The sequence below is a fragment of the Pseudoalteromonas sp. 3D05 genome (genome assembly GCF_002723455.1).
Taxonomy (GTDB): Bacteria; Pseudomonadota; Gammaproteobacteria; order Enterobacterales; family Alteromonadaceae; genus Pseudoalteromonas.
This window is the reverse complement of sequence record NZ_PDUS01000018.1, coordinates 57,672-98,412: the sequence shown is the minus strand read 5'-3', so window position 1 is coordinate 98,412 and position 40,741 is coordinate 57,672. Positions and strand designations below refer to the sequence as shown.

General features: G+C 39.1%; 42 protein-coding genes (1 of these 42 running past the window's edge). 28 read left to right on the top strand and 14 right to left on the bottom strand.

The window, feature by feature from the left end:
• Together CSC79_RS16255 and CSC79_RS16250 are read left to right on the top strand one after the other, a co-directional pair.
• Window positions 1-1,274: SIR2 family protein (locus CSC79_RS16255; RefSeq protein ID WP_099296800.1), on the top strand; the 1,274-nt coding region annotated here is incomplete at its 5' end.
• Window positions 1,275-1,579: 305 nt separating this feature from the next.
• Window positions 1,580-1,924: a cupin domain-containing protein gene (locus CSC79_RS16250; RefSeq protein ID WP_099296796.1), complete on the top strand. Its 345-nt coding sequence runs from the start codon at window positions 1,580-1,582 to the stop codon at window positions 1,922-1,924.
• Window positions 1,925-2,013: 89 nt separating this feature from the next.
• Here CSC79_RS16250 and CSC79_RS16245 read toward each other — a convergent pair whose 3' ends face one another.
• The gene (locus tag CSC79_RS16245) at window positions 2,014-3,462 is read right to left on the bottom strand and encodes a dihydrolipoyl dehydrogenase (protein ID WP_099296795.1); all 1,449 of its coding nucleotides are present in this window, start codon (window positions 3,460-3,462) and stop codon (window positions 2,014-2,016) included.
• A gap of 130 nt (window positions 3,463-3,592) precedes the next feature.
• Window positions 3,593-4,321: a glutathione peroxidase gene (locus CSC79_RS16240; RefSeq protein WP_099296794.1), complete on the bottom strand. Its 729-nt coding sequence runs from the start codon at window positions 4,319-4,321 to the stop codon at window positions 3,593-3,595.
• Between the two features lie 111 nt (window positions 4,322-4,432).
• Here CSC79_RS16240 and CSC79_RS16235 point away from each other — a divergent pair, with 111 nt between their 5' ends.
• Window positions 4,433-5,335, top strand: a complete 903-nt coding sequence (locus tag CSC79_RS16235) for a LysR substrate-binding domain-containing protein (RefSeq protein WP_099296793.1) — start codon at window positions 4,433-4,435, stop codon at window positions 5,333-5,335.
• Here CSC79_RS16235 and CSC79_RS16230 read toward each other — a convergent pair.
• Window positions 5,319-6,509, bottom strand: a complete 1,191-nt coding sequence (locus tag CSC79_RS16230; protein WP_099296792.1) for a flagellar assembly protein T N-terminal domain-containing protein — start codon at window positions 6,507-6,509, stop codon at window positions 5,319-5,321. The two genes, CSC79_RS16235 and CSC79_RS16230, sit on opposite strands and share 17 nt — an antisense overlap.
• Before the next feature lie 139 nt (window positions 6,510-6,648).
• Here CSC79_RS16230 and CSC79_RS16225 point away from each other — a divergent pair, with 139 nt between their 5' ends.
• Window positions 6,649-7,101, top strand: coding sequence for an LPP20 family lipoprotein (locus CSC79_RS16225; RefSeq protein ID WP_099296791.1), 453 nt, complete (start codon window positions 6,649-6,651; stop codon window positions 7,099-7,101).
• 73 nt (window positions 7,102-7,174) lie between these two features.
• Here the strand turns inward: CSC79_RS16225 and CSC79_RS16220 are convergent, their stop codons facing one another.
• From CSC79_RS16220 to flgA, 3 genes are all read right to left on the bottom strand, one after another.
• Window positions 7,175-7,606: a flagellar protein FlgN gene (locus tag CSC79_RS16220; RefSeq protein WP_099296790.1), complete on the bottom strand. Its 432-nt coding sequence runs from the start codon at window positions 7,604-7,606 to the stop codon at window positions 7,175-7,177.
• Complete coding sequence (flgM, locus tag CSC79_RS16215; RefSeq protein ID WP_099296789.1) at window positions 7,599-7,913, bottom strand: flagellar biosynthesis anti-sigma factor FlgM; 315 nt, start codon at window positions 7,911-7,913, stop codon at window positions 7,599-7,601. Before flgM ends, CSC79_RS16220 begins: the two co-directional genes overlap by 8 nt.
• A gap of 78 nt (window positions 7,914-7,991) precedes the next feature.
• Window positions 7,992-8,699 (bottom strand): flagellar basal body P-ring formation chaperone FlgA, encoded by a 708-nt coding sequence (gene flgA / locus CSC79_RS16210; protein ID WP_099296788.1) that lies wholly within the window; start codon window positions 8,697-8,699, stop codon window positions 7,992-7,994.
• Between the two features lie 142 nt (window positions 8,700-8,841).
• Here flgA and CSC79_RS16205 point away from each other — a divergent pair, with 142 nt between their 5' ends.
• The 24 genes from CSC79_RS16205 to CSC79_RS16085 all read left to right on the top strand — a co-directional run bounded on the left by CSC79_RS16205 (window position 8,842) and on the right by CSC79_RS16085 (window position 33,726).
• Window positions 8,842-9,774 carry a chemotaxis protein gene (locus CSC79_RS16205; RefSeq protein WP_099296787.1) on the top strand — a complete coding sequence of 311 codons (933 nt, stop codon included), beginning with the start codon at window positions 8,842-8,844 and terminating at the stop codon, window positions 9,772-9,774.
• A gap of 20 nt (window positions 9,775-9,794) precedes the next feature.
• Window positions 9,795-10,625 (top strand): protein-glutamate O-methyltransferase CheR, encoded by an 831-nt coding sequence (locus tag CSC79_RS16200; RefSeq protein WP_099296786.1) that lies wholly within the window; start codon window positions 9,795-9,797, stop codon window positions 10,623-10,625.
• Between the two features lie 155 nt (window positions 10,626-10,780).
• A complete protein-coding gene (gene flgB / locus CSC79_RS16195) occupies window positions 10,781-11,191 on the top strand; it encodes a flagellar basal body rod protein FlgB (RefSeq protein ID WP_058559715.1) in 411 nt (136 codons plus the stop codon).
• 2 nt (window positions 11,192-11,193) lie between these two features.
• Entirely contained in the window at window positions 11,194-11,625 is a 432-nt protein-coding gene (gene flgC, locus CSC79_RS16190) for a flagellar basal body rod protein FlgC (protein WP_058559716.1), read from the top strand.
• Between the two features lie 13 nt (window positions 11,626-11,638).
• Complete coding sequence (locus CSC79_RS16185; RefSeq protein ID WP_099296785.1) at window positions 11,639-12,319, top strand: flagellar hook assembly protein FlgD; 681 nt, start codon at window positions 11,639-11,641, stop codon at window positions 12,317-12,319.
• A gap of 57 nt (window positions 12,320-12,376) precedes the next feature.
• Window positions 12,377-13,744 (top strand): flagellar hook protein FlgE, encoded by a 1,368-nt coding sequence (flgE, locus tag CSC79_RS16180; protein WP_099296784.1) that lies wholly within the window; start codon window positions 12,377-12,379, stop codon window positions 13,742-13,744.
• Between the two features lie 157 nt (window positions 13,745-13,901).
• Window positions 13,902-14,666 carry a flagellar basal body rod protein FlgF gene (locus CSC79_RS16175; protein WP_099296783.1) on the top strand — a complete coding sequence of 255 codons (765 nt, stop codon included), beginning with the start codon at window positions 13,902-13,904 and terminating at the stop codon, window positions 14,664-14,666.
• 21 nt (window positions 14,667-14,687) lie between these two features.
• Window positions 14,688-15,476 (top strand): flagellar basal-body rod protein FlgG, encoded by a 789-nt coding sequence (flgG, locus tag CSC79_RS16170; protein ID WP_099296782.1) that lies wholly within the window; start codon window positions 14,688-14,690, stop codon window positions 15,474-15,476.
• Between the two features lie 18 nt (window positions 15,477-15,494).
• A complete protein-coding gene (gene flgH, locus CSC79_RS16165) occupies window positions 15,495-16,178 on the top strand; it encodes a flagellar basal body L-ring protein FlgH (RefSeq protein ID WP_099296781.1) in 684 nt (227 codons plus the stop codon).
• Between the two features lie 12 nt (window positions 16,179-16,190).
• Window positions 16,191-17,285: a flagellar basal body P-ring protein FlgI gene (locus tag CSC79_RS16160; RefSeq protein WP_099296780.1), complete on the top strand. Its 1,095-nt coding sequence runs from the start codon at window positions 16,191-16,193 to the stop codon at window positions 17,283-17,285.
• A 149-nt stretch (window positions 17,286-17,434) separates the two neighbouring features.
• Complete coding sequence (flgJ, locus tag CSC79_RS16155; protein ID WP_099296779.1) at window positions 17,435-18,403, top strand: flagellar assembly peptidoglycan hydrolase FlgJ; 969 nt, start codon at window positions 17,435-17,437, stop codon at window positions 18,401-18,403.
• 1 nt (window position 18,404) lies between these two features.
• The gene (gene flgK, locus CSC79_RS16150) at window positions 18,405-20,411 is read left to right on the top strand and encodes a flagellar hook-associated protein FlgK (protein WP_099296778.1); all 2,007 of its coding nucleotides are present in this window, start codon (window positions 18,405-18,407) and stop codon (window positions 20,409-20,411) included.
• Between the two features lie 2 nt (window positions 20,412-20,413).
• Entirely contained in the window at window positions 20,414-21,646 is a 1,233-nt protein-coding gene (gene flgL / locus CSC79_RS16145; protein WP_099296777.1) for a flagellar hook-associated protein FlgL, read from the top strand.
• A 345-nt stretch (window positions 21,647-21,991) separates the two neighbouring features.
• Window positions 21,992-22,975 carry a flagellin gene (locus CSC79_RS16140; protein ID WP_099296776.1) on the top strand — a complete coding sequence of 328 codons (984 nt, stop codon included), beginning with the start codon at window positions 21,992-21,994 and terminating at the stop codon, window positions 22,973-22,975.
• A gap of 422 nt (window positions 22,976-23,397) precedes the next feature.
• Window positions 23,398-24,375, top strand: a complete 978-nt coding sequence (locus CSC79_RS16130; RefSeq protein ID WP_099296774.1) for a flagellin — start codon at window positions 23,398-23,400, stop codon at window positions 24,373-24,375.
• Window positions 24,376-24,539: 164 nt separating this feature from the next.
• On the top strand, window positions 24,540-25,523 hold the full coding sequence (locus CSC79_RS16125; protein ID WP_099296773.1) for a flagellin: 984 nt from the start codon (window positions 24,540-24,542) through the stop codon (window positions 25,521-25,523).
• A 77-nt stretch (window positions 25,524-25,600) separates the two neighbouring features.
• The gene (locus CSC79_RS16120) at window positions 25,601-26,035 is read left to right on the top strand and encodes a flagellar protein FlaG (RefSeq protein ID WP_099296772.1); all 435 of its coding nucleotides are present in this window, start codon (window positions 25,601-25,603) and stop codon (window positions 26,033-26,035) included.
• A 31-nt stretch (window positions 26,036-26,066) separates the two neighbouring features.
• Complete coding sequence (gene fliD / locus CSC79_RS16115; protein WP_099296771.1) at window positions 26,067-27,482, top strand: flagellar filament capping protein FliD; 1,416 nt, start codon at window positions 26,067-26,069, stop codon at window positions 27,480-27,482.
• Between the two features lie 26 nt (window positions 27,483-27,508).
• Entirely contained in the window at window positions 27,509-27,937 is a 429-nt protein-coding gene (fliS, locus tag CSC79_RS16110) for a flagellar export chaperone FliS (RefSeq protein ID WP_099296770.1), read from the top strand.
• On the top strand, window positions 27,927-28,226 hold the full coding sequence (locus CSC79_RS16105) for a hypothetical protein (protein WP_099296769.1): 300 nt from the start codon (window positions 27,927-27,929) through the stop codon (window positions 28,224-28,226). The genes fliS and CSC79_RS16105 overlap by 11 nt, the downstream gene beginning before the upstream one ends.
• A gap of 9 nt (window positions 28,227-28,235) precedes the next feature.
• Window positions 28,236-30,320 (top strand): 6-hydroxymethylpterin diphosphokinase MptE-like protein, encoded by a 2,085-nt coding sequence (locus tag CSC79_RS16100; protein WP_099296768.1) that lies wholly within the window; start codon window positions 28,236-28,238, stop codon window positions 30,318-30,320.
• Window positions 30,320-31,627: a DUF4910 domain-containing protein gene (locus CSC79_RS16095; RefSeq protein ID WP_099296767.1), complete on the top strand. Its 1,308-nt coding sequence runs from the start codon at window positions 30,320-30,322 to the stop codon at window positions 31,625-31,627. Before CSC79_RS16100 ends, CSC79_RS16095 begins: the two co-directional genes overlap by 1 nt.
• Before the next feature lies 1 nt (window position 31,628).
• On the top strand, window positions 31,629-32,285 hold the full coding sequence (locus tag CSC79_RS16090; protein WP_099296766.1) for a class I SAM-dependent methyltransferase: 657 nt from the start codon (window positions 31,629-31,631) through the stop codon (window positions 32,283-32,285).
• 61 nt (window positions 32,286-32,346) lie between these two features.
• The gene (locus CSC79_RS16085) at window positions 32,347-33,726 is read left to right on the top strand and encodes an NAD(P)-binding protein (RefSeq protein WP_099296765.1); all 1,380 of its coding nucleotides are present in this window, start codon (window positions 32,347-32,349) and stop codon (window positions 33,724-33,726) included.
• On the opposite strand, the gene CSC79_RS16080 is transcribed toward CSC79_RS16085, so the two are convergent.
• The 8 genes in view from CSC79_RS16080 to CSC79_RS16045 are tightly spaced (at most 30 nt apart) and all read right to left on the bottom strand, a layout consistent with a single transcriptional unit that may run on beyond the window.
• Window positions 33,708-34,538 (bottom strand): AAC(3) family N-acetyltransferase, encoded by an 831-nt coding sequence (locus CSC79_RS16080; RefSeq protein WP_099296764.1) that lies wholly within the window; start codon window positions 34,536-34,538, stop codon window positions 33,708-33,710. The genes CSC79_RS16085 and CSC79_RS16080 overlap by 19 nt on opposite strands.
• Window positions 34,535-35,269, bottom strand: a complete 735-nt coding sequence (locus tag CSC79_RS16075; RefSeq protein ID WP_058559738.1) for a hypothetical protein — start codon at window positions 35,267-35,269, stop codon at window positions 34,535-34,537. The genes CSC79_RS16080 and CSC79_RS16075 overlap by 4 nt, the downstream gene beginning before the upstream one ends.
• Complete coding sequence (locus tag CSC79_RS16070) at window positions 35,262-35,519, bottom strand: hypothetical protein (protein WP_058559739.1); 258 nt, start codon at window positions 35,517-35,519, stop codon at window positions 35,262-35,264. Before CSC79_RS16070 ends, CSC79_RS16075 begins: the two co-directional genes overlap by 8 nt.
• Window positions 35,519-36,976 (bottom strand): AMP-binding protein, encoded by a 1,458-nt coding sequence (locus CSC79_RS16065; protein WP_099296763.1) that lies wholly within the window; start codon window positions 36,974-36,976, stop codon window positions 35,519-35,521. The genes CSC79_RS16070 and CSC79_RS16065 overlap by 1 nt, the downstream gene beginning before the upstream one ends.
• 30 nt (window positions 36,977-37,006) lie before the next feature.
• Window positions 37,007-37,726, bottom strand: a complete 720-nt coding sequence (locus CSC79_RS16060) for a nucleotidyltransferase family protein (protein ID WP_099296762.1) — start codon at window positions 37,724-37,726, stop codon at window positions 37,007-37,009.
• Window positions 37,723-39,171, bottom strand: coding sequence for a PfkB family carbohydrate kinase (locus CSC79_RS16055; protein WP_099296761.1), 1,449 nt, complete (start codon window positions 39,169-39,171; stop codon window positions 37,723-37,725). The genes CSC79_RS16060 and CSC79_RS16055 overlap by 4 nt, the downstream gene beginning before the upstream one ends.
• The gene (locus CSC79_RS16050; protein WP_099296760.1) at window positions 39,168-40,634 is read right to left on the bottom strand and encodes a hypothetical protein; all 1,467 of its coding nucleotides are present in this window, start codon (window positions 40,632-40,634) and stop codon (window positions 39,168-39,170) included. The genes CSC79_RS16055 and CSC79_RS16050 overlap by 4 nt, the downstream gene beginning before the upstream one ends.
• On the bottom strand, window positions 40,624-40,741 hold the 3' portion of the coding sequence (locus CSC79_RS16045) for a zinc-binding dehydrogenase (protein WP_099296759.1). The gene runs 959 nt beyond the window's last position; the window shows 118 of its 1,077 coding nt (coding positions 960-1,077); its start codon lies beyond the right edge, outside the window; the stop codon is at window positions 40,624-40,626. The genes CSC79_RS16050 and CSC79_RS16045 overlap by 11 nt, the downstream gene beginning before the upstream one ends.

Below are 40,741 nucleotides of genomic sequence, written 5' to 3'. Positions count from 1 at the left end.
AAATTTTATTGACCACTACAGATTACTTAAGCTCTATTCATGAAAATATTCTAGATGAGTACCGAGAGGAAGTTCAGCTTCTAGCATCTAGCAAAATTGATGGTGTTATAACTACTAACTGGGATCATTTACTAGAAGAAACTTTTAAAGATTTTTCAGTCTTTATTGGTCAAGATGGATTGTTTTCTAGTCGTAACCATGGCGTTGCTGAAATATATAAAATTCATGGTTGCTCTCAAGAGCCAAATAGTTTGGTTTTAACTGCTGAAGACTACGGAAAGTTTAGAAAAAAAAATCCTTATTTATCTTCAAAATTACTTACTATATTCATAGAGCATCCAATTATTTTTCTAGGTTATTCATTAACAGATCCTCATATTTTAGAAATACTGGAAGAGATAGTTAAGTGTTTTCCAGCTGATAAAATGGGGACATTAAGAGAAAATATTATTTTCGTCGAGTTTTCACCGGGCATTGAAGAGCCAGTAATAACTGAGTCAATAATATTAAAAACATTACCTGTGAAATTAATCAGAGCAGAGTGCTATAAGCCAATTTTTGAGGTTTTATCTGAAGTTAAAAGGCGTATACCAGCACATATTTTTAGACGAATTAAAGATGAGTTATACGATCTAGTCATCACCAACGATCCCAAAGGACAACTATATGTAAAAGAAGCAAATGACTTAGACAATAATGAAGGTACTCCAGAGTTTGTTGTCGGATATGGTGCTATCAATCAGGTTAAGAAATCCGCAGAAGTTGCGGCTCGAGGAATGATTGGTCTGAACCGAGAAGATATTATAAGAGATATAATCTTTGATAATGGTGACTATGACCCTAATACAATTTTGGAAACAGTTTTCCCTAATCTTTTAAAGAGTTCTCAAATTAATATGCCAATATTTAAATATTTAAACCAGTCGGGAAGAATAGGCGAAGATGGTACTGTTAATTGTGAGGGCTTATGTGCAAGACTAAAAACTAGGGTTGGCTACAGCATAGACCGTTATGGTTCTGAGAGTGAACGTGAACGCTCAAAGAAAATTGATGAGGTGATTGAGGGTATTTCTGAATTATATAAGTCGGTTGATACTAACCTATTTCTCAGAATGGCTGTATTTGTACCACCTGAAAAGATGGATCTTATAGAGTTTCAGAATATACTGAAAGTACTCGTAGATTCCGACCTCAATTCAAATAATAAAAGTAACTTTGTAAAACTAGTTTGTGTTTATGACCAGTTAAAATACTCAAAGAGATATAAGTTTTAAAGTTTGGCCTCACTTTTATTGTCATTTATACGCTTAACTTTAAATATGGGGAAATGGGTTGTGGCACAAAATGAACCTAAGGGGTCAAATCCTGACTTCAGATATCATAACTTTAGTTGACCTACAATCATTGATTAAACGAAACTAATTCGTTTAATTTTAGTTGTGTTCTTTATCTTCACATCCTCTGTTTTACATTTCTATGCGCAATAGCTGTGGTTGTGTTGTATGAGCTAAATTTACTACTATTTTCAACTGCGATGTTTTATCGTGTTGCACAATATTTTTTAAGGGATGACTAAGATATGGCAAGGCCTATTTCAGTAGATAACGCTGAACATTATAACTGGGGCGATAATTGCGATGGCTGGCATTTGGTTAAAAGTGAGCAGTTGAGTGTTATTCAGGAGCGGGTGCCGAGTGGGGCGTGTGAACAAGTACATAAGCACAATATAGCAGAGCAATTCTTTTTTGTGCTCAGTGGGCAGGCTACTTTAATAGTCGACTCAGTGACTCATGTATTAAACGCTCAGCAGGGGTTGCATGTGCCCGCGGGAGTTGTTCATCAGCTATGTAATTATGGCGATGTTGATCTTGAGTTTATTGTTACCTCAACCCCGCCAAGTCATGGTGATAAGGTGCTTGTTTAACATACTATGGCAAGTACGGTATTGTTAAATAAAAAAGGAAGCTGAGGCTTCCTTTTTGGTGTGCGTATTCTATTTTAACGATTTAAACCCTAAGCGCCTGGGCCACACTCCATACAGTGGTTAATGATTTCTGGGCCAAATTTAAGTTTGGCGTTTAAATCACGAAGGGCAGTGCGCAGGCCTTCTTCAATCACAGGGTGATAAAATGGCATATCAAGCATTTGCGGTACGGTCATTTTGTTTTGTACTGCCCATGCTAATAGGTGGGCTATGTGCTCTGCTTGTGGGCCTATGAACTCTGCGCCGATAAATAAACCAGTGCCTTGCTCTGCATATACACGCATATGACCTTTGTTTTTTAACATTACACGGCTTCGGCCTTGGTTTTCAAAGCTTACTTCACCGACTTCAAAGCAACCACAATCACCTAATCGCTGTGTTATTTGTTTATAGCTTTCACCTACCATGGCAATTTGTGGGTCGCTAAATACAGCGGAGATAGGCGCACGGCGCAGGCCAGTTTGAACATGAGGAAAACGCCCCGCATTTTGCCCTGCGATAGTACCTTGGTCGCTTGCCTCGTGTAAAAGTGGGATCATATTACTGGCATCCCCGGCAATAAATATATTTGAATCGCCACATTGCATGGTGTACTTGTGAGCAACAGGCACGCCGCGTTCATCAAGTTTAATGCCTGTGTTTTCGAGGCCGAGCTTGTCAGTGTTTGGTATGCGACCAGTGGCAGCTAGTACATAATCAAATTGTTCTGTGTGCTTTTGACCGTTTTTATCTTCAAAGGTAAGTTGTGCTTTATCGCCCACTTTTTTCATGTCAGAAACGTTTGAGTCGGTATCAACAAAAAACTCTTCAGCGAATACAGTATTAGCATAATCTTTAATAACAGGGTCGGTAATGGGGCCTATTGCGCCGCCTACACCAAATAGCTTTACCTTAACGCCTAAGCGGTGTAATGCTTGGCCTATTTCGAGGCCAATAACGCCGGGGCCAAACACGGCAACGGATTCTGGTAGGTCTTGCCAATCAAATACGTCGTCGTTGATGATGAGCCTATCGCCAAAGTTATTAAAGGCGCCAGGGTATGCTGGGCGCGAACCTGTAGCAATAACAAAACGCGTGGCAGTGATTATTGTGTGGTCGTCAATTTGAACTCGGTTGGTATCCAAAAACGTTGCATAGCCACGAATTTTATCTTCGCTGGGGATGTCATCGACGGCCTCAACAACAAAGCCAACAAAACGGTCACGTTCATTACGTACGCGCGCCATGACTTCAACGCCGTTGATTGTAGGTTTTGAGCTGTGTACACCAAAAGCGGGTGCGGTTTCGATTGAGTGAGCAGCCTCAGCTGCAGCAATTAATAGTTTACTAGGCATACAACCTACACGGGCACATGTTGTGCCATATTGGCCTGCTTCAATCATTAGTACGTTAGGCGTGTGTTGCTTTGCGTTACGGTATGCGCTTAAGCCTGCTGTACCGGCACCAATTACAACAACATCTGTGGTTAATTCTTTCATCGTGGTGTCCTTGTGTGATACCAATTTTATTAAAAAACTGGCTTTCAAAATAAGTTAATAAAATGGGTACGTTAAAGGGTGAAAGTAGGGGCATGAATGCCCCTAATTATGTGCTTAAATGATTACTTAATTAAGCAAAGTATTTTTCTAAATCGTCAGAGCCACCAATGTGTTTTCCGCCGATAAATACTTGTGGTACGGTCTCGCGGCCTGAAATAGCTTTAAGGCTTGTTAGTGATGCACCTGCACCCATAGTGATTTCTTCAAACACGAGGCCTTTTTCTTCAAGTAATGCCTTTGCTTTTGAACAGAACGGGCAACCTGGTTTAGTAAAGATGCTTACAGCTTCAGGCTTTACTTGCTCAGGGTTGATGTAATCTAGCATGGTATCAGCGTCAGACACTTCAAACGGGTCGCCTGGTAAGTCTGGTTCGATGAACATTTTGTCAATCACGCCGTCTTTAACCAGCATTGAATAGCGCCAGCTGCGTTTGCCAAAGCCTAGATCATTTTTGTCTACTAACATGCCCATGCCGTCAGTAAATTCACCGTTACCATCGGGCAATAAAGTGATGTTTTGTGCTTCTTGGTTTTGGGCCCATGCGTTCATTACAAAGGTGTCGTTTACTGATACACATACTATGTCATCAACGCCGTTTTGCTTTAGTACACCCGCAAGCTCGTTATAGCGTGGTAAGTGAGTTGATGAACACGTTGGTGTAAATGCACCTGGTAGTGAAAACACAACGACAGTTTTACCTTTAAAAATGTCATCCGATGTAACTGATTTCCATTCATCGTTTACGCGAGTTGCGAATGTAACTTGTGGAATTGTTTGACCTTCAATATTGTTTAACATGTTTTTAGTTCCTCTTGATTTGTTGATAGCCATTATGTCGTGAAAGTTATAATAGCTCCAATCGTTTGTTTGTATTAATATGATAGGTATTAACTATCATTAAGGCGTGTTATGAATTTAAAAGATCTTGAATATGTTAAAGCGGTTGCTCACTTCAAACATTTTCGTAAAGCGGCTGATGCATGTTTTGTTAGCCAGCCTACGTTAAGCGGGCAAATCAAAAAACTAGAACAAGAGCTTGGCGTAACCTTATTTGACCGTTCTACCAAGCAAGTTACCCTAACTACACACGGTGAACGTTTGTTGCCGCAAGTTGAGTTAGTGCTAGAGCAGGCTAAAATTTTAAAAGAGCAGGCGGCAACATCTGATACACCATTACAAGGTAGGGTAAAAATAGGAATAATCCCAACTATTGCCCCTTATTTGTTACCCACGTTACTTACCTCAATGAAAGAAGCATTTGCCGAGAGCCAGTTCACTTTTGTTGAAATGCAAACTCACACTATCTTAGCCGCGCTTGATAGTGGTGAAGTTGATATTGCGATATTAGCAGATGTGCCTGAACTTAAGCTTTATCATACGGTTAATTTATACAAAGAAGATTTTTTAGTGGCTTTGTCATTGCAAAACAAGTTGGCTAAGCGCGGTAAAATAGCGCTAAATGAGTTAAAAGCATGTAACTTATTAATGCTTAGTGATGGGCACTGCTTTAAAGATCAGGCGCAACAATTTTGCTTTGCAGCTGGGGTTGATGTTTCTAGTGAGTATCAAGGCAATAGTTTAGAAACATTACTGGCATTAGTGGCAATGGATGATGGTGTAACGTTTGTGCCAAAGCTTGCGTGTGTCGATCGCACAGGCATTGCTTACTTACCCATCTTTCCGACTCAACAACGTTCGGTTGTGATGGCATCTCGTAAGCACTACCCACATTTAGCTGGTGTTGAATTATTAGCTAAATGGCTAAGCGAACACCCTGTTTTGTGCCAGCAACTAACTAAAGCGCTAGATTAGCCAGTTCAACAACATCGTTTATTTGAATATTAGGCAGTGGTTGTTTATCAATACTTTGTGCAATAGCGCTTTGCTGATAAACCTGCTGAATTTGAACCTGATTGAGTGTGGTAATCATGTTTGGCATTTTATTACCCGCGGCATCCGTTAAGTAATTGTGGTGGGCTACGTTTAGTATTTGGCCTTTTTCTATGCCGTGTGCTTTACCTAAATTAATAACCAATTTATCGTTTTCAATATGCAGTATTTTGCCTTGGGTTTCTAGGCAGGCCATGGCAGCTTGTAAATCGTAGCTGAGTGTTTGGTTTATATCTGTTATGGTTTGTCCGTAGTCAGATCCCCAAAAGTTTTCGCTGTATACATCGATACGGTCTGTTTTTTCAAATGGCCAAATACCTTTTCCGCGATAGCTTTTTTGCCATAGGCGTTCGTATGTGGTGCCATCAAATAATACAAAGTCGATGTTGTAAGCGCGTTGGTAACTTTCATCTTGCCAAAAAGCATAATCGTTATTGAGTTTTTCACTATTCGATATATCCACAAGCTGGCTTAATAATACGTATTGCGAGTTGCTGCGTGTGGCAATCTCTTCAAGTAAAGCATTGCTGTAATCGTATTGTTGTGTAAAAAACTCACCAACGCGAATTGGAAAGTTAAAATACGCAGTAGGGCGTGTACTGATAGGCGAATTACTCAGTGTTTTATATAAGTTTTCGCTGCTTGCTTTGCTAATGTCAAAAATTTGACCCAGTTTGGCTTGTTCACGGTGCTTGAGTTGCGTTTGGGTGATAGCTACAAACTTATTAAAACTGCTTGCTGGACACTGTTCCTGTTGCGGAAATATGTCTAACCGTAGGGTGACAGCAAATTGATCACCACGGCGGTCTTCACTGATCATTTCAATTTTTTGAATTTCACCATGGCTGTTTATTTTTAGTTGGTCTTGGGTGAGAACGCCATCGACCAAGGTTTGCATAGAGGTTACGCGGGCTCCCGAAAAAACCAGCGCTTGAGTTATCGCATCTTTTATTGCAACTGACTTAGCTCGTGAAATGTCGTCATTTTGAATGTTTGCATGACCTGTGGACTCAAACCATTGTGCATAGGACGCTGAGCTTACACATAAGGTAAGCCATGTAGCCGCACTAAGGGCACAGTTTAAAAGTTTGTTCATCGCTAGATTCCACGCTAATGTATTTTTCAATTAACTTACATACGCAAGGAATATACCAATAGTTACAAGGTGTGAATATATCATGGCACTAATCATGCATTGATAGAAGTCATTATTTTTGTAGTTTAATGTGGGTCTTATGCGTACAACACTTTTTTTTATAGCAACAGTGAGCTTAGCTGGTTGTAGTAGCGTTTTTGATAAACATGTTCAGTATAAATACGTTGAGCCTGATAGCTACCCTGTATTAAAGGCTATTGGTTATGCGCCTATAAGTGCTCAACCTGGAAACAATGATACACAGCGCTCATTAATGGCATTAAAAGCATCTAAACTCGAAGCATACCGTGAGCTTGCTGAGCAAGTGTATGGGCAAAAGATTACCGCAGGAACGACTGTAAAGGGTAGCATCGCGCAAAACGATCAATTACAAAGCCAAGTCCAAGGCATTATCAAAGGTGCGCAAGTTATTAAAAGTTACCCAGTTGGCGACAGTTATGCTACTGAGCTGAGACTGGATATGAAACGTGTACACGATTTATATATTGGTGAGATCAAACCACGAGAAGTAAAAAAAGTGACTTACTATTAAGCAAATTAAAAATCCAGTAAATAACTAAAGTGCTAACAGGGGGGGTTAACGTGCTCAATGTGAGCGCTGAGGTTTAAGCTTTTAGGTTGTGAACTAACGTACTACTGCCATGAACAACACTACCACCTTGGTCATAAGTCATCGATGTCGGAGCACCAATCAATATATCCTTAAGTTGCTTAACGCTTAGTTGCGCTTGATGAGCAGCATGCGCATTAATGTCATTCTTCTTTTTACAGGTTTCTAGTTGCGAGCGAACAGAACTGATTAACTCTTCTACCTCATCTGACTTTGCATCATTTGAATTAAGTAGCGTACTGAGCTCTTTATCGAGTGTCTGGATTGTATTTAAAAAGGATAACTTTTGCTTTGCAATGTCTTTAAGGCCATCACCACGACGTGATGCAATTGCCGTAAGTTCATCGTCAAGCACTTCAACCAGTGATGCCAAGCAATTTAACTGCATGGTGAGTTTTGATGCAATTAGACTGTTGTGATCAGCCATATACATCAAACTCGAACGCTGCAATATTCTTAGCTAGCTTTTCAGCATCAATTTGGTATTTACCTTCACTGATCGCTTTTTTAAGCTCTGCAACTTTGTTGCTATCAAAACCAGAAGATTGCTGTGCTTTGTCTTGTAGTGATTTCAATTGTTGAGCTTGTGGCGTTAAGCTAACCGAGTCTGCGGTTGCCTTAGGCGCAGTTGTTTGAGCTGTATTTGCATTATTGTTTTGCAAATCAACCTTTTGCTGTTTGGTGTTAGCCAGCACATTAGCCTGTTGCTGACCTTTATTTACTTGGCTTACCATGATTATAACCTATACAGAATCCAACACATGCCTATTTATCGGCATCTATGTTTAATACTTTAGCATAAATTTGAAAATTTAAATATTAACCTGCACAGACTCAACACCGTCGACACGGGCATTTAAAACTTTCCCTGATTTCGCATTTTTAACTCTTACCTGCTCACCTAATGTACCATCTTCGAGCGCTAAACCGGAAGTTTTTATTTTTAAACCGCGTATTGTCGCAACAATACTGACGCTATCGCCTTTACACACCATGCATATTTGGCTTAAAACAATCGGTAAACCACTACGAATATTCCGTTTGCTGCGGCTGCCAATGAGGTGCTGTGTGTCTTGTACATGCTGCACTCTAACAAAATGTTTTGGTTTCATCTCTACACTGAGGTGGTGCGCCTGAATGACCTCTCCACGTGATAAGTGCTCTGATGCAACAACCATGGGGGCTAGCTCAACTATTCTAACATGTACGTATTGGCTCCAACCTTGAACATCTTCACAGCTAAGCTGCACAGTAACTTGTCTATTAAATGGGGGCTCTGATGGTGTATTTAATTGCAATGCTTTTTCGCAGTACCGATCAGCAATGCGGCTGTCTAAATCAAGTGTAGTTACTTGAGTAAACTCATCACTTTTAGGAGGAAGCTGTTGCTTAATGTATGAAGCTGCTAACGTTTGAAGTTTTTCTTTGCTATACATTTGCCCATACGCAGGTGAAACCACGCATAAGCTGGCAAGAAAATAAAAAACATTGTATCTTCGGCTTTTATTTAACAAACTCATAATGTTTCGACTATGCTTATTGTTGAAAACAGGGTATAAATATTTAGCGTCAAATTTTAGACGCTCCCGCAATGTTATGTAGCTTTATTAGAAGAAAGCAATTATTGTTCCGCTTATTAAAAGCTTTCTTTAGGAGATTGAAATGGCAGGCATTTTAGACTCAGTAAACCAGCGAACTCAGCTGGTTGGGCAAAACCGTCTTGAATTATTATTATTCAAACTTAAAGGGCGGCAGCGCTTTGGTATTAACGTGTTTAAAGTGAGAGAAGTACTGCAATGCCCTCCTTTAACAAATATGCCTAAATCAAATTCGTATATTCGAGGCGTTGCGCATATTCGTGGGCAAACTATTTCAGTGATTGATTTATCAATGGCAGTGGGCGGCCCTGCAATTGAAAATATCAAAGACAGTTTTATTATCATCGCTGAATATAACCGTTCCGTGCAGGGTTTTTTAGTCGGTGGTGTTGAGCGTATTGTGAATATGAATTGGGAAAAAATTATGCCACCACCATCTGGTGCTGGTCGGTATTCATATTTAACAGCGGTTACTGAAATCGAAAACGAACTGGTTGAAATTCTTGATGTAGAAAAAATATTAAATGAAATTTGCCCGGTTAACACAGAAGTTAGTGCTGATATTGCTAATGATGGCGAAATTCAAAAAGACTTAGGTGAGCGAATAGTGTTTATCGCAGATGATTCTGCTGTGGCGCGTAATCAAGTTAAGCGAGCGCTTGAGCCGTTAGGTGTTCAAACAGAACTTGCTAAAAATGGTAAAGAAGCGCTTATTCGATTAAAAGAAATAGCTAAGCTTGATTGCAAACACGACATTACTGAACGTGTTGGTTTGTTGATTTCTGATGTTGAGATGCCTGAAATGGATGGTTACACCTTAACCGCAGAGATTAAGGCTGATCCAAAGCTTGCACCTTTACATGTTATTCTTCATACATCTTTGAGTGGTGTTTTTAATCAGGCGATGATTGAAAAAGTAGGTGCCGATGACTTTATTGCTAAGTTCAATCCAGATGAATTAGCAACTGCGGTGAAAAAGTGGGTTCATTGTGACTAATTCGAACAGGTGGTGTTACTTTGGAAAATAAGCATTTACAGCAGGGCGAATATGATCAGTTTCGCACGTTTTTAGAACAGCAGTGCGGTATTGTTTTAGGTGATAATAAGCTTTATTTAGTAAAAAGCAGGCTGGCACCTTTGATGGTGCGTTTTAAGGTTGAGTCTCTTTCTGAGCTTGTAAGTAAAACACTCAGTCCTCATGAGCGTCAGCTTAGAGCTGCCGTGGTTGATGCGATGACCACAAATGAAACCTTGTGGTTTAGAGATCAGTATCCATTTGATTTATTACAAAGCAAATTATTTCCAGAGCACAAAGAGCTTAGACGCCCGCTAAAAATATGGTCTGCTGCGAGTTCTTCTGGTCAAGAACCCTATTCAATAGCAATGTCTGTTGCTGAGTTTCAAGCAAAGCAGCCTGGTGTATTGAAAATGGGCGCGCAAATCATTGGTACAGATATATCTAACACTATGCTAGATATGTGCAAGCATGGCGAGTACGACTCGCTTGCGTTGGCACGTGGGCTTTCTGCTGAAAGACGTAAAAAGTTTTTTAAAGATACTGGCAACGGCATGGCTCAAGTTACTGATCCAATCAAAAAGCTAACGAGTTTTAGGCACCTTAACTTGCTTGATTCTTATGCTTTGATGGGCAAGTTCGATATTATATTTTGCCGCAATGTGTTGATTTATTTTTCGCCTGAAGTCAAAGCGAAAATTATTGCGCAATTTGCTCAAGCTCTGAACCCAAAGGGGTACCTTTTCTTAGGTGCCTCAGAGTCTATGTCTGGCTTAAGTACTGAGTTTGATATGGTGCGTTGTAACCCCGGTATTATTTATCAAAAAAAGTAAACTGACCTTACTGAACAATGTTGGTTTCTAAATAACGGCGCTTTTCTGCGCCGTTTTCTTTTATAAATTAGTAGTTTACTCCTACCTTTATGTTGTCAATTAAACTGGCTCATCTTTTGCATTAATCAACCCAAGTCAAATTTTTGGAGATGGTTATGGCTATCAGTTTTGATAAAGCATTTGGGGTGCATCCCCATGCAATGTTGATCCGTTCTCAACGTGCCGAATTATTAGCAACCAATATTGCCAATGCTGATACGCCTGGCTACAAAGCAAAAGATGTCGATTTTGCCTCTGCCTTAAAAGCGGCAAAAAGCAACCAGCAGGGCGGCAATAACATGGTAACGACCAATGCAAAACACATCGCTGGTGGAAGCCGCTATGTAGGTAACGCAGAAATGTTTCGCTCGCCAAATCAAGCAGATACGGGTGATGGTAACTCAGTGGATATACAGGTGGAACGAAACTTGTATACACAGAACTCATTAGAGTATCAGGCAAGCCTGCAATTTATGAGTGGTAAAATTAAAGGCCTTAAAAAAGCCCTCGGTAGTCAAGGAGCTTAAGCATGAGTTTATATAACGTTTTTGATATTTCAGGTACCGGTATGAGTGCACAGAATGTGCGCTTAAATACAACAGCCAGTAACATCTCGAATGCTAATACTATTAGCTCAAGCCAAGACAAAACCTACCGGGCACGCCACCCAGTGTTTGCTGCAGAGCTTACAAAAGCTTCAGCATCACAAAGCAATATGCAGGGTTCGTCTGTTGGCGTTAAAGTGTTGGGTATCGTAGAGAGCGATAAACCATTACAGATTGAATATAACCCTAATCATCCTAGTGCGGATGAAAATGGTTATATCTATAAACCTAACGTTAACGTAGTAGAAGAAATGGCTAATATGATTTCTGCCTCACGCTCTTATCAAACAAATGTGCAAGTTGCAGATGCAGCAAAGCAAATGTTAAGTAAAACACTGTTGCTTGGGCAGCGGTAATTGAGGAAAAGTTATGAGTAACGATATCAGTGCAACGTCGTCGACTTATCTAGATTCGTTAAAGTGGCAAGATAAACAAGTTTCGACTGAAGAAAAGAGTGATGAGTTAACACAAGAAGATTTCTTTTCCTTGTTAACACAGCAGCTGTCATTTCAAGATCCAAGCAAGCCAGCTGACAACGATCAAATGATTGCGCAAATGACCAATTTTACTATGGCAGAAGGTATTTCAAACCTTAATAGTAACTTCCAATCACTTGCAGCATCGATGACATCTAATTCGGCGTTACAGGCTTCAACTTTAGTAGGCAAGCAAGCATTACTTGAATCTGATTCGCTAGATTTAGCAGCTGGTAGAGATGCTAAGGGTACTATCGTTGCCCAAGAGCCCGTAGAAAATTTAACGTTACGGATTGAAGATTCCTCAGGCCAATTAGTTCGTACAATTGAATTTGGTTCACAACCTCCTGGTGCCGTGCGCTTTGAATGGGATGGTAAAAACTCTGAGGGTGAAGAATTACCCGATGGTGAATATACCGTAAAAGCAGAGGGTCAAATGGGAGGGGATTTCACGAGTTTACCCATTGCAACTTTCAAAAATATTGAAAGCGTAAATGTTAATGGTGCCAATGGGATCATTATTAATACTAAAGAAGGTGCGGTTAGGCTAACTGATGTAGCAGAAATCGCGTAAAAATTAATTATTAGTTAGCCTTCTTTCGGCTACACATTCATAAATTAGAGGTGAATTATGAGCTTCAATATTGCACTTACAGGCATTGCAGCCGCTCAAAAAGATTTGGACGTAACAGCAAATAACATTGCTAACGTTAACACAACTGGTTTTAAAGAGTCGCGCGCTGAATTTGCAGATGTGTATGCATCATCTGTATTTAGTTCGGGTAAAACAAAAAATGGTGATGGTGTTCAAACCACTATGGTTGCGCAACAATTTCACCAAGGGTCACTTAAGTTTACTCAAAACTCGCTTGATTTAGCGATTACAGGTGAAGGTTACTTTGCTATGAGTGAAGACTTAGGCGCACAGGATTTTACTTACACTCGTGCGGGTGCATTTAAGTTAAACCAAGATAACTTTATCGTTGATGCTAAAGGTAACTTTTTGCAGGGGTTCCCTGTTAATGAATCAACGGGTGACACGACGTCGGTAAGTTTAAGTACGTCTTCTGCACTACAGATCCCAGATTCGTCAGGTTCACCTCGTGCAACAACAAACGTTTACAGCTCATTTAATCTAGATTCGCGTTCAACTGCGCCATCAATTACGACTTTTGACCCTACGGTGAGTGCATCATACAACAGCTCAACATCAACAACAGTATTTGATTCACTTGGTGAGCCGCATGTATTACAGTTTTTCTTTGTGAAAACCGATGCCGCTGTGACAGGTAACGAAAATGAGTGGCAAGTTCATGCAACACTCGATGAGAAAGTGTTTAATCCAGCGGGTGCTGAAGAAACAGCCCCTCCATATACACCAATTTCTACCTTTCAATTTGATGCCAGCGGTTTACCATTAAACACAGACGGTACACCTAATACAGATACAACTTTCAATCCGATAGCGATCCCTGGCGGCGGTGGCGGTGTAGCGGGTTTATCAGATTTATTGACGAACGGTGCTAGTTTCCCTGATGACGTTGAAGTAAATTGGCGTGATGAAGCGGGTACTGCGAATAAAATCCCTACCCAGTATGCGAGTAACTTTGAAGTGAAAGCGCTTGACCAAGATGGTGCGACAGTTGGGCGCTTGGCAGGTATTGATATTGGTACAGATGGTAAGGTTGTTGCGTCATACAGTAATGGTGACACTTCTTTCTTAGGCCAAGTGGCTATGGTTCGTTTTTCTAACTCACAAGGTTTAGCACAAGTGGGTGACACGGCATGGAAGAAAAGCTTAACGTCAGGTGAGCCAATTGCTGGTGAGCCAGGTTCAGGTACGTTAGGTTCAATTAATTCATCAGCGCTAGAGCAATCAAATGTTAATTTGACTAATGAACTGGTAGACCTAATTAGTGCCCAGCGTAACTTCCAGGCAAACTCACGTGCACTAGAAGTTAACTCTACACTACAACAAAATATCTTGCAGATTCGTTAATAGCTTAGCGCTTTACTGCATTGCAATAATCCGACACCGAGGCTGCCCTTTATGGCAGCCTTTTTTGTATCTTAGATTTAATAAAGGTGGTGTCAAATTATTGTGGCACTTATTTTGCATTTATACTTAATATAGATTTTTATCGCGAGTCGATGTTATGGATAAGATGGTTTACATTGCAGCGTCAGGGGCTAAGCAGAGTATGCGGGGCCTTGCGCTCAAAGCAAATAACTTAGCAAATGCTAACACCACAGGCTTTAAGGCCGACTTTGCACAAGCAAGGTCAATGCAAGCATTTGGTGAAGGCCTCCCTACACGTGTGTTTTCTATGCAAGAACGACCAGGTTCTAACATGACTTCGGGCGGCGTTGTTGAAACTGGCCGAGACCTTGATATTGCATTTAGTGATAAAGGTTGGTTAACCGTTCAAGATGCTTCAGGCAATGAAGCCTACACTAAAGTGGGGACGTTAAATATCACGCCAGATGGTGCGTTAGTAACAAGTCACGGACGCCAAGTAGTTGGCGCCGGTGGTCCCATTATTTTGCCATTGCCAGTGGAAAAGGTGGAGTTTAGTGATGATGGCTCAATTCAAGTAAGGCCCCAAGGGGCGCCGGCAAACTTTTTAGAGGTGGTTGATCGTCTAAAAGTTATTGAAGCTAATAACAGCCAGCTAGAAAAAGGCAATGACGGTCTATTTAGACCAAAGCAAGATAAATTAGTTGATGACCTATGTGGATTTTGTGAAATATCGCAAAACGTCAAAGTTATGAGTGGCACCTTAGAAATGTCTAATGTGAATCCAGTGCATGAAATGGTCGATATGATAAGCCATCAACGCCAATTTGAATTACAACTTAAGTTAATGAAAACAGCAGAAGAAATTGACGAACGTCATACCCAGTTGCTGCGCATTGTTTAACCTAATTGAGAGGACATTAGTATGAATCCTGCATTGTGGATCAGTAAAACGGGCTTAGATGCCCAACAAACCGATATATCGGTGATCTCAAATAACTTAGCCAATGCCAGTACCATAGGGTACAAAAAAAGCCGTGCAGTATTTGAAGATTTACTTTATCAAAATATAAACCAACCTGGTGGGCGTTCATCGCAAGATACTGAAATGCCATCAGGCTTAATGCTTGGTGCCGGTGCAAAAGTTGTCGCAAACCAAAAGAACTTTTCTCAAGGTAACATGCTTACTACTGAAAACTCATTGGATTGGATGATCTCAGGCCCTGGGTTTTTCGAAGTGCTTCAGCCTGACGGAAATATTGCTTATTCTCGTAATGGCCAATTTACCACCGATGAAGATGGTCGAATTGTTACAGCTGGCGCAGGTTTTCCTGTGCAACCTGAGATGAACGTACCTGACGATGCACAATCCATTACAGTGTCGCAAGATGGTGAGGTCTCAGTCAGTATCGCAGGCCAACCAGATAATGTGGTTATTGGGCAATTGACAATCAGTGACTTTATTAATCCATCAGGCCTTGAGCCAGTTGGGCAAAACCTTTACACCGAAACGGCTGTTAGTGGCGCACCAGTTCAAGGTAACCCTGGCATTGATGGCTTAGGCGCGATTGTGCAAGGTTCACTTGAAACATCGAATGTTAACGTGACAGAAGAGCTGGTGAACTTAATTGAAACACAGCGTATTTATGAAATGAATTCAAAAGTGATTTCAGCGGTTGATGAAATGCTTAGCTATGTTAACCAACAGCTTTAAAGTGTAAGGGGTTATGTGATGCGTACTTTTATTATTGCCTTAAGTGGTGCATGTTTATTGAGTGGTTGTGTAACGACACAAAATACCCATGTGGTTCAAGACGATCCTTACTATGCGCCAATGTACCCAGAGCCAGTTACAGAACAAATTGTGCCTACAGGGTCATTATTTGACACCTATTCAGCCAATGATCTCTACTCAGATAAAAAAGCGTTAAGAACAGGCGATATAATCACTGTTAAACTTCAAGAGTCGACGCAAGCATCGAAAGCGGCGAAAACAGAAACTGATAAAGAAAGTAATGCCAGCTTAGACCCCGTTATTGGTCTTGGTGGCTTACCAGTCAATATTGGCAATGAAAGTATTCAATTTGGTGTTGGTTCGGACTCCTCATTTACAGGGGATTCAAAGTCGAATCAATCTAATAGCTTATTTGGTGATATTTCTGTCAATGTGATGCGTGTCTTACCTAACGGTAATCTAGTTATCCGTGGTGAAAAGTGGCTTACATTAAACACGGGTGAAGAATTTATCCGTTTAGAAGGGCTTGTAAGGCCTCAAGATGTAACTGCCGACAACACGGTGACCTCAAATCGAATTGCCAACGCACGTATCCAATACTCTGGTAAAGGGCAAATGCAAGAGACACAAAGCGCCGGCTGGCTAACTCAGTTCTTCAGTAGTGCGTTATTCCCTTTTTAAAGGAAAGTGGTTATGAACGGTTTTAAAGTTTTTTTAAGTATTTGCCTACTCTGTTTGCATTTTGGTGCCGCTGCAGAGCGCATTAAAGACGTTTCAATGGTTGAAGGTGTAAGAGCAAATCAGTTAATAGGCTATGGCTTGGTTGTTGGTTTACCGGGCACAGGCGAGCAAAGCCGCTTTACTGAACAAAGCTTTAAAGCCATGTTAAATAGCTTTGGTATTACTATGGCTAGTAATTTAAAACCAAAGATAAAAAATGTTGCTGCGGTGGCTGTACATGCAGAGCTTCCTCCTTTTAGAAAGCCAGGCCAAATGATTGATATAACTGTGTCGTCAATTGGTAGTGCTGGTAGTTTACGCGGAGGTACATTACTGCAAACATTCCTAAAGGGGGTTGACGGTAATACGTATGCAATAGCACAAGGCAGCTTGATTGTAGGCGGTTTGGGAGCAGAAGGAGCCGATGGCAGCCGAGTTGTAATCAATACACCAACAGTTGGCCGTATTCCAAATGGCGCAATTATTGAGCGGGCAATTAAAAGTCCTTTCATGCAAGGTGATTACATTACGTTTAATTTAAATCGCCCTGATTTTACTACCGCGAAACGTTTAGAACAGACAATTAATGATTTAGTTGGCCCTGACAGTGCTCAAGCAATTGACGCTGCTTCTATCCGTGTTTTAGCGCCTCGTGACGCATCTCAACGCGTGGCGTATTTATCAACACTTGAAAATTTAGAATTCAAGCCTGCTGATACGTCGGCTAAAATTATTGTTAACTCACGAACGGGCACCATTGTTATTGGTAAAAATGTGAAGTTACAACCTGCGGCTATTACCCATGGTGGGCTTACGGTTACGATAGCGGAGCAACAAAATGTATCGCAACCTAATCCATTAAGCGAGGGTGAAACGGTTGTAACCAATCAAACAATTATTGATGTTAATGAAGATGACTCACGTGCATTTGTATTTAACCCAGGTGTAAGCCTTGATGATTTAGTGAGAGCAATTAATGAGGTTGGCGCCGCTCCTGGTGATTTGATGGCAATTCTTGAAGCACTCAAAGAAGCAGGTGCTATTAATGGCCAACTCGTTGTTATTTAGTTTTAGGCACTCCCTTAGTTTTGAAAACTAAGGGAGTGACGTGCTCTATCAATCTAAGTTTTTAGACTCCTCAACTTCCCACTCTTTTTTAGCTTTGGCGCAAATATTGCATTATTAATATCATTATTAATTATTGTGTCAAAAAGCTGATGGATACTAATCACCTCGATAAGCAAAACTTTTTTGATTTAGGGAACTTAGACTCATTACGTCAAAGTGCCTTAAAAAGTGATGCCTCTAGTGACACTTCCAAAGATGCGCTAAAACAAGCCGCTGCACAGTTTGAATCTATTTTTACGCAGATGCTGCTTAAAAGTATGCGTAAAGCTAATGATGCGTTTGAGGATAAAAACAGCCCATTTAATTCAAGCGGCGTAAAGTTTTTTGAAGAGATGCATGATCAACAACTCTCAGTGGAGTTGTCTTCAAATGGTTCTTTAGGTCTTGCTGATTTAATAGTTCAGCAGCTTTCTCCTGATGGGAAAAAGTTCACCCCAGGCTCGGTACTTCGCTCGGTTGATAATTTTACCAGCGATAAACGTGCATCAGGTGTGTCGAATGATTCACTGACAAACAAAAATGATATCGCAACGAATGCATCTGATAAAAACGAAGGGGCGTTTGATGATGCAGAGTCATTTATTAGCACCGTGTGGGAGCATGCAAAATCAGCAGCTGAAAAAATAGGATTAAATCCTGCCGTAATGGTTGCGCAGGCTGCACTTGAGACTGGTTGGGGTAAGCATATTATTAACAAAGCGGATGGCAGTAGCAGTAACAATCTGTTCAATATTAAGTCAGATCGCAGCTGGGATGGTGCCAAAGCTAGCAAAGTCACGCTTGAATTTGAACAAGGTATGCCAGTAAAAAAACAAGCAAGCTTTAGGGCTTACGACTCAATTAAAGACAGTGTGAATGATTTTGTCGATTTTTTAAATGAAAATCCACGCTATCAAGAAGCACTCGACAATACAGCAAAACCTGCTGCCTTTTTAGATTCCTTACAAAAAGCAGGCTATGCAACTGACCCCAATTACGCTGATAAAATTAAGCAGGTTCTCAACAGATCTGATCTTAAATCACTGGCAGCTACATTGGTTCGCCAAGGAGTAAACTAACATGTCGTTTAATTTATTAAACATTGCTAATTCAGGTGTTCGAGCAAATTCTGAATTGCTACAAACGACCAGTAAAAACATTGCTAATGTAAATACCAAAGGCTATGTAAGAGAAAGTACAGAGCATATGACTATGGTCGACAATCAAGTTGGCCGTGGTGAAACATTTAGACTTTTAAATGAGTTTGCCCAAAAACAACTTAACCGTGATACATCAAACAAAGCGTTCTTCGACCAATTTGTCACTGAGGCAAGTCGTGTAGATACATTATTTTCTGAAGAGTCTAACAGCCTCTCTACAAGTATTAACTCGCTTTTTAATAATGTACAAGAAAGCCTTAATCAGCCTTCCTCTAGCGTGGCCCGGTCATTGGTGATGACGGATGCTGAAAACCTTATCGAGCAGATGGACCGCTTGTCAGGTATTGTTTTTGACCAAAAAAATGTTGTTAATGAACAGCTTGAAATATTCTCAGATGAAGCGAATACATTGATCCAAAATGTAAGCGCATTGAATAAGCAAATTGCAGCAGTACACGGTACACGCAGTGAAAGTAGTTCTAGCACACTTTACAATCAACGCGACTTAGCTATTCGTGAGTTGTCGGAGCTGGTAGATATTGAAACGCTTGATGGCCAAAATGGTGAAAAGCTTTTATTTATGGGCACAGGCGAATCACTTGTTATGCAAGAGGGTACATTTAACCTGTTTTCTATGACGGGAGACCCTGATCCTGACTTTAAAGAGCTGCGGCTTGATGTGAATGGTGGCAAAGCTGTGCCGCTTGAAATTGATGCGGACGCGATTAAAGGACAAATTGGTGGTTTGTTGGCCTTTCGTGATGACATACTCGTACCTGCACAAAACCAACTGGGTCAAATGGGGCTGGCGATTGCAGATGCATTTAATGAACAAAATAAATTAGGAATGGATGGCGATGGTGAACTTGGCGGAGACATTTTTACCGTGCCTAAAGTTGATGCCTTTGCATACCAAGCTAATACATCTACATCAACCATGACAGGTACTGTTGAACCTGGCAAAGGGAGTGAATTACCAGCAAGTGACTTTATTATTACTTACACTGCTGCGAACACGGTTGAAATACAAGCGATAGATAATAAAGGTGAGGCTCTAGGTAGTCCATCTACAGCGAATATTGTTGGTGGTGTTATTGATTCCACAACCAATCCCGGTATTGAACTTTATGGTTTACAAATAGAGGTCGCAGGTGGCGCGGCGAATGTGGGGGATCAATTTCAACTGAAGCTTAACTCACAAGCGGCATCAACATTAGAGCTTGCCACAGATAGACCAAATGCACTGGCACTTGCCTCACCAGTCAGAACTGCAGATGATATCAACAACACAGGCAGTGCCAACATATCACCAGGTACAGTCACTAGTGTTACATCAGGTGGCTTTACGGCGACACCGCCGGCACTTGCAAATGGTGATATTAGCTTGGTTAAAACTGCAAATGCGAATGAATATACAGTAACTGATGGCAATGGTTCTACTACGTTTACAATTACGCCGCCGGCAGAAAATATGCTGGCGCAAGCCGGTGCGCCCTATGATTCGTATGGTTTCGATTTTAATATTGACGGTGTGCCTGCGGTAGGGGATACCTTTACATTAGAATTTAACGAAGGTGGCTTTGATGATAACCGTAACGGACTAAAGCTCGCTGGATTACAGGGGGACGAATTAGTTCGTCAAAATGTTGTCACTTCAGCAACTGCTGATAACTTAAAAACGTTTAATGAAGCGTATGCAGGTTTAGTAACAGATATCGGCGTTGTGACTAATCAAGCAATAACAAATGGCGCTGCGTTTGATGCGTTAGCCCAGCAATCTGAAGCGTGGTACGAATCGTTATCGGGTGTAAACCTAGATGAAGAAGCCGCGAACCTATTACGTTTTCAACAATCTTACGCCGCATCAGCGCAAGTATTATCAACGGCCCGAACAATTTTTGACACACTACTTAGTGCTGCGAGGTAAGTATGCGTTTATCTAATAATCTAATGTTCCAAAATAGTATAAACAATATTTTGGACAACCAACAAAATGTAAACAAAGCACAGCAGCAAGTAAATACACAAAAACGTGTGCTGTCAGCTTCTGATGACCCGGCTGCTACTGCAAGAGCATTACTCTACACTGACCGTATTCAAGCGAATGAGCAATACGGTAAAAATATTACTATGTTAACCAGCCGACTTACTACGCAAGAAAGTGTGCTTGATAATATAAAAGGCTCCTTGGAAAAGGCTCACACGCTAACAATTCAAGCGGGTAATGGTGCGTATTCGGATATAGACCGCGAAGGTATTGCAGAGGAGATAAAAGCAATACAAAGTGGCGTGTTGGATTTGATGAATGCAAAAACGGAAGATGGAAAATATATTTTTTCCGGTTATCAAGACAATACACAGACATATTCATTTAATACATCAAACGGAAAGTATGAATATGGTGGTGACCAAGGTCAGCATAAAATTAAGGTTGCCGCAGGGGTTGATATTAAATCCAGCGATAACGGTTTTGATGTGTTTGAAAATGTTGACGCACGATTAAATGTTGCATCAAATGATGGTGTAGTTTCAGGTGGTATAACAAGTGCAAAGGTATATGTGAGTGAACAGGGAGTATTTGATTCATTTCACAAAGCTAATTACAACGCAGACCCAAGTGCGGCAGCAGGTGCTAATACTTTTAATGTTATAACGACTGCTGGTACACCAAATACCTATCAAGTCGAGCAAGGAGGCACTGTAATTGAAACCGGTAATTTTGAAGGTTCTCAAATTAAGTTTGCAGGGATGGAAATTGACATAAGTCCCACTGCTACAGGGCAAGTCGATTTTACCCTTGAAGCACCGCAAAAAGAGAATGTATTAAATACCCTAACAGACCTCATTGCAGGTTTAACAGATCCTACACTCAGTCAGCAAGACTATGAACAAGTATTAGCTGATGCCATGACGCAATTAGATAATGGTAAGAATAAGGTCTCTTTGACACAAGCCGGTTTAGGTGGGCGATTAAATACAGCTGAGAAAATAACACAATCGAATAGCGACCTTGATGTTAATAATAAAGCATCTCGTGCTGATTTAGTTGAGTTGGATATGGCTGAAGCGATAACGGAACTGACAAAGCAGGAAACATCTTTGCAAGCATCACAGGCAACCTTTGGCCGACTTGCTAACCTTTCTTTATTTGATTATCTATAATTTCCCTAGAGTAAGGCAAAAGCTTGCCTTACTCTGTTTTTTCCTACCATTTAAATTCATACCCTATTGATTACTAATATTTTAATGCTAAGGCAGATTAATTTTCTATTTAGTAATTTTACTAGGTTTGGATTTATGGCTTAGGATAAATGACTAAGTTAACAAAATAAAGCGCTTTATATTCAGTTGGTTATGTGTTTTATTAAAAAAAATAAAAAAAAAGCTAAAGGATTTTTCGAGTAGACCGATAACTTAATTAACCAAGCAAAGCGTTGTAAACAACAACCGCTGCTTAATTTAAGTAAGTTTGAGAGTAAATGATAAGTTTACTTCGGGAGAGACATCATGGCTTTATATGTAAACACAAATGTTAGCGCGTTAAACGCACAAAGACAATTAAATAACTCTGGTAATGCACTAGATACTTCATTCCAACGTTTATCGTCAGGTTTTCGTATTAACAGTGCTGCTGATGATGCCGCTGGTCTACAAATCTCAGACCGTTTAACATCACAAATTAACGGTTTAAACCAAGGTAACCGTAACGCAAATGATGGTATTTCATTAGCACAAACAGCTGAAGGCGCGCTTGATGAAGTAACATCAATGTTCCAACGTATGCGTACATTGTCACAACAAGCTGCAAATGGTTCAAATACCGATGAGGATCGTTTAGCGATTCAGGATGAGATACGCTCCCTTTCAGCTGAAGTTAATCGTGTTGCTGAAGATACAACCTTTGGTGGTCAGAACTTACTTGATGGTACATATGATGCGAAATTCCAGGTTGGCGCTGATGCGGTTCAAACTATTGGTTTTAGCATGGAGACCGTGGGTAATACTGCTACAACAGCAACCCAAGGTAATAACAGCTTAGTCGCTAATAATGGCTTTACCATGTCAGGTATTGCAGGTGTGGCTAGTGCTGTTTCAGGTGGAAGCCTAAGTGCAACTACAGCTACTATCAGTGCAACACTTGGTGAAGCCGCAACGAATAAAACTTTCGCAGCTGTTTTTACTGCTGAAGGGATAAGCGTATCCTCACAAGCTAATGCTCAAGCGGTAATGGCGGGTATGGACTCATTAATTGCAGTTGTTGATAAGAAACGTGCTGAACTGGGTGCTGTACAAAACCGTTTCCAGTCAACAATTCGTAACCAATCGAATATCTCTGAAAACTTAAGTGCTGCTAAATCACGTATTAAAGATACTGACTTTGCTCAAGAAACGGCTAACTTAACTAAGATGCAGATTCTACAGCAGGCAAGCCAAACAATCCTTAGTCAGGCTAATCAGCGTCCACAGGCTGCACTAAGTCTTCTAGGTTAATAATTAGCTTTTAATGAGTAAAGAAAAGTCAATTTATTGACTTAAAATAAAAAGCGCCTTTGTCTAATGGGGTATTAACAAAGGCGCTATAGAAGGATTGTAAAGCGGAGGCGCCAAAAATCCATTCGAATCGTTCTAACATTTGTAGAACATAAAATACAAAGCATGAATTATGCCATATTTCTTGTTTTGTTAACCCACTCTCAAACTTATCTTTCAAAGGCTCCTTTTAGGGGCCTTTTCTCTTTTCAGAAAATATTGGCCTGAACCTTGCTGTTACATGATTAAGTTTATTAACTAACCTGCAAAGTGGCAGTTTTTTGCCTCGGCAACATTAAGGTTTGCCTCTGTGACGAGTCACTTTGTCAAAAATCACCTAAATAAAGGTGACTTAACTTTGACAGATAAGAAGAGAGTTTATTATGGCTTTATTTGTAAATACGAATGTAAGTGCATTAAATGCACAGAGACAGCTAGAAAGAACGGGTAATGATCTTGATACTTCATTTAAGAGATTGTCATCAGGTCTCCGTATTAATAGTGCTGCTGATGATGCTGCAGGTTTACAAATCTCCGATCGCTTACAATCTCAAATTTTAGGGTTGAATCAGGGTAACCGTAATGCAAATGATGGTATTTCACTTGCTCAGACAGCTGAAGGTGCATTGGAGGAGATCACTAGCTCCTTCCAACGAATAAGAACATTATCTCAACAAGCATCGAATGGTTCTAATACTGATGAAGATAGACTTGCGATTCAAGAAGAGATACGTCAGCTTTCAGATGAAGTAAATCGAATTGCAGCGGATACTACATTTGGTGGTCAAAACTTGTTAGATGGAAGCTATTCGGCAAGTTTTCAAGTGGGTGCTGATGCTGTGCAAACAATTGGTTTTAGTATGCAGTCTGTAGGTACCGACAGTGCTGGAGTTCCAAATTCGATTGAGACCAATGATGGTTTTACTCTTTCGGGTATTGCGGGTATCGCAAGCACAGTAAGTGGTAATGGCTACGATGTATTAGCTGCTGGAATAAGTTCTCTTGGAGGTGCAGCTGCTTCTACAATTGCTTTTGCTGATGTATTTACAGCAGAAGAAATTAGTGTTTCATCACAGGCGAATGCTCAAGCAGTGTTTGCTGGAATGGATGCATTAATTGCAGTGGTAGATAAAAAGCGTGCCGAGCTAGGTGCGGTCCAAAACCGTTTTCAGTCAACAATACGAAATCAGGCGAACATTTCTGAAAACTTGGCTTCTGCAAAGTCACGAATTAAAGACGCGGATTTTGCAATGGAAACCGCAAATTTAACTAAAAACCAAATTTTACAACAAGCAAGCCAAACTATTTTAGGTCAAGCAAATCAGAGACCTCAAGCAGCGTTGAGCTTACTTCAAGGCTAAAGTTTAAAATTAAGTTAAAATTATTTACAAATAAAGCTAAAGCTTTCATTTTATCTGACGATAACAGAATTAGAGAACTATAAATAAGGGCTCTAAGTTTGGAATAGTAACAGGGTAGGGGTATCCCGTTATTATTTTATTTAAATGATAAAGCGGAGGCTATCATGGCTTTATATGTAAATACTAATGTGAGTTCATTGAACGCACAACGTCAGTTAATGAAATCTGGCAACCAGCTCGATACATCTTTTCAACGCCTATCTTCAGGCTTTCGTATTAATAGTGCGAAAGATGATGCTGCAGGTATGCAAATATCTAACCGGTTAACAAGCCAAATCAGTGGTTTAGATCAGGGTAACCGTAATGCGAATGATGGCATTTCATTAGCACAAACAGCTGAGGGTGCACTTGATGAAGTTACATCAATGTTTCAACGTATGCGTACCTTAGCACAGCAAGCTTCAAATGGTTCAAATACCGATGAAGACCGCTTAGCAATCCAAGATGAAATACGTTCATTGTCTTCAGAGGTTAACCGTGTTGCTGAAGATACAACCTTTGGTGGTCAGAACTTACTTGATGGTACTTATGATGCAAAATTCCAGGTTGGCGCTGATGCAGTTCAAACTATTGGTTTTAGTATGGAAACTGTGGGTAATACTGCCACAACAGCAACCCAAGGTAACAACAGCTTAGTCGCTAATAATGGTTTTACCATGTCAGGCATTGCAGGTGTTGCTAGCGCTGTTTCCGGTGGAAGCCTAAGTGCAACTACAGCTACTATCAGTGCAACATTGGGCGAAGCAGCAACGAATAAAACTTTTGCAGCTGTTTTCACTGCAGAAGGTGTAAGTGTTTCATCTCAAGCGAATGCTCAAGCTGTAATGGCGGGGATGGATGCAATGATTGCAGTGGTTGATAAAAAGCGAGCTGAGTTAGGTGCGGTACAAAATCGTTTTCAATCAACTATTCGTAACCAATCGAATATCTCAGAAAACTTAAGTGCTGCAAAATCACGTATTAAAGATACTGATTTCGCTGCTGAAACAGCAAGCCTTACAAAGTCACAGATACTTCAACAAGCAAGTCAATCGATTTTAAGTCAAGCAAACCAGCGCCCTCAGGTAGCATTGTCGCTATTAGGATAGCTAGTTAAATAGGTCATTATTGAGCTTTTAGTTTAATAATGGCTTATACTTTGTTTGTAATTTGAAGGAGAGCAGCTATGGCTGATGTAAGTGCAATTATTAAATCTAGTGAGAGTAAACCGTCAAACTCAACTCTGTTAAATCAAAATGCGGAGAAAGAAGCTACAAGTAAAGCAAATGCTAGTGAAGCTGGCCCTAAACTTGCTAACAGAGAGCCTGTATTTATTGATGATAGTCAAAAGCTTGATTCTGAAGGTGAAAGAAAAGCGCTCATCGATGAAGTAAAAGAAAATTTAGAGAAGTTAAATAAATATATTCCTGTTGCTTCTACAAATTTAAAGTTTGAATTCGATGAGGATGGTGATCCACCAATTATCAAAGTTTTTGATAAAAAAAGCGAAGAGGTCATACGCGAGATACCAACAGAAGAGTTTCGTGAAGTGGCTAAAGCTTTAGAAGAGTTTGCCGATAAATTAACTAACAAGGGTTTGATATTAAATCAAACTGCATAACATTTTTGGTACATCTAAGTAGGAGACAATTATGCCACTTATAACATCCGCAGGTATTGGATCCGGATTAGACCTCGAAAGCATCATTCAGGCATCAGTTGATGCTGAAGATGTTCCAAAAATGAATGCTTTTGTAAAAAAAGAAGAGTCTCTAAAAGTTGAGCTTTCAGCTGTTGGTGAAATCAAAGGCGCGCTTTCTAAATTACAAGATACGATTGAAAAACTTGCGGATCCTGATAACTTCAATAAAAGAATCGCTAACATTACCCAACCAACAAGCGATGATGGTGATCTTATTTCGGTAACACCTACTTCAAATATTACACCAGGTGATTTTAAGGTAGAAGTTGTTGAGTTGGCTCAGGGAAGTCGGGCTGTTTCTAATGATGCTGTACCTCCCATCTTTACATCTACAGATGATGTTGTGAGTGCATCAGGCGGCACTCTTTCCTTTTCAGCCGGCCCCGATAAAAGCTTTGATTTAACAGTTGACGCCGGTGCAACTCTGGCTGATTTACGTGATGCGATTAATGATTCCGATGACAACTTTGGCATAACTGCAAATATCGTTAATACTGGCACAGAGTCAAAGTTGGTTCTTACATCTTCTGTAAGTGGAACAGGTAATGACCTAGTTATTACCAATGATAATGCAGAGCTTGATAACGTTTCAACAGAAGCGAATGCAGGTGGTGCTGGAGGAATCGGTATAGCTGCAGGAAGTGAAGCAAAAAGTGCTGTTATAAAAGTTGATGGCATCGAAATAACTAATGATACAAATACATTTAAAGATGCAGTGCAAGACATGACTATAACTGCAAAGCGTCAAAGTGTAGATGGTGAAACAGCTAAGCTTTCAGTTGAATATGATAGAGAAAGTGCAACTAAGCTTATTGATGAATTTATTGCTAATTATAATAATGTGATTGGGCAACTAGGGTTTCAGTCAAGGGTTGGTAAGCCCCTTAATAGCGATGCTACAATTCGTTCACTTAGCGCACAGTTGGTGAATACTCTTTCTACCAATTTAACTGACGCAGGTCCTTTTGAGAGCATATATGATATTGGTATTGGTGTTAAAAAAGATGGGTACCTTGAAAAGTCATCTCTAGTGCGGAGTCTCAATACTGCGATGGATGAGAACTTTGACGATATTGGCAAGGCATTTGCTGGTGAGGACGGGCTTGCAAAGCAATTTGAAAAGCTACTAGGGAATTATGTCGATTCTGATGGCATCATGAAGCAGCGTGAGAACAACCTGAATACTCAAATAGAAGACCTAGAAGATGATGTTATAAATCATGAGTTTAGAATGGGTGAACTAGAGGGGCGTCTAAGAAAGCAATATTCTGGATTGGATGTTCTTTTAGCACAAATGCAATCGACACAAACTTACTTGAGTGCTCAGTTGTCAAGCTTGCCTGGATTTACACGAAATAATTCATAAATAGATTTTGATTAAAAGGGTTTAATATGTATAACGCCAAAGTAAAAAATTATCAAAAAGAAGCACTCAAAACTCGAGTCGCTGGTGCTGATCGTTATGAAATAATTCAGATGCTAATGGCTGGTGCGATTGAAAAAATGGTAATGTCAAAAGTTGCGATTGAAAAAAAACACATGGAAGCAAAGGCCGAACACTTATCTAAAGCAACCTCGATTATTGAAGCTTTGAGAGGGTGTTTAGATTTTGAAGTGGGTGGCGAAGTCACTGAAAACTTATATGCACTGTATTCTTACATGATTGACCGCTTAGTTGACGCAACGATTAAAAATGACCCGGCAATAGTTGATGAAGTTTCTAACCTACTTAAAGAAATAAAGTCTGCGTGGGATGCTATACCTCATGATATCCGCGAAAAAACGCTTAGCGATAACGGTATAGACGCCAATGTCGGCTAAGTTATTGTCCCAATTATCTCACAATCTATCGAAGGTAAAAGAGTGTGCTGCTAACGAGGATTTTGATTCAGCTCAATCAACTATCATTTCTATTGATAGCACTATACGAGAAGTGTTTACTAAACCTTCTGAGTTATCTGAAGAAGATAAGGTTTTCTTAGCCGATTTTTTACGACAGCTTGATAAAGCCATGTTAGAGATCAATATAAAAAAAGCAGATACGGCAAAAGAACTTGGTGTTCATATGCGTACACAAAAAAAAATAAATATTTATAAAGGCATCAAGTAGGCAGGCTATATGACAGATAGAATAGACATTACCAATGAACTGGATAAAATGTCAGAAAAGCTTGAAAGCACTCTAAAGCACCAAGAAAGAGAAGCTGTCTTTGCACATGAAGCGAATGAGCGCTTTGAAAGAAATCTAGCATGTTTTCGTGAGTATTACCCCAATATTGCTTCCGCTATAGAAAGTTACGAAACCAAAAGTGACTTTTGTTTACATGTAACAGAAACAGGACATGGGAATTTTATACCACGGGGTCAAGAAGGGCTCCTTTATTCCCAAGATCCAATTAGCCAAACAGAGCAACAGATTAACCAACAAATAGCCAACCCAGTATTTAGTTTAACTGATTATACGGGGTATCCTGAAGATGATACTGACGGGCGTATTCATATAAAATATATGACTAGGCTTGCACGATTTATGAAAAAAGTTAGAAAGGATGGGCAACCCATTGTTCGACGTTTGCCAGCAACCTTCCCTTCAGCTGTTATCTTCGGTGTTGGTCTTGGCTATCATGTTCCACTGCTTTTAGAGCAAACTGAATTTGATTATACCTTTTTAATAGAACCTGATTTTGAGCAATTTTTTGCTAGTTTATTTTGTACTGACTGGTTTGAAGTGATAGCTAAAGTAGATTCTAGTGGCGGATGTTTATTTTTTCACTTAGGTGTTGATCATAAATCATTTATCAACGATTTGGAAAAAATAGCTGAAAGTGTAGGTGCTTTTTCTTTAGTTAGGAGCTTTTGTTACCAACATACTCCTGGCGCAGAGTTGAATACTTTGATCAAACAATGGACTCAGGACTACTTTAGGTTTCAGTTCGGTCATGGGTTTTATAATGATGCCATAACAGGGCTTGCTCATAGTATGCATCATATTCGTAATAAAGCTGCACTACTCACAGAGGCAACGAAGGATACTGACTTTGATACACCTATATTTATAGTTGGCAATGGACCTTCTCTTGACGAAGCTGAAGGTTTTTTGAAAAAGAATCATCAAAAAGGGATAGTTGTAGCCGCAGGGACGGCAATTGCCTCGCTGTATAAAAAAAATATTCAAAGTGATTTTCATGTTTTGGTAGAACGCCCATACTCAAATTATAAAATATTTGGCGATATTCTCCCCGCCGATGAATACAAAAAAGTAAACTTGTTGGGCCTTAATACGTTATACCCAGATACTAACAAGCGCTATAAATGGGCTGGTATTGCAGGGAAAGGTAATGAAGCTGGCACTTGCCTCATGGATGTTTTGTCTCAGATCAATCTATCAAAATGTTTGCCCCAGATACCTTATTGTAACCCGGTAGTAGCAAATGCCGCGCTTTCATTCTTTCTATACATGGGATTTAGGAATATCTACCTTTTTGGAATTGATAATGGCAAAGATCCACTAGGCTCACATCACAGTAAAGATAGTATTTATAAGGTAAGTAACGATGACGATACCGAAGGATATAAAAGCTTAGAGCTTAATGGACGATTAATTGAGGGCAATTTAGGCGGCCATGTGGTTTCGAACGATTTATTCCTTGTCGCTCATACACAGTTAGAAAAGTTACTAAGTCATTATAAAATTAATACATGTATAAACGTAGGTAATGGTGCGAAGCTTCAAGGAGCCATTCCTACTGCGTCTGATGACTTAATTGATATTGAAAAGGACATAGATAAAGAATTAGCCATAGACCAAATTAAGAATGGTTATTTTACAGTATTACCTATTGATGACGTAGAAGATAAATTTATTGCAATTGATAGACTTGACGAAATATGTGAACACATCCTATCAATAGCAAACGAAACAAGCTCAACTAGAATTGACTGTGCTAAACAGCTTCAAAGGCAGGCCCGATATATTTACTCTTTAAAAGGAAGCAGCCTAGAACATCTGTTTCATATCATCAAAGGGGCGCTCTTATATTACCATTGCCCAATGATTACGTTGTTATACCAATATGAAAGCGAAGAATTTTGTATAGAGCAATACCATCAATTAAACGAATTATGGAAAAGCTATATCACAGAGATTATGGATGATTATAAAATCCACTATGATGAAAAGTGTGACTTAGGGAAGGTAAGTTAATGTCAGAATATCAAGAGTCTGAGGTGTTTTTTAGTGATTTGTTCGATGAACTTTTTCCTATTCTTCGTTCAATAACAGGCCCTGGTTTACGACAAAGCTATGATATTATTTCTCGGTATATGCCTCTAAATATTTCGTCTATTAATTCTAACGAGAAAGTATTTGATTGGACTGTGCCTCAGGAGTGGCATTGTGAAGATGCATATTTAATTGGGCCTAATGGCGAGAAAGTTGCAGATATGCATAGGCTAAATATTGAAGTAGTTAACTACTCAGAGCCTGTTGATGTTGAGTTGAGCTTAACTGAACTACAAGAGCATCTTTATAGTTTGCCCGAGCAGCCAAGCGCAATTCCATATGTAACAAGCTATTATAAAAAACGTTGGGGTTTTTGTATTGCTCATGAAAAACGTGAGCAGCTTACAGAGGGCACCTATAGGGCTGTCATAAACAGTCGGTTTGTTGACGGAACGTTAGATATAGCCCAATCAGTATTACGTGGTGAGTCAAACAAAGAAGTATTGTTAAGCTCCTACTTATGCCACCCATCAATGGCCAACAACGAATTAAGTGGCCCTTTAGTGCTTTTAGGCTTATACCACCGCATTAAGAAGTGGCCTAAACGCCGCTATTCTTATCGTTTTGCATTACACCCAGAAACAATAGGCAGTTTAGGGCTGTTACATTTAATGGGAGAGCACTTTAAGGAAAACTTGGTTTCAGGGTTAGTGATTAACTGTATGGGAGGAGCACCTGAAAACTTAGTGTTTAAACATAGCCGCAATGACGATGGATTGTTGGACAAATTACTTTATCATTTGAATAAACATGATTTTAACCATAATAATATAGAGTTCAGCCCTTTAAGTGGCTCTGATGAGAGGCAATACAATTCACCAGGCTTCCAGTTGCCAGTATGTTGTGTCAGCCGTAGCTTTCACTCAGGCTACCATCAATACCATACATCCCTTGATACAAAAGCGTTTATGGGAATAAAGCCACTGCTTGATAGTATTGATAAATTAGAAAAGATATTTTTGGCTTTTGAGCAATCAGCAACTTTTGAGAATACACTCCCATTCGGAGAGCCTAATTTAGGAAGTAAAGGCTTATATCCAACATTAAGTTTCTTTAGTAAAGAGCGCGTTAGTCAACTTGATGAGCTTAATCATATTAAGATGTTGCTAAATTATAGTGATGGAGAGCATGACTCAATTGAGATTGCTGATAAATACGGATGCAATGTTTCAGACATGGCGTCAGCCATCGAAAAATTAGAACATCAAGCACTTTTGGTTATGAAGTAAAGTGGCAACTTGGGAGAGCATTTACCAGCAAGGTAGGCAATTAAATGAATACCCTTATGATGCGATAGTTTCATTGGTTATGCGATTAAAACGCACTAAACCAAACCTAAGCGTATTAGAGTTAGGGTGTGGCGCAGGGAATAATGTTGTTTTTATGGCAGAGGAGGGCATTGATGTAGCTGGGATTGATATATCATCGGCTGCTTTGTCCTTTGCCCAAGGACGCCTAACAAAGTTAAAGCTTGAGGCTGAGCTTGTTAATGGCCATTTTACTCAGTTACCTTGGCAAGATAATTCGTTCGATTTAGTTATAGATAGAAGCGCGTTAAACTGTGTCCCTCGCCCTGATATTTTAGTTGCTTTGCGTGAATCTTACCGAGTGTTAAAGTCTGGCGGTTGTATCTTTTCTACTATGTATGCGGATACGCACCCTGCATTTATAACTGCAAAATATCAGCAAGATGGGTTTGCGAGAGAGTTTTTACCTAATTACTTTCCTGATATTGATGGTCTCTTTTTTGTTTCTAAGAATGATGTTAGTGAGTTATTCAGTAAATTTGTAATATCACAGCAATCATACGATGTTTCTTATGATCATAATGAACAGATCACTTCTGCACAAAGAACGATTTTTGCACATAAGCCTTCTGCTTCATAAATTACGTAATTATGGATAGTTATCTTATAACTACTACTTAGTAGTTTCTTGGAGAAATATTATGCAAGATTCAACAATCGTTGTTGGTGGTGGTATATGTGGCTTAATGGCGGCATTACTGCTCAAACAGTCTTTTAAGAAAGTCACGATTATTGAGCAAAGTGAGCGTGTTGGTGGTCTATTTTGTTCGGTAAAAGATGATTCTGGTGCGCATTATGATATGGGATCGCACATACCAAACGAAACTGGGATAAACGAACTTGATACTTTATTATTTGGTGAGTTAGAAAGTAGAGAGCGCTATTGGCATGTAATAGAAAAACTGCAATCAGGTAATTACTTTGCCGGTGAGTGGGATTTAAACTCTCCGTTTCCAGATAGCCACAAACTTGCGAGTGAAGTGTATTATCAAGGTTGCGCTGAGCTTATTCAAGCAACCTCAGCTAGTGGTAGCCCGCTTATACTCTCCTATTGCGAAGAAACATTAGGCAAGACGTTTACCCAGCATATTATTAAACCAATTCTGTATAAGCTCTATGGTAAACATACAGATTTAAATACATTAACGGTCGCAGCAGGACTATTTGGCTTTACTCGCATTCTTGCTTTTGAGCCCGATGTTGCAAATGCACTGAAAAATATTCCTACTTTTGATGCTAAAATTGGATATCAAACGCAAGCGCATTTTCATGAAAGACAAACCAAAGACAACTCAAAAACTCCAAATTACTTTTATCCATTAGAAAATAAAGGCATTGAGTCTTGGGTTGAGTATTTAGTAACTAAAGTTAAAAGCGCTGGAGTTGAGGTTGTACTTTCTTCATCAATAGAGAAGATAGAGACTAATGGACGGCAGATCACGGGAGTAAAGCTTACTAATAAAGCAGAAATCCTTGAGTGTCAGTTGTTATTTTGGAGTGCTCCTCCGTTTATTGCCTTAAAAGCATTAGGCTTACCTTTAGTTTATAACAAGCCAGAACTGAGAACTGCTATTGTATTTCATTTGAATTTTGACTTGCCTTTACTTGATCAAAAATCGCATTATCTATGGGTGTGGGATCATCAAACGGATATATTTAGGTTGACGTTATACCCTAATCTCAGCACTAAAAGTCAGCATGCGAATTTGTCGGCAGAAATTTTATGCAGGCCAGAAGAGGTGGAGCAGTATGGCGTGGATGAAATTGTGACTACATTAAAGAAAATGCACGTTGTCGGCGAAGGTGCTACATGTATCAGCCATGTTAAACAGGTCATACATGGCACTTTTCCGGTGCCAAATTTAGAATTTGAAAAAACTAATCAAGCTAATTTTGATACATTAAAAAACAGTGTCGATAATATAATTATTTCAGGCAGATCAGGTGGTAAACAATGGCGACAAGCTGATGTACTCGTTGCCGCATATAACGATATAAAAAATTATTTATCGACAGAATAGGAGATTTCTTGTCCATTTTCAAAACGGTATAGTTCAGATGGTGTAGAGTTGAGCAATGCAAATTGGTTATCAGCAACAAAGTCTTTTACAAAATGATAAAGTGCTTTCATTTTTATTGTATAGATAAATGATCTTCCAAGTTGGGCTTGTTTCATAATCCCTGAGTTTAATAATGCAGCTTCTAACTTGGAATAGTCTTCCCTGTAGGCATTATTTATAGGAAAGCAAAAGTGGTAAAAAGTACCGTTAGCCTCTTCTCCATTTGTGAGCGTTGTCACACCGGTAAAAGGTTTATTAAACCGGTATTTTAATCCTAACATTGCTTCTATTTGAACAATCACCGTGGCGACTCTAAGGCCAATGCCTTGCAGTACAAGCACTGTATCTTGTTCTATTAACCTACTAAACGTTGAGTTTTCTGCAAAGGCATAATATTCAGGTTTTTTGGGTAAACAGATTTTTTCCACATCAGGCCCTAAACCGCAGATTGAGAACATAGGGTGCCCTGAGCGTACTACATTTGGTTGTTGTCGAAACCACTCAGGCCAATACCCTAAGACACATTCTTGTGAGCGCAAATCTTCTTTGCGACTGCGTGGGAATTGATAATTAAAGGCTGGCATAAATATATTACCGTTATCACCAATTGCAGTTTTAAAGCTGTTTAGAAACGCCTCAGGCACTTCTTTTACTGAGTGATTTTCTATAGCGCCAAGTGTAAATAATGAAGAGTGTATAAACACACTATCATTCATGTTGATACCAACTGAATGTAATGTTGCGATAATTTGTTCTTGGCTGATACTTCTCACAAAAAGTCCTCATTGCCGAAAGCTGCTTTCACTTCGTCGTAGATAGTGTCAATTCTTTTTGAAAAAGCGGGATCTTTCCACGGCTTGCCTGACAGAATCATCCATTCATATTTAGCAATAAACTTTTTTTTCTGTGATTCATCTAAGGTATCAATAAAGCCCCCCATTTTTTCTTTGAGGCGGTCTACAAGCTCCTTCAAACACCTAAAGATAAAAACTACTTCAGGATCACGTAATAGTGGTTTCATAGAAACTGTAAGTTCACGTTTCAACTTTATGGCTTGCTCTCTAACCAGCGTACATTTATGGTTATTATCAGGATCACGGTAAAAAAGATCCATTAAAGCGGAATACTCAAAGTCAATAACAGTACCAAACGCATCTACTATAGGGAAATAGGGATATATTCTGCAAACTAAGGGTCTGTGTCCATGAGGTTCACATAAACCACCACACTGGCAAGAGAGCAAGTAGATACTGAAGCTTTTACCGTTTGAAAGCGTAAATGTGCGCTTTTTTGCTGGTGTAGTAATGTTTTTAATACCACCAATTGATTTATAGTACTCATACTCATTTTCAAGAAGAGGTAAAGATACACCGCTTTTGTCTAGGATATTAAAATGCTCTCCGTAAAAATTTTTACAGCAGTAACCACCGCATGTTTTCCAACACTCAGGAGCATTTACATATTCCGTATTATATATTTCTTGCCAGTTCACTTTGTTAGGCATTAGCTGACTCACTAAGCAGCTGTATTAGGCCACTATAAGAAGTAAATTGCACAGGGTCTGCTTCTTCAAAATCAATATCAAGATTTAAGCTGTTTTCTATTTCCATCAACATACTAATAAAATCAAGCGAATCTAAAAGACCTGAACTTATTAAACTATCCTGTTTATTCAATGATACGAGTATTTGCTCACCATGCTTTTCTATTAATTTATTATTGATAGCTTGTTCAATCGAATTTGTTAAGCTCATTATTTCTCCGTCATGGTATGTAGGGCGCTCTTATCAATTTTACCATTACTATTTAGTGGCATGGAATCGATCCATATAATCTTTTTGGGCACCATATAAAGTGGCAGCTGTTGCTTTAAGTAATCAATCAGTGTTTGCTCACTTTCTTTATCGGCTGGATTACAAATAAATAAAGTCAAACTTTGAGGTTGTTGTATTGGCGTTGCGATAGCCTGTACCAAAGGGTTTGATAAAAAATTTTGTGCTAGTGTATTTACTTCTGATAGCTCAACGCGGTATCCCTGGATTTTAACTTGGTCATCTACACGGCTAATATAGTGAAATACTCCTTGAGCATCACGCTTTACGAGATCACCACTTCGATAATGGGTTATGTTATTTGTTTTAATTAAACATTGCTGAGTTTTAATATTGTCATTTAAATACCCAGAAAATACTTGAGGCCCCGAAATCAAAAGCTCACCTTGTGCATCTAAATCAAAGCTCATGTTTTTAAGTGCTTTACCCAGAGGAATATAGCTACTATCACTATCATCATTACAATCAAATACATATCTACTGCATGCTATTGTAGCCTCAGTTGGTCCGTATAAATTAATAACCTTGCTGTTTGGTGCTGCTTTTTGCCATTGCAGAGCGAGTGTTCTAGGTAAGGGCTCACCACAAAACTGACTCACACGAAGGCTAGGATAGGCATCATTTTTAAGCATTCCTAGTTTAGCCATAATTGATGCAGTAGAAGGGACACTAAACCACACTGTAAGCCCGTGTTGTTTAATGAATTTACCTGGCGCAAATATAGCGGTTTCAGGCACTACGTAAAGACAAGCACCTTGCAGCCAAGTAACAAATATATCATGCATGCTTAGATCAAACGTTGGGTCAAATACTTGGCTAACTTTATCAGTATTGCTAAGTGGTAAAGACTCACACATAGTATCAAGGTAAGACTTAAGATTCGCAATGCTAATAGGCACACCTTTTGGTGAGCCTGTAGAACCTGAAGTAAATAAAACATAAGCGATATTGGATAGGCTGCGAGCTTGTAGTGATTTGGTTGATACAATGCTTTTATTGACTATATCGTCCAAACATACAAATACTCTATCTGGGAGTGCTTTTATTAATGCTTGGCTAATCGACAAATATTTTTTACTGTATAAAACATACTTTAAGTTGCCTTGCTTTATGATTGAAGCCAATCTAGCTATTGGCAGTTTTACCCCAAGCGGTATAAATGTTCGTGAATCCAAAGCGCAGGCAAGTACGGTACTATAATAGTGAGCATCTCGGTAACTTAAAATTCCAACTTGCTCAGCATCACTTATTTCACTCGTGTTAATATTATTAGCGTAACTTGCAAGCTGTTCATAAGTAATATATTGATTATCAACCAAAATTGCAGGAAGTTTTGAATGGCTTGCAATGCTGTTTTTAAGTTTTTCAGATAACTTCACTTTATATCCTAGTTTTTATTTATCTTAATATTAAGCAGGTTTGTTGATAGCCAGCAACTCAGTTTGAAGTTTATTATAAGCTTGTGGAGTGCCTATATCTATATATCTCAGATGAGTTTTATAGCTATAAAGACTGCCCAGTAATAAAGGCACCATGTCGAGGCTAATCTCATAGAAGCTTTCCTGTTTAAAGTGTGAAAAGTATTTTTCATACACTCCTTCGGAGAATAAAAACAATGCTCCGCTTGCTAGGTTACTTGGTGGATTGGATACTTTTTCATGAAACCTTTGGATTGAACCGTCTGAATCAAGTTCAACAATACCGCATGCAGAGGGAGTAGCAGATTCAAAAAGTAAAAGCGTAGCATCACACTTTTTGGGTCTTTTTGAATGGGCTTCTACAAAATTAGTAAGGGTATCTTCGCAATAGTTATCAGCATGAATGACCATGGTGAGACTACAATGCCAAAACTCTTTATTACTAATCAAAGTACCGCCTGTACCGAGTAACTTTTTCTCTCTAACAATTGTTATTTTATTACGGTATTCGGACTTTGACACAAACTCTTCTACTTGTTCAGCGAAATAGTGCACATTAATGAGTATGTCGCTGACACCAAGTTTATCGAGCTTTTCTAACCAATAAGCCAATAAAGGCTTGCCATTAATAGGCACTAAACATTTTGGAATTGTATTAGTCAAAGGTTTTAACCGAGTGCCTAACCCTGCTGCAAGCAATATTGCTTTCATATATTTTTGAATGACTCCAGTACTCGTTGCTGTAGCGTGTTGAAGGACAGTGGCTGATTTCCGAGAGTATCTACTTGGCAAGCGGCTGCAATACTTGCAATATAAAAAGCTTGCCAAGGTGTCGCACCTGAGCACAATGCTAGGCTACTGGCAGCTAAGAAGCAATCACCAGCTCCCGCAGGATCAACCGCATTACGGTTAATCGCAGGAAGCATATCATTTTCCCATTGGCCGTTTTGATCTGGTAGATGGATAAAAACACCTTCTCCCGCAAGGGTAATAACCAACGACATCGGATTAGCTTTTTCACACAGTTTTTGCGCTAAAATAGGTAGACCATCATCAATATTATTCAATGCTACACGTACTTCTTTTTCTGTTGGTGTTATTAGCATCATATCTTTATAACGGGCAATGTCACCAACTTGAGAAGATGTTTGGCTGTCTGCGACAACACGTACATTGTTTTCTTTGCATAAAGCAATGACTTTATTGACCAGAGTTTGAGGTAATAATCCATAATTAAAATCAGAAAATACCAGTAAATCGAAGTTGTTAATACTACTTTCAAGTTGCATGTATAAATCTGTTTGAATTTCTTTAGAAATTTTATGCTGTCGAACTTGATTGACCCTTAGAAGTGTTTTATTGCCAGCTCTATATCGTGATTTTAATGGTGTTGGGCGACTGCCATCATCGAAAAGTATAGTATCAATATTGTATGCGTTAATATGATTTCTTACGTAATCAGCTTTATCATCTTTGCCAAGTACCGAGAAAAGCGTAACTTGATTAGCTCCTAGCCCTTTTATATGACCTGCTGTAATTGCTGCTCCACCTAAAAATGTATTCGTTCTATCTGGTGTCATCACTATGGTAGGATCCTCCTGAGATAAGCCTACCGCAGTACCTTGGATATATTCATCGACGATTATTTCGCCAATTACAGCAACACGGTTTTCACTAAATTGAGAAAATACCGTATTGATTGATTGATAATCAAACTGATGCCTTGTTGCATAACTTTGGCATTTTTTGTAATCAAAGTTATGACCATGGCTTATTGTTCTTGTAATATATTGTTCGGAGTTAGATTCAAACTCACCAGAGCCAAAAATAAGCTTTCCTCCGTACATTTCAACAAGAGCATGCTCAGGGTTGTGCCTACTTTCAAACTCTTTACCTTTCACGACAATATGAGGTTTTAGGCTCTTTACTGTTTCTGCTGGAGTTAAATCTGATAAAAATGCTTCATTAACACATTCGAGGGATTGAACCATCTCTAAGCGATGTTGTTCGTTTACCCGACTTTTTATCCCCATAGTTCTGTCGCTGTTAACAGCAACAATTAATTTATCACCGCACTCTTTTGCAAAACGAAGTAAGCGAATATGGCCAGGGTGTAAAATGTCAAAGTTTCCTTGTACAAGTACATTTTTTTTCATATATATTTTTTCATCACTAAATAATGAAACCCTTTATCTTCATAATTGATCTCTATGATATCAGGGTAAATACTCTTGATTATTTCATGGTTTTGAGACTGTAGTTCAAAGCCATGATCTCTTGCTAGAAAAATTAACTTTTCCAGTGAAAAACTATTCGTTTTAGTTTGCTTTATAACGAGGTCACCGTTGTCTACTAATAGCTTATTAGCAATGCTAAAAGATTGTTCTATGGTCAGGCTTTTCTCAAAATTGATTACATCGTTTAAGAAAAAAACGGCTACTTTGAGCGAGTTGTTTTCGTTAATATATAACAAGTACTGATTTACTTCGAAACAGTCTTCACTGTTTAAAAATGACAAATTAATCCAGCCTTGTTTAAATTTTTGAGGAGATTGATCAAACCTTGCTGCATATGCCCTTCGAGTCCAAGGGTATTTACTGTAATGAGATAGGGGAGAACCCAACTTTATAAATTTATCATCGTTAGGCTTTTTCATAGCTCTTGATATTGTTAACTCAATAATTACTCTATTTTTATTTTTTCCACGTATACCTTTATGAGTAACTTTAGAGTTGTTAAACAGAAGATAGGTACCAGAAGGTCCACTAATGGTAACTACATTGTTATTCGAATCGAGCAATTCAGTTGTGCCCGTTTCAAGTGATGCAGGTGTGAGATATAAAAGTATTTTAAAAATATTCTTATTGTAGCCATCTAAATGAAAACTCTCTGACCCTACAGGTGTTTCTGACTGATTAAATACTTTTATCTTTGAGGTTTCTATTTGCCAATGGCTACCTAATTTCACTTTTATGCCATCATAAATTGATACTATCGTTTGATTTAGCAACTGCTTAAACGAAACGTCAGGGATAAGATACTTAACGCTTTGGTTCGTTCTTTCTAGCTCTGCTTCATTGATGCTTTTATTATGGACATAACCATAGGTAAAATCCTTTTTAGTGACGCTAACATGCTTTTTAGGTAGTTTGTCTAACAAAGAATAGGCAAAGTTAGGATCGACAGATGAAACGTAGAATTGTTCTGAAAAATCATTATCATCCTTAAATGAGGCATATTTTTTACATGATAGACTGTAATCATCCCATATTTTATTATTCAATTGTGAGTCTATTAAATTTAAAATAGTGTTTTCGCAGATATTTAAATGACTTAGTATTTTCTCTTTGATTTCTGTTACAAAACTGAGCGAGGCAATGATTATTTTAATATTGCCTAATTGCATTTGCGTATTTTTTACTTCAGCAATAGATTCAATTGTATAATTGTTTTTTTTTATTTTAGTTATATCTATAAAATAAATTGGCATTACCTTGTTTGTATTTTTTATGTATGCGTTTAATCTATCTGCACAAGTTCCTGAACCAAAAATATAGTAAGGTTGCTCTTCCAAATTATGAAAATCATATAGTTCACTAAAAGATTGCTCAATTTCCATAATTCATACCCAATTTGAAATCAATGAAAACACGGGTTACATCCCCATTTTCCATAGTGTTGAGCGCTGTATTTATTTCAAAAAGAGAAAACTTATGAGACACCAGT

Bases quoted from the DNA above. Each gene is read 5' to 3' on its own strand.
- CSC79_RS16250 (WP_099296796.1), top strand. From the start codon at position 1,580: ATGGCAAGGCCTATTTCAGTAGATAACGCTGAACATTATAACTGGGGC.
- CSC79_RS16245 (WP_099296795.1), bottom strand. From the start codon at position 3,462: ATGAAAGAATTAACCACAGATGTTGTTGTAATTGGTGCCGGTACAGCA.
- CSC79_RS16240 (WP_099296794.1), bottom strand. From the start codon at position 4,321: ATGTTAAACAATATTGAAGGTCAAACAATTCCACAAGTTACATTCGCA.
- CSC79_RS16235 (WP_099296793.1), top strand. From the start codon at position 4,433: ATGAATTTAAAAGATCTTGAATATGTTAAAGCGGTTGCTCACTTCAAA.
- CSC79_RS16230 (WP_099296792.1), bottom strand. From the start codon at position 6,509: ATGAACAAACTTTTAAACTGTGCCCTTAGTGCGGCTACATGGCTTACC.
- CSC79_RS16225 (WP_099296791.1), top strand. From the start codon at position 6,649: ATGCGTACAACACTTTTTTTTATAGCAACAGTGAGCTTAGCTGGTTGT.
- CSC79_RS16220 (WP_099296790.1), bottom strand. From the start codon at position 7,606: ATGGCTGATCACAACAGTCTAATTGCATCAAAACTCACCATGCAGTTA.
- flgM (WP_099296789.1), bottom strand. From the start codon at position 7,913: ATGGTAAGCCAAGTAAATAAAGGTCAGCAACAGGCTAATGTGCTGGCT.
- flgA (WP_099296788.1), bottom strand. From the start codon at position 8,699: ATGAGTTTGTTAAATAAAAGCCGAAGATACAATGTTTTTTATTTTCTT.
- CSC79_RS16205 (WP_099296787.1), top strand. From the start codon at position 8,842: ATGGCAGGCATTTTAGACTCAGTAAACCAGCGAACTCAGCTGGTTGGG.
- flgB (WP_058559715.1), top strand. From the start codon at position 10,781: ATGGCTATCAGTTTTGATAAAGCATTTGGGGTGCATCCCCATGCAATG.
- flgC (WP_058559716.1), top strand. From the start codon at position 11,194: ATGAGTTTATATAACGTTTTTGATATTTCAGGTACCGGTATGAGTGCA.
- CSC79_RS16185 (WP_099296785.1), top strand. From the start codon at position 11,639: ATGAGTAACGATATCAGTGCAACGTCGTCGACTTATCTAGATTCGTTA.
- flgE (WP_099296784.1), top strand. From the start codon at position 12,377: ATGAGCTTCAATATTGCACTTACAGGCATTGCAGCCGCTCAAAAAGAT.
- CSC79_RS16175 (WP_099296783.1), top strand. From the start codon at position 13,902: ATGGATAAGATGGTTTACATTGCAGCGTCAGGGGCTAAGCAGAGTATG.
- flgG (WP_099296782.1), top strand. From the start codon at position 14,688: ATGAATCCTGCATTGTGGATCAGTAAAACGGGCTTAGATGCCCAACAA.
- flgH (WP_099296781.1), top strand. From the start codon at position 15,495: ATGCGTACTTTTATTATTGCCTTAAGTGGTGCATGTTTATTGAGTGGT.
- CSC79_RS16160 (WP_099296780.1), top strand. From the start codon at position 16,191: ATGAACGGTTTTAAAGTTTTTTTAAGTATTTGCCTACTCTGTTTGCAT.
- flgJ (WP_099296779.1), top strand. From the start codon at position 17,435: ATGGATACTAATCACCTCGATAAGCAAAACTTTTTTGATTTAGGGAAC.
- flgK (WP_099296778.1), top strand. From the start codon at position 18,405: ATGTCGTTTAATTTATTAAACATTGCTAATTCAGGTGTTCGAGCAAAT.
- flgL (WP_099296777.1), top strand. From the start codon at position 20,414: ATGCGTTTATCTAATAATCTAATGTTCCAAAATAGTATAAACAATATT.
- CSC79_RS16140 (WP_099296776.1), top strand. From the start codon at position 21,992: ATGGCTTTATATGTAAACACAAATGTTAGCGCGTTAAACGCACAAAGA.
- CSC79_RS16130 (WP_099296774.1), top strand. From the start codon at position 23,398: ATGGCTTTATTTGTAAATACGAATGTAAGTGCATTAAATGCACAGAGA.
- CSC79_RS16125 (WP_099296773.1), top strand. From the start codon at position 24,540: ATGGCTTTATATGTAAATACTAATGTGAGTTCATTGAACGCACAACGT.
- CSC79_RS16120 (WP_099296772.1), top strand. From the start codon at position 25,601: ATGGCTGATGTAAGTGCAATTATTAAATCTAGTGAGAGTAAACCGTCA.
- fliD (WP_099296771.1), top strand. From the start codon at position 26,067: ATGCCACTTATAACATCCGCAGGTATTGGATCCGGATTAGACCTCGAA.
- fliS (WP_099296770.1), top strand. From the start codon at position 27,509: ATGTATAACGCCAAAGTAAAAAATTATCAAAAAGAAGCACTCAAAACT.
- CSC79_RS16105 (WP_099296769.1), top strand. From the start codon at position 27,927: ATGTCGGCTAAGTTATTGTCCCAATTATCTCACAATCTATCGAAGGTA.
- CSC79_RS16100 (WP_099296768.1), top strand. From the start codon at position 28,236: ATGACAGATAGAATAGACATTACCAATGAACTGGATAAAATGTCAGAA.
- CSC79_RS16095 (WP_099296767.1), top strand. From the start codon at position 30,320: ATGTCAGAATATCAAGAGTCTGAGGTGTTTTTTAGTGATTTGTTCGAT.
- CSC79_RS16085 (WP_099296765.1), top strand. From the start codon at position 32,347: ATGCAAGATTCAACAATCGTTGTTGGTGGTGGTATATGTGGCTTAATG.
- CSC79_RS16075 (WP_058559738.1), bottom strand. From the start codon at position 35,269: ATGCCTAACAAAGTGAACTGGCAAGAAATATATAATACGGAATATGTA.
- CSC79_RS16070 (WP_058559739.1), bottom strand. From the start codon at position 35,519: ATGAGCTTAACAAATTCGATTGAACAAGCTATCAATAATAAATTAATA.
- CSC79_RS16060 (WP_099296762.1), bottom strand. From the start codon at position 37,726: ATGAAAGCAATATTGCTTGCAGCAGGGTTAGGCACTCGGTTAAAACCT.
- CSC79_RS16055 (WP_099296761.1), bottom strand. From the start codon at position 39,171: ATGAAAAAAAATGTACTTGTACAAGGAAACTTTGACATTTTACACCCT.
- CSC79_RS16050 (WP_099296760.1), bottom strand. From the start codon at position 40,634: ATGGAAATTGAGCAATCTTTTAGTGAACTATATGATTTTCATAATTTG.